The sequence below is a fragment of the Flagellimonas alvinocaridis genome (assembly GCF_965248585.1).
Classification (GTDB): Bacteria; Bacteroidota; Bacteroidia; order Flavobacteriales; family Flavobacteriaceae; genus Flagellimonas; species Flagellimonas alvinocaridis.
Genome location: NZ_OZ252111.1, coordinates 2509885 through 2567500, shown reverse-complemented (window position 1 = coordinate 2567500; position 57616 = coordinate 2509885). Strand labels below are relative to the sequence as shown.

At 41.8% G+C, this 57616-nt stretch carries 56 protein-coding genes (1 of these 56 cut by a window edge); 26 read left to right on the top strand and 30 right to left on the bottom strand.

All coding sequences use genetic code 11. The features are described 5' to 3' along the window. Positions 1–41: 41 nt before the first annotated feature. Entirely contained in the window at positions 42–2252 is a 2211-nt protein-coding gene (locus ACP14V_RS11450; protein WP_272610642.1) for an Ig-like domain-containing protein, read from the bottom strand. A 386-nt stretch (positions 2253–2638) separates the two neighbouring features. After that, positions 2639–3337, bottom strand: a complete 699-nt coding sequence (locus ACP14V_RS11445; protein ID WP_272610640.1) for a ZIP family metal transporter — start codon at positions 3335–3337, stop codon at positions 2639–2641. 56 nt (positions 3338–3393) lie between these two features. Between ACP14V_RS11445 and ACP14V_RS11440 the strand changes: the two genes are divergently transcribed. After that, positions 3394–4560: a THUMP domain-containing class I SAM-dependent RNA methyltransferase gene (locus ACP14V_RS11440; RefSeq protein ID WP_272610662.1), complete on the top strand. Its 1167-nt coding sequence runs from the start codon at positions 3394–3396 to the stop codon at positions 4558–4560. 194 nt (positions 4561–4754) lie between these two features. On the opposite strand, the gene ACP14V_RS11435 is transcribed toward ACP14V_RS11440, so the two are convergent. The 3 genes from ACP14V_RS11435 to rlmD are packed head-to-tail and all read right to left on the bottom strand — an operon-like array spanning position 4755 to position 7449. Then, complete coding sequence (locus ACP14V_RS11435; RefSeq protein ID WP_313791648.1) at positions 4755–5462, bottom strand: DUF6048 family protein; 708 nt, start codon at positions 5460–5462, stop codon at positions 4755–4757. 31 nt (positions 5463–5493) lie between these two features. Continuing rightward, on the bottom strand, positions 5494–6006 hold the full coding sequence (locus ACP14V_RS11430; RefSeq protein WP_272610637.1) for a DUF6452 family protein: 513 nt from the start codon (positions 6004–6006) through the stop codon (positions 5494–5496). 30 nt (positions 6007–6036) lie between these two features. Continuing rightward, on the bottom strand, positions 6037–7449 hold the full coding sequence (gene rlmD / locus ACP14V_RS11425; protein ID WP_272610635.1) for a 23S rRNA (uracil(1939)-C(5))-methyltransferase RlmD: 1413 nt from the start codon (positions 7447–7449) through the stop codon (positions 6037–6039). Positions 7450–7683: 234 nt separating this feature from the next. On the opposite strand from rlmD, the gene rocD reads away from it, so the two are divergent. Next, positions 7684–8928 (top strand): ornithine--oxo-acid transaminase, encoded by a 1245-nt coding sequence (gene rocD, locus ACP14V_RS11420; protein WP_272610634.1) that lies wholly within the window; start codon positions 7684–7686, stop codon positions 8926–8928. A 9-nt stretch (positions 8929–8937) separates the two neighbouring features. Here the strand turns inward: rocD and ACP14V_RS11415 are convergent, their stop codons facing one another. The 3 genes from ACP14V_RS11415 to ACP14V_RS11405 form a co-directional block, all read right to left on the bottom strand. Continuing rightward, positions 8938–9996: a S66 peptidase family protein gene (locus tag ACP14V_RS11415; RefSeq protein ID WP_272610633.1), complete on the bottom strand. Its 1059-nt coding sequence runs from the start codon at positions 9994–9996 to the stop codon at positions 8938–8940. A gap of 82 nt (positions 9997–10078) precedes the next feature. After that, on the bottom strand, positions 10079–11359 hold the full coding sequence (locus ACP14V_RS11410) for a carboxypeptidase-like regulatory domain-containing protein (RefSeq protein ID WP_272610632.1): 1281 nt from the start codon (positions 11357–11359) through the stop codon (positions 10079–10081). A gap of 154 nt (positions 11360–11513) precedes the next feature. Continuing rightward, positions 11514–13979 (bottom strand): M14 family metallopeptidase, encoded by a 2466-nt coding sequence (locus tag ACP14V_RS11405; protein ID WP_272610631.1) that lies wholly within the window; start codon positions 13977–13979, stop codon positions 11514–11516. 162 nt (positions 13980–14141) lie between these two features. Here ACP14V_RS11405 and bshC point away from each other — a divergent pair, with 162 nt between their 5' ends. Continuing rightward, positions 14142–15743, top strand: coding sequence for a bacillithiol biosynthesis cysteine-adding enzyme BshC (gene bshC, locus ACP14V_RS11400; RefSeq protein ID WP_272610630.1), 1602 nt, complete (start codon positions 14142–14144; stop codon positions 15741–15743). Between the two features lie 203 nt (positions 15744–15946). On the opposite strand, the gene pgmB is transcribed toward bshC, so the two are convergent. Then, entirely contained in the window at positions 15947–16606 is a 660-nt protein-coding gene (pgmB, locus tag ACP14V_RS11395) for a beta-phosphoglucomutase (protein ID WP_272610629.1), read from the bottom strand. A 243-nt stretch (positions 16607–16849) separates the two neighbouring features. Here pgmB and guaA point away from each other — a divergent pair, with 243 nt between their 5' ends. Genes guaA through ACP14V_RS11375 form a run of 4 tightly spaced genes read left to right on the top strand, consistent with a single transcriptional unit; the run spans position 16850 to position 21426 of the window. Then, on the top strand, positions 16850–18382 hold the full coding sequence (guaA, locus tag ACP14V_RS11390) for a glutamine-hydrolyzing GMP synthase (protein ID WP_272610628.1): 1533 nt from the start codon (positions 16850–16852) through the stop codon (positions 18380–18382). Continuing rightward, positions 18379–20523 carry a LysM peptidoglycan-binding domain-containing protein gene (locus ACP14V_RS11385; protein WP_272610627.1) on the top strand — a complete coding sequence of 715 codons (2145 nt, stop codon included), beginning with the start codon at positions 18379–18381 and terminating at the stop codon, positions 20521–20523. Before guaA ends, ACP14V_RS11385 begins: the two co-directional genes overlap by 4 nt. After that, entirely contained in the window at positions 20501–20905 is a 405-nt protein-coding gene (locus ACP14V_RS11380) for an OsmC family protein (RefSeq protein ID WP_272610626.1), read from the top strand. Before ACP14V_RS11385 ends, ACP14V_RS11380 begins: the two co-directional genes overlap by 23 nt. After that, on the top strand, positions 20893–21426 hold the full coding sequence (locus tag ACP14V_RS11375) for a DUF922 domain-containing protein (RefSeq protein WP_272610625.1): 534 nt from the start codon (positions 20893–20895) through the stop codon (positions 21424–21426). The genes ACP14V_RS11380 and ACP14V_RS11375 overlap by 13 nt, the downstream gene beginning before the upstream one ends. Before the next feature lie 124 nt (positions 21427–21550). Here ACP14V_RS11375 and ACP14V_RS11370 read toward each other — a convergent pair whose 3' ends face one another. After that, positions 21551–23149 carry a sulfatase family protein gene (locus ACP14V_RS11370; protein WP_272610624.1) on the bottom strand — a complete coding sequence of 533 codons (1599 nt, stop codon included), beginning with the start codon at positions 23147–23149 and terminating at the stop codon, positions 21551–21553. Positions 23150–23284: 135 nt separating this feature from the next. Here ACP14V_RS11370 and ACP14V_RS11365 point away from each other — a divergent pair, with 135 nt between their 5' ends. Then, positions 23285–23482 (top strand): hypothetical protein, encoded by a 198-nt coding sequence (locus ACP14V_RS11365; RefSeq protein ID WP_136566840.1) that lies wholly within the window; start codon positions 23285–23287, stop codon positions 23480–23482. Between the two features lie 10 nt (positions 23483–23492). Here ACP14V_RS11365 and ACP14V_RS11360 read toward each other — a convergent pair whose 3' ends face one another. From ACP14V_RS11360 to ACP14V_RS11345, 4 genes are all read right to left on the bottom strand, one after another. Beyond that, positions 23493–24452 carry a beta-1,6-N-acetylglucosaminyltransferase gene (locus ACP14V_RS11360; protein WP_272610623.1) on the bottom strand — a complete coding sequence of 320 codons (960 nt, stop codon included), beginning with the start codon at positions 24450–24452 and terminating at the stop codon, positions 23493–23495. 294 nt (positions 24453–24746) lie between these two features. Continuing rightward, on the bottom strand, positions 24747–25334 hold the full coding sequence (locus tag ACP14V_RS11355) for a helix-turn-helix domain-containing protein (protein ID WP_272610622.1): 588 nt from the start codon (positions 25332–25334) through the stop codon (positions 24747–24749). A gap of 127 nt (positions 25335–25461) precedes the next feature. Continuing rightward, positions 25462–25896: a hypothetical protein gene (locus tag ACP14V_RS11350; protein ID WP_272610621.1), complete on the bottom strand. Its 435-nt coding sequence runs from the start codon at positions 25894–25896 to the stop codon at positions 25462–25464. Between the two features lie 20 nt (positions 25897–25916). Further along, positions 25917–26780 (bottom strand): hydroxypyruvate isomerase family protein, encoded by an 864-nt coding sequence (locus ACP14V_RS11345; RefSeq protein ID WP_272610620.1) that lies wholly within the window; start codon positions 26778–26780, stop codon positions 25917–25919. A gap of 47 nt (positions 26781–26827) precedes the next feature. On the opposite strand from ACP14V_RS11345, the gene ACP14V_RS11340 reads away from it, so the two are divergent. From ACP14V_RS11340 to yidC, 3 genes are all read left to right on the top strand, one after another. After that, complete coding sequence (locus tag ACP14V_RS11340; protein WP_136566836.1) at positions 26828–27070, top strand: DUF3820 family protein; 243 nt, start codon at positions 26828–26830, stop codon at positions 27068–27070. Positions 27071–27119: 49 nt separating this feature from the next. Continuing rightward, positions 27120–28754, top strand: coding sequence for a CTP synthase (locus ACP14V_RS11335; protein ID WP_136566835.1), 1635 nt, complete (start codon positions 27120–27122; stop codon positions 28752–28754). Positions 28755–28821: 67 nt separating this feature from the next. Continuing rightward, on the top strand, positions 28822–30705 hold the full coding sequence (gene yidC, locus ACP14V_RS11330) for a membrane protein insertase YidC (RefSeq protein ID WP_272610619.1): 1884 nt from the start codon (positions 28822–28824) through the stop codon (positions 30703–30705). Between the two features lie 342 nt (positions 30706–31047). Here the strand turns inward: yidC and ACP14V_RS11325 are convergent, their stop codons facing one another. After that, the gene (locus ACP14V_RS11325; RefSeq protein WP_272610618.1) at positions 31048–32919 is read right to left on the bottom strand and encodes a fasciclin domain-containing protein; all 1872 of its coding nucleotides are present in this window, start codon (positions 32917–32919) and stop codon (positions 31048–31050) included. Between the two features lie 200 nt (positions 32920–33119). Here ACP14V_RS11325 and mnmA point away from each other — a divergent pair, with 200 nt between their 5' ends. The 4 genes from mnmA to ACP14V_RS11305 are packed head-to-tail and all read left to right on the top strand — an operon-like array spanning position 33120 to position 36087. Continuing rightward, positions 33120–34310, top strand: a complete 1191-nt coding sequence (gene mnmA, locus ACP14V_RS11320; RefSeq protein ID WP_272610617.1) for a tRNA 2-thiouridine(34) synthase MnmA — start codon at positions 33120–33122, stop codon at positions 34308–34310. A gap of 16 nt (positions 34311–34326) precedes the next feature. Next, the gene (locus ACP14V_RS11315) at positions 34327–34614 is read left to right on the top strand and encodes a hypothetical protein (protein ID WP_136566831.1); all 288 of its coding nucleotides are present in this window, start codon (positions 34327–34329) and stop codon (positions 34612–34614) included. After that, positions 34615–35556: an NAD(P)H-dependent flavin oxidoreductase gene (locus tag ACP14V_RS11310; protein WP_272610616.1), complete on the top strand. Its 942-nt coding sequence runs from the start codon at positions 34615–34617 to the stop codon at positions 35554–35556. A gap of 45 nt (positions 35557–35601) precedes the next feature. Further along, positions 35602–36087, top strand: coding sequence for a hypothetical protein (locus ACP14V_RS11305; protein WP_272610615.1), 486 nt, complete (start codon positions 35602–35604; stop codon positions 36085–36087). Here ACP14V_RS11305 and ACP14V_RS11300 read toward each other — a convergent pair. The 6 genes from ACP14V_RS11300 to ACP14V_RS11275 are packed head-to-tail and all read right to left on the bottom strand — an operon-like array spanning position 36084 to position 42172. Further along, positions 36084–37415, bottom strand: a complete 1332-nt coding sequence (locus tag ACP14V_RS11300) for a DUF58 domain-containing protein (RefSeq protein ID WP_272610614.1) — start codon at positions 37413–37415, stop codon at positions 36084–36086. The two genes, ACP14V_RS11305 and ACP14V_RS11300, sit on opposite strands and share 4 nt — an antisense overlap. A 2-nt stretch (positions 37416–37417) precedes the next feature. Next, positions 37418–38401, bottom strand: coding sequence for an AAA family ATPase (locus ACP14V_RS11295; protein ID WP_272610613.1), 984 nt, complete (start codon positions 38399–38401; stop codon positions 37418–37420). Beyond that, positions 38391–39599, bottom strand: coding sequence for a DUF4350 domain-containing protein (locus ACP14V_RS11290; RefSeq protein WP_272610612.1), 1209 nt, complete (start codon positions 39597–39599; stop codon positions 38391–38393). The genes ACP14V_RS11295 and ACP14V_RS11290 overlap by 11 nt, the downstream gene beginning before the upstream one ends. Next, positions 39592–40329, bottom strand: coding sequence for a DUF4129 domain-containing protein (locus ACP14V_RS11285; protein WP_272610611.1), 738 nt, complete (start codon positions 40327–40329; stop codon positions 39592–39594). Before ACP14V_RS11285 ends, ACP14V_RS11290 begins: the two co-directional genes overlap by 8 nt. After that, positions 40330–41217, bottom strand: coding sequence for a hypothetical protein (locus ACP14V_RS11280; protein ID WP_136566824.1), 888 nt, complete (start codon positions 41215–41217; stop codon positions 40330–40332). It lies immediately after the preceding gene. Continuing rightward, positions 41195–42172, bottom strand: a complete 978-nt coding sequence (locus tag ACP14V_RS11275) for a stage II sporulation protein M (protein WP_136566823.1) — start codon at positions 42170–42172, stop codon at positions 41195–41197. The genes ACP14V_RS11280 and ACP14V_RS11275 overlap by 23 nt, the downstream gene beginning before the upstream one ends. Positions 42173–42207: 35 nt before the next feature. Here ACP14V_RS11275 and ACP14V_RS11270 point away from each other — a divergent pair, with 35 nt between their 5' ends. From ACP14V_RS11270 to ACP14V_RS11255, 4 genes are all read left to right on the top strand, one after another. Then, the gene (locus ACP14V_RS11270) at positions 42208–42924 is read left to right on the top strand and encodes an RDD family protein (protein WP_272610610.1); all 717 of its coding nucleotides are present in this window, start codon (positions 42208–42210) and stop codon (positions 42922–42924) included. A gap of 2 nt (positions 42925–42926) precedes the next feature. After that, positions 42927–43541: a trimeric intracellular cation channel family protein gene (locus ACP14V_RS11265; protein ID WP_272610609.1), complete on the top strand. Its 615-nt coding sequence runs from the start codon at positions 42927–42929 to the stop codon at positions 43539–43541. Positions 43542–43761: 220 nt separating this feature from the next. Beyond that, entirely contained in the window at positions 43762–44907 is a 1146-nt protein-coding gene (locus tag ACP14V_RS11260) for a hypothetical protein (protein WP_272610608.1), read from the top strand. A gap of 8 nt (positions 44908–44915) precedes the next feature. Continuing rightward, positions 44916–45419, top strand: a complete 504-nt coding sequence (locus ACP14V_RS11255; protein ID WP_272610607.1) for a DoxX family membrane protein — start codon at positions 44916–44918, stop codon at positions 45417–45419. A gap of 5 nt (positions 45420–45424) precedes the next feature. Here ACP14V_RS11255 and ACP14V_RS11250 read toward each other — a convergent pair whose 3' ends face one another. Next, a complete protein-coding gene (locus ACP14V_RS11250) occupies positions 45425–46150 on the bottom strand; it encodes a peptidylprolyl isomerase (protein ID WP_136566817.1) in 726 nt (241 codons plus the stop codon). Here ACP14V_RS11250 and ACP14V_RS11245 point away from each other — a divergent pair. Then, entirely contained in the window at positions 46149–46790 is a 642-nt protein-coding gene (locus ACP14V_RS11245; RefSeq protein WP_272610661.1) for an NUDIX hydrolase, read from the top strand. The two genes, ACP14V_RS11250 and ACP14V_RS11245, sit on opposite strands and share 2 nt — an antisense overlap. Before the next feature lie 37 nt (positions 46791–46827). Next, entirely contained in the window at positions 46828–47640 is an 813-nt protein-coding gene (locus tag ACP14V_RS11240) for a lysophospholipid acyltransferase family protein (RefSeq protein WP_136566816.1), read from the top strand. On the opposite strand, the gene ACP14V_RS11235 is transcribed toward ACP14V_RS11240, so the two are convergent. From ACP14V_RS11235 to ACP14V_RS11225, 3 genes are all read right to left on the bottom strand, one after another. Then, positions 47637–48281: a hypothetical protein gene (locus ACP14V_RS11235; protein WP_136566815.1), complete on the bottom strand. Its 645-nt coding sequence runs from the start codon at positions 48279–48281 to the stop codon at positions 47637–47639. The two genes, ACP14V_RS11240 and ACP14V_RS11235, sit on opposite strands and share 4 nt — an antisense overlap. Positions 48282–48284: 3 nt before the next feature. Then, the gene (locus ACP14V_RS11230; RefSeq protein ID WP_136566814.1) at positions 48285–48779 is read right to left on the bottom strand and encodes an RNA polymerase sigma factor; all 495 of its coding nucleotides are present in this window, start codon (positions 48777–48779) and stop codon (positions 48285–48287) included. 67 nt (positions 48780–48846) lie between these two features. After that, positions 48847–50274 (bottom strand): amidohydrolase, encoded by a 1428-nt coding sequence (locus ACP14V_RS11225; protein ID WP_272610606.1) that lies wholly within the window; start codon positions 50272–50274, stop codon positions 48847–48849. 99 nt (positions 50275–50373) lie between these two features. Here ACP14V_RS11225 and ACP14V_RS11220 point away from each other — a divergent pair, with 99 nt between their 5' ends. Next, the gene (locus ACP14V_RS11220) at positions 50374–51684 is read left to right on the top strand and encodes an NAD(P)/FAD-dependent oxidoreductase (RefSeq protein ID WP_272610660.1); all 1311 of its coding nucleotides are present in this window, start codon (positions 50374–50376) and stop codon (positions 51682–51684) included. Positions 51685–51716: 32 nt separating this feature from the next. On the opposite strand, the gene xerD is transcribed toward ACP14V_RS11220, so the two are convergent. Beyond that, positions 51717–52613, bottom strand: a complete 897-nt coding sequence (xerD, locus tag ACP14V_RS11215) for a site-specific tyrosine recombinase XerD (protein WP_272610605.1) — start codon at positions 52611–52613, stop codon at positions 51717–51719. Between the two features lie 232 nt (positions 52614–52845). Here xerD and ACP14V_RS11210 point away from each other — a divergent pair, with 232 nt between their 5' ends. The 4 genes from ACP14V_RS11210 to aroQ all read left to right on the top strand — a co-directional run bounded on the left by ACP14V_RS11210 (position 52846) and on the right by aroQ (position 55085). Further along, positions 52846–53364 (top strand): hypothetical protein, encoded by a 519-nt coding sequence (locus ACP14V_RS11210; RefSeq protein WP_136566811.1) that lies wholly within the window; start codon positions 52846–52848, stop codon positions 53362–53364. Positions 53365–53448: 84 nt separating this feature from the next. Beyond that, on the top strand, positions 53449–53907 hold the full coding sequence (locus ACP14V_RS11205; RefSeq protein WP_136566810.1) for a hypothetical protein: 459 nt from the start codon (positions 53449–53451) through the stop codon (positions 53905–53907). Between the two features lie 169 nt (positions 53908–54076). Continuing rightward, positions 54077–54586 carry an outer membrane beta-barrel protein gene (locus tag ACP14V_RS11200; protein ID WP_272610604.1) on the top strand — a complete coding sequence of 170 codons (510 nt, stop codon included), beginning with the start codon at positions 54077–54079 and terminating at the stop codon, positions 54584–54586. Between the two features lie 82 nt (positions 54587–54668). Continuing rightward, the gene (gene aroQ / locus ACP14V_RS11195; RefSeq protein WP_136566808.1) at positions 54669–55085 is read left to right on the top strand and encodes a type II 3-dehydroquinate dehydratase; all 417 of its coding nucleotides are present in this window, start codon (positions 54669–54671) and stop codon (positions 55083–55085) included. Here aroQ and ACP14V_RS11190 read toward each other — a convergent pair. The 4 genes from ACP14V_RS11190 to msrB all read right to left on the bottom strand — a co-directional run. Beyond that, the gene (locus ACP14V_RS11190) at positions 55077–55358 is read right to left on the bottom strand and encodes a DUF3817 domain-containing protein (protein ID WP_136566807.1); all 282 of its coding nucleotides are present in this window, start codon (positions 55356–55358) and stop codon (positions 55077–55079) included. The two genes, aroQ and ACP14V_RS11190, sit on opposite strands and share 9 nt — an antisense overlap. A gap of 8 nt (positions 55359–55366) precedes the next feature. Then, positions 55367–56758 carry a dihydrolipoyl dehydrogenase gene (gene lpdA, locus ACP14V_RS11185; RefSeq protein ID WP_272610603.1) on the bottom strand — a complete coding sequence of 464 codons (1392 nt, stop codon included), beginning with the start codon at positions 56756–56758 and terminating at the stop codon, positions 55367–55369. Between the two features lie 120 nt (positions 56759–56878). Then, positions 56879–57415 carry a DUF1572 family protein gene (locus ACP14V_RS11180; protein ID WP_272610602.1) on the bottom strand — a complete coding sequence of 179 codons (537 nt, stop codon included), beginning with the start codon at positions 57413–57415 and terminating at the stop codon, positions 56879–56881. Then, a protein-coding gene (gene msrB / locus ACP14V_RS11175; protein WP_272610601.1) for a peptide-methionine (R)-S-oxide reductase MsrB crosses the window boundary here: on the bottom strand, positions 57415–57616 show its 3' portion. 206 nt of this gene lie beyond the right edge of the window; only the last 202 of its 408 coding nucleotides appear in the window; its start codon lies off the right edge, out of view; it ends in the stop codon at positions 57415–57417. Before msrB ends, ACP14V_RS11180 begins: the two co-directional genes overlap by 1 nt.

The following is a 57616-nucleotide window of genomic DNA, read 5'->3' as shown; positions in this document are numbered from 1 at the left end:
GGATTATCAAAGAAATCAGTTTATTAAAGATTGAAAAACATTTAGTTGAACATAAATTCCCGTGTTGGTGCTACCTGTAATGTAGCAGTTGATTTGATCATTTTATACCAATTAGATACGTCCAAAACATTAGCTTGATTTTTGGTTACTTTTTGAATATACTCATCATAACTAGTAATACCTTCATAGGATATTAACTCGACACCAGAGACCTCAACATTATTGTTTTCAACCCTTGTTCTAATCTCGTGCGTTATACCGGGTGGCAAATCCGGTAATACCAAAGATTGAGTTTTTTGACTATCAAAGGTGATGGACCAATTATACAAAGATGTGTTGTCATTTTGGGTTGCACATCTAATTCTTCCAACAATATGTTCCGTTCCTTGGACATCCAAACTAATCCGTCCATCAGCATAAGTGTAGCTAAAACTTAGATTGGGGACCTCATAAGATGTAGGGGGCGGACCATTGCTTTCCAAATAAAAATTATCGATGAATAAAGTATGTCTATAATATTGGAACATACTGTTTAATTTGTAATCTAAGGAGTTTAATGAAAATACCTTTCCTCCAGAATTATAAATTTCGTGATACTTGTTACTGATTTTGTCATCATAAGTGCTTGCTCCATATACTCTGAAATAATAAGAAAAAGCATCAGATTTGGCCAGTTGAATTGTTAAGGTCTTGTCTTCAAGATTTTCTGTGGTGAAATTCTCCTTGTCAAGAACATAATTTTCGTCAATTTGGTTTTCCAAAATCAAGTATCTATAATCAGATGTATGATCATAGACATAGAATGATGAAAAAGGATTATTATCATTCACGGCAACATCTGTCCAAAGATCTAACGTGTTTTCAGAATGGTTCAATGTTGCTTCGTACAATGCGGGAGCATAGTTCCAAAGGTACGATTCAACGGTTCTACCACTTCTGGAAGAAATCTGATCTTGTGAAAAAAAGTTGGCTATAGGAATTTTAATTGTATTTCCGAGTTCTGCCCATTTTCTTTTGGGCTCAGCTAGTGTCAATACCTCTGGATTATTCTTGGTTAAATTCTGATGTGTAGAAATACTGGCATGTCCAGTATATGATTGCAAATAAAAGGAAAGCATGAATTCGGTATTGTCAGGAAAGTCATCATATGTGTTCAATACAATTTGTCGATCATCCCTTGAAAATTCTTTATATGTAACAAGGGAACCATCCATAAGTGAAATAAAAATGATGGGAACCGTAATATCACTGGTCAATCGGTCTTCCGGAATATTCACCACAATCAACCTTCTCATGATTTCCATTGGGAATTCATTAATGCTTTCATTTCCAAAAGAATCCTTTGCCTTTATGTATAGGAATTTAGAACCAGTATTAAAACTGTCAGGGTCGATCTCCCATTGAAAAGGATTTCCTTTCTCAATTATAGTTTGTGAATCTTCACCCACCAAAAATTCTACGCTCATCACTTCTGAATACTCATCAATCACCATAGGAGATAATATAGAGACTTCATCAATAATGGGGTTTTCAATTAATCTTTCCAATTCAATTGTGGGACCAGAATTATCAGCATAAAACACAGTTTCGTAGGTTGTCTTGTTTTCAGCCAAATCGAATGCTTCAATTTTAAATATATTCTCTCCATAAGTAAGGTGAAGTGTATTGATATTCACTTCAAATTTATTATCGGTTATTTCCATCAGGAACCGTTCACCAGCATAGCATTTCACAGACGAAAGTCCCTCATTGTCGATTACATTGAACGTTATCGTGTTGGTTTCCCCGCCAATAATTTGGCCTTCTTGAAGTGATACCTCGGTTATTGAGGGAAGCTCATTGTCTATATGGATTACTTGCTGTTCGGAAGTGGCGTTCCCAGAGGTATCGGTCACAGTGACCTTGAGTACATAATCCTGAAATTTGGCGGTCAGTGAATTTTTTGAGGTGTAGCCTGAGAGATCGATTGTAATTTGATAAGGTGACGTGTTATCCTCTCCAACTTTCTGATCATTGATGAACGCTTCAACTTTGGCTACGCCCCCAGCATCTTGCGCATTGATATTGACTTGGATTTGATTGCTGACCACAATCGGACCTGAACCCACATTGCTAGGAGCACCTGAAATGGAGAAATCCACTTTTGGCGCAGTAACATCTGGTTCTGGCGTAGGATCTTCAGAATCTGAGGAGCAGGAAAAGGCAAAAAATAGCATAAGGTTAGCAAGGGCACAGAGTAAGTATCTGTTCATAACTGGTGAGGTTTGGTAGGGATAAACATAATACTTTTTTGTAAGAAAATATTGTGAAGTTTGATGATTTGAGAGAAATTTTGGACTGATCTCTAAAATAAGGAGGGCAATTTTATTCACCCTCTCTACAGTTAATTGATAGGTTGGTTGTTTTTCTAGGAAAAACAGGCCGGGATTAATGCTAAACTTTGATAACGACCTTGCCCATCTGAAGTGATCAATATCGGAGTGATAAATTTTTTAGTATCTAACTCTACATTCTGCCAAGTAAGCTCCACTATTTGTCTCTAATTAATGGATGTAACTTATCAATACATAGATAGGATATGAATTGATAGGCAACATCAAAAGCAGGGGGATAAAACCAGATTTAATACCTTTAATTGTTAGACGTGGAGGGTAAAATAGGCACTGGCAATGCCCAAGATGATAACCAACAATTTTTGCAGATTAAAAGAATGTCCTTTAGAACTTTCAAAAAGAATAATGGTAGAAATATGAAAAAACACCCCAATGGCTAAAGAGGTCAATATATGGCCATAACCTTGTAATTTGGGCAATTGGTCAGACAGGAAACTGCCCAAAGGAGTCATTAATGAAAATACGAGGATAAAAAGAATGGCCCATCCCATTTTCATTTTGGAATTGATCAAAAATATACTGAGAATGATGGCAACCGGAATTTTATGGATAATAATGCCATATAAAATGGAATTATTCCCGTGAATGGGAACCCCTTCGACCAAGGAATGGATAGACAAACTTAAAAAGAGCAGGAAGGGAAATTGATTTTCCTTGATATCGATATGCATATGCCCGTGTTCTGCACCTTTGGAGAAAAACTCTAAAAACACCTGAAGTAATATACCGGCCAAAATATAAAGCGCAATGGTCTTTGGGTCGTGTCCTTCGTACACATCGGGCAACAATTCCAAAAAGGTCAACGATAAAAGGAAAGCCCCACTAAAGGCCAGCAACAATTTTATGTTCTTGTTGTTTTTTGGGCGTACAATAAAAGCAAAGGCAAAACTGGTCCAAACAGCTAGAATGGGAGCAATGTACACGATGTATGCCGGAAAATCCATAAAAAAGGTTCAGGGGGCAAAAATAGCCTATTTTTGTGGAAAGATTTCAGGAAAACATGGCAGGAAATTTTAAGATGTTGGCCAAAACTTTGTACGGGTTTGAACCCCTTTTGGCAAAGGAGCTTCGAAATTTGGGAGCTGGAAATGTGGAAGAAGGGGTCAGGAATGTTTCCTTTGAAGGGGATACGGGCTTTATGTATAAGGCCAACCTGTGTTTGAGGACAGCATTAAAGATTTATAAGCCCTTACGGACATTCAGGGTACGTAACGAGAAGGATCTGTACAAAGGAGTATACGATTTGGATTGGTCCAAAATGTTTACTTCGGATAAGACTTTTGCTGTTGATACTACCATGAACACTGAAATTTTCAACAATTCAATGTTCGTTTCATTGAAGGCTAAAGATGCCATTGTAGATAAATTCAGAAGAGTTGAGAGAGAACGCCCCAATGTGAGTACCCAAGACCCGGATGTTAGGATTCACATCCACATTCATGACCATAACTGTACTGTCTCATTGGATAGTTCCGGTAGTTCATTGCACCAGAGAGGTTACCGTATGTTGACGAATATTGCCCCGATAAACGAAGTTTTGGCGGCTGGACTTTTGTTGAAAAGCGGCTGGGATGGCCGAACAGATTTTTTAGATCCTATGTGCGGAAGCGGTACTTTTTTGATTGAAGCGGCCATGATGGCCTGTAATGTTCCGGCCAACATTAACAGAGAGTCGTACGCTTTTATGCATTGGCGCGATTATGATGCGGAATTGTATCAAAAGATTGTTGATGCCAGTTTGAATAAGGTCCGGGAATTTCACCATAAGATATTAGGGTATGACAAGGCCCCATCTGCGGTACGAAAGACCCAAGAGAACGTTGATAATGCAAATCTTTCTGAATACATTACCGTGGAGCGGAAAGACTTTTTTAGAACAGAAAAACCGGTTGATTCTAGGCTTCATATGGTGTTTAACCCGCCTTACGGGGAACGATTGCCCATAGAAATGGAAGAGTTTTACAGCAAAATAGGGGATACATTAAAGCAAAACTATCCTGGAACGGATGCTTGGATGATCACGTCCAATTTAGAGGCCTTAAAGCATGTGGGACTCAAACCTTCAAGAAAGATCAAGGCATTCAATGGAAAACTGGAAGCTAGGCTTGTATATTATGAAATGTATGAGGGTAGCAAAAAGGCAAAATATCAAAAAGACAATGTCTAAGTATTCGGACTTTTTTACAATCAATTAAAATTTAGTTAACTTTACCCTAACAAAAGTTTGGGTTTTCTTGAAAGTTTTGGCAATTAACTCAAAAAAATAGAAGGAAAATTCTAGACTAACTCAATTCAATTACCAAAAAAAGAGCCTGATGATTCAGGCTCTTTTTATTTGTATTCAGTAGACGTAAGCTATTTCTATGGTTCTTGCGACTCTGCTTTTTTCTTCTTGGATTTTTTGTATAGTGGTATAAAGTATGAAATGGAATAGTTGTAACCTACGCCAAAGTTACTGCCCTCCGTTACCTTGTTAAATCCGGGAATCCAAAGGTTGGGAAAACGTTCATCTTCCTTATTGGTGACCAAAAACCCTAAACGGGCACTCATACCAAGATAGATATTGGCAAAAAGCTCTGCTTTTATACCTACCACAAACTCTAGCCATGAGGCACTGAGTCCACTGAACTCCACATTCGGGTTGGGTCCTGGTAAAAAACCCGGTTCATAAAAGCGGTCGCTATTGAAAAGACTGTAATCATTCAAGGTTTGGCTAAAACTGGCAAAGGCATATCGCCCTCCAATGGTAATGGCGTTGTTCATTCCAAACCAATTCTGATAGGTATTTAGGTCAACCCCAGCTTTAATGTAGCTTCCAGCTGTTTCAAAGCTATATAGTTCGGTTCCACCCAAATCCTCGGATTGTTTTTTTGTTTCATTGCCTATTTCTGCGGCCAGATAAAGTTTTTGGGTAAGCCTGTAGTCACCAACCAGTTCGATTCCCGTATAATCTTCGTCCGCAAATGAAAGTACCAACCTGCTAAGATCGGCACCGATACGTAAACCATATTCATCTTTGTACTCTATAGTATCCTTGGCCTGTAAGTCAATAGGTTTGCTTTGCCCCATTACCAACAATGGTAAAAGGAGAATAAAAAGGCTAGTGAAATATTTTGACATGGACGCTGTTGGAATTTTCTACGGTTTGTTGGACGATTCGGATATCCTGGATCCAGTTATTGGCGCTTTCTGGTAATGTTACGGTAAGGTCTCCATAGTTGGCAACAAAACCGCAAGCCCTTGATATGAATGCTTCAGTGTTTTGGTATGATACGGTCAACGTATCTATATTGCCGGTTTCCACACCAGTTTCAGCATCATCGGCAGAATTGGTAATAAATGCAAATTGGGTGCTACTTGCACTGGCCCGGAGGGGTATTCCTATGGAATCCAGATTGCTTGAGCGATCGGTAAAAGTGTTTACCGTTTCATCCAAAATAATTTCTTTGATACGCATCAAAGGAACATCTTTGGTTGCTGTTGTATCATCAATATCGTAAAAACCAATGACCAAGAGTGGAGTGTCACCTTCCACACAGATATCATCTTTCTCGCAAGAGGAGAAATAAACGAGCACAGTGGCAATCAATACAATGGGGAGAATTTTTTTCATTCGTGTATAAAGCAGATTTTTCATCAAAGACTATACCCGTTTTTCCAAAAGTACAACATTTTCAACGTGATGGGTCTGGGGGAACATATCAACGGGCTGTACTTTGGCCACGTGGTACAATTCCTTCATTAAGGCCAGATCCCGTGCCTGTGTGGCGCTATTGCAGCTTACATAGACTATTTTTTTGGGAGCAACTTGGAGCAACTGCTCCACTACCAGTTTGTGCATGCCATCCCGGGGAGGGTCTGTTATGATCACATCGGGTTGTCCGTGCTGTGCTATAAATTCCGAGTTGAAGACATTCTTCATATCACCCACAAAAAATTCCACATTGGAAATTTGGTTGTGCTCAGCGTTGGCTTTGGCATCTGCAATGGCCTCCGGAACAGACTCCACTCCAATTACTTTTTTGGCTTGTTTGGAAACGAACTGTGCAATAGTGCCAGTTCCCGTATACAGGTCGTATACCAGTTCATGGCCACTAAGATTGGCAAAATCACGGGTTACCTTGTACAACTCATAAGCTTGTTCTGAATTGGTCTGATAAAAGGATTTTGCGTTGATTTTAAACTGAAGCCCTTCCATTTCTTCAAAAATGTGATCTCTTCCAGAAAAGCAAATCACCTCTTGATCATAAATGGTGTCATTTTGTTTGGAATTGATAACGTAGAGTAGGGAGGTAATCTTCGGGAAATTTTGTTGAACGTGGTTCAATAATAATTCTCGTTGTTCCGTATTATCCTCAAAAAATTGAAAAAACACCATGATCTCACCGGTTGATGACGTTCTGATCATCAAGGTGCGCAATAGACCCTCTTGTTTTCGTGGGTCAAAAAAAGACATGCCGTGGTTTACGGCAAACTTTTTAACTTCAAGTCGAATAGCATTGGAAGGATCTTCCTGTAAATGGCATTTTTTTATGTCCAAAATTTTGTCCCACATGCCCGGAATGTGAAAACCAAGGGCATTTCTATTTTCAAAATCCTTTTCAGAATTAATTTCGGCTTGGGTAAGCCATCTACTATTGGAAAATGAAAACTCCATTTTGTTGCGATAGAAATATTGTTTTTTGGAACCCAGAATAGGATTGGTATCCGGAAGGTCCAAATGGCCAATACGCTTTAAATTGTTCTCCACCTCTTTTTGTTTAAAATGAAGTTGATGCTCATAAGCCATGTGTTGCCATTTGCATCCACCGCAAACTCCAAAATGTTCACACTTTGCTTCGGTTCTCCTATCCGAAAGTGTGTGAAAATGGGTGGCTATACCTTCAAAATAGGCCTTTCGTTTTTTGGTGGTCATTACATCAACCACATCGCCGGGAACGGCATTGGATAAAAAAATGACCCGTCCGTCTGGGGCTTTGCCTACGGCTTTTCCCTTAGCTCCTGCATCAACCACTTCAACCTGTTCAAAGGTTTGTCGCCTACTTTTTCTACGCATGGGGCAAAAGTAAGTTCTTTTTGCTATTTGACATTGCCATGCTTCTTAAATTGACTTTAAACTTTGAAGGATTTTGGACAAGGAATCGGGTAGGGGAAGCCTCTTTTTTACACAATAATTTGTAATTTGCGTCCACTTCAAGGGATGATTTCTCTCCCACGCTGCTTTTTCGAGACCTCGAAAGAATAAAGGTACTGTAGGAATGGTTGTTTTATAAATTTAATTTAAACTAAAATGGCTGTTTTAGAGCATTTAACATCGCAGCAAGCGATAGATTTGGAAAACAAGTATGGCGCCCACAATTACCACCCACTTCCTGTGGTCTTGAGTAGGGGTGAAGGCGTGTATGTCTGGGACGTGGAAGGTAAAAAGTACTATGATTTTTTGTCGGCCTACTCTGCAGTGAACCAAGGGCATTGCCATCCCAAGATTGTTGGAGCCATGGTAGAACAGGCCAAGACCTTGACCTTGACCTCCCGCGCTTTTTACAACGATATGTTGGGGAACTTTGAGAAATATGCCACGACCACTTTTGGATTTGATAAGCTTTTGCCCATGAACACAGGGGCCGAGGCCGTGGAGACTGCACTGAAAATTTGTAGGCGATGGGCATATCGCAAGAAAAATGTTCCAGAAAACCAGGCCAAAATTGTGGTTTGCGAAAACAATTTTCATGGAAGGACTACCACTATCATTTCATTTTCAAACGACCCAGTGGCCAATACAGATTATGGGCCGTATACCGAAGGCTTTATCAAAATAGAATATGATAATTTATCCGCTTTGGAAAATGCATTGCAGGGCAATCCGCATGTAGCTGGGTTTTTGGTGGAACCCATTCAAGGTGAAGCTGGCGTCTATGTACCTTCTGAAGGATATCTGGCTGCCGCAAAGGCCCTTTGCGAAAAGTACAATGTTCTTTTTATTGCAGACGAGGTGCAGACTGGTATTGCACGTACCGGAAAACTATTGGCTGTAGATCATGAAAATGTAAAACCGGATATTCTGATTTTAGGAAAGGCATTGTCTGGGGGAGCCTATCCAGTTTCGGCCGTTTTGGCCAATGATTCCATCATGGAAGTGATTACCCCTGGAAGCCATGGAAGCACCTTTGGTGGTAACCCGGTAGCCGCAGCCGTTGGCATAGCGGCCTTAGAGGTAGTTAAAGAGGAAGGGTTGGCCCAAAATGCAGAAGAATTAGGTGAATTGTTCCGGGAAGAGCTCAACAAGTTTGTGGCAACTTCGGATTTAGTGTTGAAGGTTAGGGGAAAAGGTCTTCTGAATGCCATTGTGATCAACGATTCCGAGGAAAGCTCCACGGCTTGGGATATTTGTATGGCCCTGAAGGAAAATGGTCTTTTGGCCAAACCAACCCATGGGAATATTATTCGATTTGCACCACCTTTGGTGATGAACCGCGAGCAATTGATGGATTGTATTTCCATTATTACCAAAACGATTCAAGACTTCGAAGTATAAAAGAAGTGGTTATATCACCGCTGCCTCTAACAGTTCCAAAGTCATATCGTCTGCATCAAAAGCAGCATGAATGCCTACCGGAACAGTAAAATTATTGGGAACATGCCCGAAGCTCATTCCATAGGCCGAGGGCAATCCCAGTGGGGCAATACGGTCCATGATAACCTCTTTAAGAGTAAAATTATCGGGCTTCTTTTCTCGATCACAACCTTTGCATACTCCAAATACAATTCCCTTGGCTTTTGAAAAAGTAGAGCCTTCAATGAGTTGGGTGAGCATACGGTCCATTCGGTAGGGAGCTTCTTCCACATCTTCCAAGAAAACCAATTTATCCGTAAAATCGATTTCATGGGGGGTTCCCACCAATGCATTAACCAAGGTAAGGCTTCCCCCGACCAACTCGCCTTTGCAATTTCCCGAGGTAATGGTATACTGTTCGTACTCGCTATGGTTCAAAAGTTCAAGGTCCTTTAACTTCACATTTTCTATGATTTGGGAATCCTTGCCCTTCATCAGCACTTTTTTAAAGTATTTTTGGCTATAGGCATCGCCAATGGTACTACCTACTGGACCATGAAAACAGATAAGTCCCGTTTCTTTGTAAATACCCTGAATCAATGCGGTAATGTCACTAAAACCAATCAGGGCCTTGGGGTTGTTCCGGATGATATCATAATCCAAATGAGTAAGAATTCGGGTGCAACCATACCCCCCTCTTGCACATAGAATGGCATCTATTTCTGGATTGGCGAACATTTCATGCAAATCTTTTACACGCTCCACATCCGTATTGCTAAAATATCCGTGGTTTCCTATGATTCGGTTGGTATGAAAGGTCTTAAACCCCATTTTGTGAAGTGTTTCCAATGCTTTCTGCAATACGTCCGGTTTTATGGCGTAACCGGGAGCGACCAAACCTATCGTGTCTCCTTTTCTTAATTTTTTAGGTTTAATCCTTGTTGGGGTAGCAGTGGTAGGCCGATTTTCATTTCCCGTACCAATTTTTGGCAACATAAAAGTAGCTCCCAAGGCGGAAGCTGATTTTAAAAAGGTTCTTCTTTTTGACATGAAGTTTGGATTATGATATAAAGAATCCTTGGCTGAGCCATGGAACTGCTATAAAAGTAAACGGAATGGATGGTTTTGACAACTATTTGCTTCGGCGTTCTATTCTACGCAGTTGTCTTTGGATTTTCTTGATGGCAGACTCAATGGACCTTTCGGGTTCTATGATGTTATATTCGCCCCAAAAGTCTGGGTCTGAAAACCCAATTGCTTCATCACTGAGTATAATGGATTTTTTTATGCGTTCCCGGTTTTTGGGCAATTGTCCGCTCTCGTTTCGTTCCCAATCCGTAACAGCCATTTCAGCGGTCATGCTATATACCGAATTGAACAGACGGTCTTCCCAATCTATTTTAAATTCCAGCATTACACTGCTATACCCATAATACCATTTCCCGCCTTTTTCGCGGTAATCCACACGATAGGCGACCTCAGTAGGCCAAACATCCACACCCATAGGTTTTCGTCTGACAAAAAGTTGCGAAGCTAAATCCTTGTCTGTAATATTCAGGGAATACACGGCACTCGTCAAAGTTTTGTTTTCTACATCAATAAAAAGTTCGCCATTGTACAAAGGAGCGGTTACGGTTTCCCGCTGATTGAATTTAATGACATAGATCAGGCGGTCATTAATTCGGGTAGACCGACCAAAAGAAAACGTATAATCTGAAAGGGATCCCTCTCCAAATAGAAACTCTGGGTATTTCATAATGTCCACATACAGTGTGTTGAATGGCCCCCCCTGTAACTTAAGGGCAACGGTGTCCAATTTGCTGTAATCTGTACTTTTTCGAGCCTTGTAAAGTTCCAGGGCATCATTGCGCGCAGAATTATAGGGCGATTTATAGATACTGACAACGGCCTCGGACAGCGATACATTTTTTCTGCGCTTCCTAATGGTTTCCCTATAGAAAGCGGTCATCAAAGTAGGGTCGCTGAAATAGTTATCACCTTTTCGTGCCAAAGTTTCCTTAACCAATGCTGCAGCATCTTTGGGCACGTTGATGTTGATTTCCGAAAGCTCGGTAATGGAGACCGACAATGAAATTCTGTTTTTTTCAGGTTGTAAGCTTGATAGTGGGATTGTCTTGTTTTTGTATCCCAAAAAGGATACGATCACATTGCCATCGGTTATGTTTTTTGGAACCTTGAGCAAAAAACCACCTTCCGTATTGGTTATGGTACTTATGTTGGTGCCTTCAACCGCAAGTGTGGCAAATACCAAAGGGTTGTTTGTAGACTCGTCTACCACTTCACCTTGATACTGATTAAAGTCGACAGTGGTGTCCACATTTTCCTGAAAGGCCAGCACTTTGGATGGATTCCACTGTAAAGCAATGAGTACCAAAAACAAGGTTCCCTTCACTAATTTTTTCTTGAAAAAACACCTAATAGCACATTTTGTACCCATAACCGTATACTTGTTGTTACCTTTAAAGATACAAAATTTTGAAGTTTATGGTGCGTTCAAAATTCTTAAAATATCAGTACTAATTGGTTTTAAATCAGATAAAAAGAGATTAGTCTACCATAAAAAGTGCATTGGCGAAAAACAGTTTTCCATTTTCCCAGAAGCCTCTAAAAAGTGGGTTGTCTATCATGTAGACCACTTGGCCTGAACCAAAGTTTTCCGCGCCGTAAATAAGAGATTCCGCCACTTGGGCCTGAGCATCGCTTCCCGCGAATCCCGAAAAAGGTTTCGTAGTTTTTTCCAAGAAAACGGCATTGCCATTTTTCAGATAGTTATAGCTGACATTTCCAAGTTTTAGCGTGAAATAATCTTTACCGTACCCATAGGCCAAGGGATGGGTGTTATCTACTTTGGTCTTAAAAATAGCGCCGGTGATGGCCCTCTTTATCTGTTCTCTTTCCAAATTTTCATGGGGACTCGGGACATTGCTGGTTGAGTCGGTATCCATTTCCTTTTTTTCAATACCAAATCCATTTTCGCCATCAATGGCGCCAATAGCATCGCCCATGGCAATGAGCTTACCACCCTTTTGTACCCATTCGCGAAGTCTTTTGAGTTGTTTTTCGTCAAAATAGTTCCCATATCTTCCATCGGGCAAGATTAAAATGTTGTAGTCGTCCAAATTGACCCTTTGTGCATATGAGTCGTCTATAACCGTTAAGGGATAGTGCAATTGTTGCTCAAAGAAATGCCAGATTTCTCCAAACCTTAAGGTCGAGGTTGGTCCCCCCGATAAAATGGCCACCTTGGGTTTGGAAATCATTTTTACATAACTAGATCCGAAATCCTTACCAGAATCCACAAAGCCAGTATTGGCCAAGGTGAAGTCTTTTTGGTGCTTGGACATCAATTCCAAGAGGGAGGTGTAAAAGTCAGATTTGTGTTGATTGTCTCCCTGGGTAACAATCAATGTTCCCCTTTCAAAAGACTTCCCATCCAAGGTAAACGGATGGTCTGCTTTTCTCACGCGAATTCCTTTTGTGAGCAATTCTGCCAAAAAACGGGCATCTTTCATGCTGTTCCAATCAAACAGATAGGCGTATGCTTGATCATTAGGTCTTCCAACACTAATACTTGCCACAGAATCTTTGTTTGTATTTGTTGGTGTTGCATTGATCAACGAGGTAGAAGCAATGGCATCCAACCCATAGGCATAGGGCAGGGACCAGGCCGTAATGTCATAGGTGAGCGAATCGGTAAGCTTGGCATTGGGTTCAAACAGAACCTTTACCAAGGTACCCTTAGGCTGATTGGTGGAGACAACAACACTGTTGGAGGAGGTTGCCATACTGCCGTTGGAGCCTGTACTGTAATCGAAGCCTTTTACCAACCCATTTGAAGGGTGCCCAAAAGTAATCCTATGCTTTTCCAATAACGTTTTAAGCGCATCTATTTTATCCTTATCCCCATTTAAGACATAACTTTTGTACTTGAAATTTTGATTTTGATAAAACTTCCTGAATTCGGTGTTCAATTTATCGGCATTTTGGGAAGATACTTCCACTGTGGAAAGTCCTGTGGTAAAGTGGTGTGCAATCCTATCCTTTAGGGTAAGGGTGTCGCCAATCCTGGTAATGATTCCTAAACCAGCGCGTCCGCTCCCTCCTTGCTCGTAGGTCATTCCAATGGCTCCATTGTACATGGGGTAGGTGTCCCCGTAGCTTGGATAGAAAAGGTCAAATACTTCCTTGGTGAAATAAAACCAACCATTGGCATCAAAATATTTGGCGTGGTTTCGTCCAAGGGTAATTTGGAAATTTCTCTGAAAATCAGTGATCACTTCGTGGTAAGGTTCCGCAGCAGGGGCAAAATAGTATGGATTGTCCACACCCTGTTCGTGAAAGTCCACATGTACGTGGGGCAACCAGTCATTATAGACTTCTATACGTTGTTGGCTTTCAATTTGGGTAAGCCAGGCCCAATCACGGTTTAAGTCAAACATATAGTGATTGCTCCTTCCATTCCACCAACCTTCATGGTGTTCCTTACTATTGGGGTCTACCTGATAGGGTGTGTTTTTATATTGATTGTACCAATTGCTGTAACGGTCCCTTCCATCAGGGTTTATGCAAGGATCCATGATGACCACGGTGTTTTCAAGATAGGAACTCTTGCTGGTCAAAAGCTCATAAATGGTCTTCATGGAAGCTTCGGTACTCACACTTTCGTTGCCATGAACGTTGTAGCTCAACCAAACAATTGCCTTGGTGTTGGTTCCGGTTCCGTCCATATCCTTTAAGTGTTCTTGTCGGATGGTTTCCAAATTGGACATGTTGGCTGCAGACGTGACATAAGCCAACAATAAAGGGCGTCGTTCATTGGTCTGGCCATAAACGGTAAGCTTCACCCTGTCAGGGGCTTGTTCGGCCAAATACTCGTAGTAATCCACCACCTCATGATGACGGGTAAATTCGGTGCCCAATTCGTACCCCAAAAACTCGGAGGGGGATTTTAACTGTTGGGCCGATATTGCTAAAGTGAATAATGCTGTGAGAAAAAATAAAAATTTTGTCATGTATGGGTCAATTAGTCGTAATCAAATCTAACAATAAATTGGATGACAGACCTACTTTTTTGTATCTGTGCGGAGAAGGGTATCCAGGAAAACGTAATTAACGTATTTTTAGGATGAGAAAAAAAGAAGAGGTTTATCTTTGATCACCTCATTACAGTTTTAATGGAAGTAGATTGTATACCCTTTAAGGAAACCGGTTATTTTTCCAAGCTTATTTGTGATTATCTAGACCAACGGAAAGACTTAGAACAATTTTATAACCGATTCCCCTCACCTGAAAATTTTGCGGAACAGATCAAGGAGAAGAGTGATGCCTACACTTTTTCGAACCGGGCGATACTTGTACAAGCTTTGCGAGAACAATATAAGGGTATGGCAATCTCAGAGGTGACCGAGGCCAATGTAACCTCTTTAGAGGAGAAAAATACGTTTACGGTGGTCACAGGGCATCAGTTAAACCTTTTTACAGGACCGCTGTACTTTTTGTACAAGATTGTATCAACCATTAATCTTGCCAAGGAACTAAAGCGCATATATCCCGAACATCAATTTGTACCGGTGTATTGGATGGCCACCGAAGACCACGATTTTGAGGAAATCAATTACTTCAATCTTCATGGAAAAAAGGTGCAATGGAGCAGGTCGTCCTCAGGAGCTGTAGGCATGTTGGATACGAAAGGTCTAGATGCGGTGTTTGAGACTTTATCGGCCGAATTGGGAAAAACCGGAAATGCAGAAACTTTAAAAGTGCTTTTCAAAAAAGCATATTTGGAGCATTCAAATTTGGCAAAGGCCACCCGGTATTTGGTGAACGAACTGTTTGGTGAACATGGATTGGTGATCGTGGATGGAGATGCCCCATCGCTTAAAAAACTACTGGTTCCCTATGCTGAAAAGGACATTTTTGAACAGATTCCTTATAACAAGGTAACGGAATCCATAGGAGAACTGGAAAAGGTGTCTTCTGACTATACAATACAAGTAAATCCGAGGGAAATCAATTATTTCTACCTTAAAGAAGGGCTCCGGGAACGGATTGTGGAACAGCATGGGAAGTTTCATGTGGTGAATACCGAAATAGAATTTTCCAAAAAAGAACTTAGCGAGGAACTGCATAAACACCCTGAACGATTTTCCCCAAATGTGATTGCCCGTCCTTTGTACCAAGAAGTGATTTTGCCCAATCTTGCCTACATTGGTGGTGGAGGGGAATTGGCCTATTGGTTGGAACTGAAATCGTATTTTGATGAAATGGACATCACTTTTCCTATGTTGATGCTCCGTAACTCTGCTTTGGTGATTACAGAAAAACAGGCCGATAAAATAAACAGGCTGGATTTAAAAGTATCCCATCTTTTTTTGAAACAGAATACGTTCATTAACAAAAAGATCAGGGAAATTTCCAATATCGATATTGATTTTTCTCCCCAGAAAAAATATTTGGAAGAGCAGTTTGAGCAGATGTATCAACTTGCTGAAGAAACCGATAAAAGCTTTTTGGGTGCGGTAAAGGCCCAAGAAATCAAGCAAAAAAAGGGTCTGGATGCTTTGGAGAAAAGACTTTTAAAGGCACAAAAACGAAAGTTGAGAGATCATGTGGTCAGAATGACTGACATCCAGAATGAACTCTTCCCGAACAAATCCCTTCAAGAGCGCCAACTCAATTTCTCAGAACTATATCTAGAGCTGGGAGAAAATCTGATTCCCAATCTTTTGGATTCCCTTGATCCATTTTCGGGGACGTTTTCAATTTTAAAATACTAACTGGGTCAAGTATTTTTCAATCAGCAAAAAAAAATCAAAAACAAAGTAGGGTATTTTTCCTTGTAGTTGTTTTACTAGTGAAAATTGCTATGAAGAATTTAAATGAATGAGTTGGTTAACTCATATGTTTAGGTTGGTTTTGATTTTATTTAAAAAGCCCTGGAGTGGTTCCCAGGGCTTTTTGTTTTTTATGGCTTAAGCTATTAGAACAAATCAGCGAAGTGGGATTTCACCTCAAACAAAGTGGCCTCTTTCATGGTGTCAAACCTTAAATCTGCATGGCCCACACGGTCTTCGGGTCCAATACCCACACTATGGAAACCTCCTGCTTTGGCAGCATCAATACCTTTTTCGGCATCTTCCACCACAATACAGTTATTGGGGGGTAGCCTTAACTTTTCTGCGGCGTAAAGGAAAATATCTGGCTCAGGTTTGCTTTTGGCTACGCTATTGCCGTCCCCAATGACATCAAAATAGGGCATGGCATTTAACTGCTGCAATACTTTAAGGGCATTTTTACTGGCGCTTCCCAAGGCTACGCTGAAACCTTCTGTTCTTAGGTGCGTTAATAATTCCTTTGCACCAGATAGATAATCTTCCGGGGTCATATGGTCCAAACTGGCCACGTAGAGGTCATTTTTTTTGGTGGCTAGATCAATTACCGTCTGTTCATCCAGGGTAACTTTGTTATGGTCCATAATAACTTTAATGGAATCCATTCGGGAGATGCCCCGAAGTTTTTCATTGAGTTCCCGGTCAAAATCCCAACTCATTTCATCAGACAGCTTTTTCCAAGCTTCGTAATGTAATTCTGCAGTATCGGTAATTACTCCATCCAAATCGAAGATGAAACCTTTGATCATGGTTCAGTGTTTTAAAGAAATGCAAAGAAATGACGAAAAGTGTTAAGAAAAAAACTACAAAACGTTATGTTCAGTTCAGGGGAATAATTTTTGTTGAGCCCTAATGGGTTTCCGTTTAGAAAAAAGAATACACTTTACTGAAAATCTGCAATTAGCATTTCACACCTGAAAACTTTTGAAAAGTTGTCATAAATATCCTTTAAAAGATCCCTTTCCAAAAAAACCAAATTGCTATTTTTGCCCATGCATAACAACGTACTCATCCTAGACTTTGGTTCCCAGTACACACAATTGATCGCGAGACGCGTTAGGGAACTGAACATTTACTCAGAAATAAAACCATACAACAAGTTGCCCGAGGATTTATCGGAGTATAAGGCAGTTATCCTATCGGGGTCACCGTCTTCCGTAAGAGGTGAAAATGCCCCGCATCCCGATCTATCCGAAATCAAGGGGAAAAAACCTTTGCTCGGAATTTGCTATGGTGCCCAATACCTGTCCCATTTCAATGGTGGGAATGTGGCTCCTTCCGCTACCCGGGAGTATGGCCGAGCCAATCTCTCCTTTGTAAAAGAAGGGGAAGCCTTTTTGGAAGGCCTGGGAGAAGGAAGCCAAGTGTGGATGAGCCATAGTGATACCATCAAGGAACTTCCTGACGGGGCAGTCCGGCTGGCGAGCACCCACGATGTGGAGAACGCAGCCTATAAAATTAAAGGTGAGAATACCTACGGAATCCAGTTTCACCCCGAAGTATACCATACTACCGATGGCTCTAAACTGTTGGAGAACTTTTTGGTAAAAATAGCCGGATTGAAACAGGATTGGACCCCGGATGCGTTTGTAGAGACCACCGTGGCAGAGCTAAAAAAGGAAATAGGCGATGAGAAGGTGATCCTTGGACTTTCAGGGGGTGTGGATTCCAGCGTAGCGGCCATGTTGTTGCACAAGGCCATTGGCAGTCATCTCCACTGCATTTTTGTGAACAACGGATTGTTGCGCAAAAATGAGTTTGAAAGTGTGTTGGACCAATACGAGCACATGGGGCTCAATGTGAAGGGAGTTGATGCTTCGGCACGTTTTTTGGAAGCATTGAAAGGAGAATCGGACCCGGAGAAGAAACGAAAGATCATTGGAAGGGTCTTTATTGAGGTCTTTGATGACGAATCCCACAAAGTGGAAAACGCAAAGTGGCTGGCCCAAGGCACCATTTATCCCGATCGGATTGAATCCGTTTCGGCCAGTGGAGGCCCTTCGGCAGTGATCAAGAGCCACCACAATGTAGGCGGATTACCGGATTATATGAAACTAAAAATTGTGGAGCCCTTAAAAATGTTGTTCAAAGATGAGGTAAGAAGAGTTGGGGCAAGTATGGGTATGGAAGATTTTATTTTGGGGAGACATCCTTTTCCCGGACCTGGTCTGGGAATCCGTATCTTGGGGGACATTACCGCAGAAAAAGTGGCCATTTTACAGGAAGTTGATGCCATTTTTATTGATGGTTTGAAAAAATGGGGACTTTATGATAAGGTCTGGCAGGCCGGAGCCATGCTTTTGCCCGTAAATAGTGTAGGGGTCATGGGAGATGAGCGTACCTATGAAAAGTGTGTGGCGCTCAGGGCTGTGGAAAGCACGGACGGAATGACGGCAGATTGGGTAAATCTACCCTATGAATTTTTACAAAAGACCTCAAATGATATAATAAATAAGGTCAAGGGCGTTAATAGAGTAGTGTATGACATTAGCTCAAAGCCACCTGCAACTATAGAATGGGAATGAAAAAATATATCTTACAACTGGGCTTGGCGGTTATTTTTATGACCTCTTTCCAAGTTTTCGCGCAAGAATATGCAACACACGCCGTAAAGGAGGGAGAGACCTTACAGAGTATTTCCCAACAGTATAGGGTTACGCCTTATAGCATTTTACAGGCCAATAAGGAAATCAAAAGTGCTTCCGATGTAAAACCAAATACCATTTTGGTCATACCGTTGAAGGGTCCCATTGTTCAAAAAGAAAAGCCGAAAGAAGAAGAGCAGGAGGAAATCAAACCCTTAAGGTTTACCCGTCATAGAGTAAGAAGGAAGGAAACCCTTTTTGGACTTACCCAGAAATACGAAATCACCGAAGAGCAATTGAAACGCTACAACCGGGATTTATATTCCGAACCTCTTAAAAAAGGAATGGTGTTACAGATTCCCAAATTTCCGGAGATGGACCCTAACGATGAGCGTGAACTGGACTTTGAAACCTATACCGTTCAACCTAAGGAAACCCGGTGGAGCATTGCCCATAAATATGGTATTTCCGTAGATAGTCTATTGGTGTTGAACCCTGATTTGAGCAAAACATCCAACTATTTGGCAGCAGGGCAAGAACTAAAATTGCCACGTCCAAAAGGGGATAGTCTCAAGGAGCAACAAGTAGACTTGTTTACGTCATATACGGTGCCCCCAAAAATGACTTTGTATAGTCTGGGCAAGGAGTATGGAGTTCCTTCAGATTCCATTGTCAAGCTTAACCCCGAAATCATGAATCAAGGGGGATTAAAGGAGGGAATGGTCATCCGTCTCCCTAAAAAGAGGGATAATACTGGAGTGGTAAATACGGATAACTTCATCTTTTATGAGGTAAAACCCAAACAAAATATATTCAGGCTGACCCAAAATTTAAAGATTTCGAGGGAAGAACTTTTCCGTTTAAACCCTGATTTGGAAAATGGCCTAAAAGCTGGGATGGTACTCAAACTTCCAAAAGAGAAAGCTGCAGGACTTCAAGTGAAGAACGCTTTGGTATTGGACAGAGTTAACTTGGTGGATAGTATCAATGTTGAAAATAAACCCAAACTCGTCTTTATGCTGCCATTCCGATTGGATAGGGTTGAAGTGAACAACAAAGAAAAAACTGAAAGTCAGATCAAGACCAGACGGGATATGGCCTTGAGTCTTGGGTTTTATTCCGGGGCTTTGGTAGCTCTTGATTCCATTAAAAAGATGGGGGTTTCTGTTGATGTGAAAACTTACGATACCGAGTTGAGTCAGGCCAAAGTGAAGGAGATTCTTTTTAGGGAAAACCTACAAGGCGTAAATGCCATTATTGGCCCTATTGCTTCCGGTGCTTTGAGTGAAGTTGCTGTTGTGGCGGCAACCAAAAATATCCCAGTGATTGCCCCAGTGGCTTCAGATAGTCAATTGAGCCATAGTAATGTGTTCTTTTCGGTGCCCAAGGAAGAAATACTCAGGGAGAAGATGCTTTCTTATGTAAAGAAAATCCATAAGAACGAGAATGTGATCATTATTGCGGATTCTACCCATCAAGTGGCGCACGATTCCATTTTGAGCAAGTTTCCGGCTGCCCAGATTGCAAAAATCATCGACAATAAATCCTTGCATTTAGATAGGTTTCTATTAAAACTATCTGAAACGAAGGAAAATTGGGTGTTTTTGGAAACCGACCAGCCCAATATGATCTCAAGTGTCACATCCATCCTTAACTCGGCCATTACGGAAGACGTTAAAGTACGTATGTTCACCACAAGCTATAACAACAATGCTTATGAAGACGATGCAGTCTCTAATACGCATTTGTCCAATTTAAGGTTTACCTACCCCTCATTTTATAGGGAAACGGGCAACGATTTCTTTACCCGAGCTTATGAGAAACGATACAATGGATTAAGCCCCGATCGGTACGCCGTACGTGGGTTTGATGTGACCTATGACGTATTGTTGAAACTGGCGCACAAGAACAATCTTTTTGAAACCTCCAAGATTATAGGCCAAACGGAATATACAGGGAATAGTTTTGATTATATCAATGATTGGTCCTCCGGGTATTTCAATAGGGCCTGTTACATCATGGAGTATGATAGTTTGCAAATCAAAGAAGTAAAGTTGGATGACCTCAAAAGTAACCTATAACGGAAATCTTCGGACCACTTGTACGCATATCAGGTCCGGAAGTGAATATATTACAGATGCTCCCATAGACAATAATGGGAAGGGGGAAGCCTTTTCGCCCACAGATACCGTGGCCACAGGATTGGCCAATTGCATGATGACCATGATGGGCATCAAGGCTAGGGATATGGAGGTGGATTTAACAGGTTCCACGGCTGAGGTGACCAAGCATATGGCCGCCAATCCAAGGCGCATTTCAAAGATTGAGGTGAAATTGGAGCTGCCCGCCAGTGTTTCTGAAAAACACCGAAAAATTTTGGTACATACCGCCAATACATGCCCTGTACATTACAGTTTGCATCCCGATATTGAACGTGTAATCGATTTTCATTGGGTAAAATAGCAGCCATAGGATGTTTGTTGTTCCTTGGTTTTTTGGGTTTTGCACAGGAAATTGAGGAAGGGGTCCCTTGGGATGCCGGTAAACGCCTTGTTTGGGCCGATTTTAAGGGGAAAGTGCCCCCGGCAGCCGTTCCTGCGGCCACAACGGCCAGTGGCATCAGTTATACCTACTCTGCCAATTTAATGCACCATGAGGTAGAATTGGATTATGAGGTCACCGCCTATTTTTATCCCAACGAGTCTTGGTACAAACCATCTCTGGCCAATGATACCATATTGAGCCACGAACAGTTGCATTTTGACATTGCGGAGCTCTTTGCCCGTAAGATGCGAAACAGATTGGACCGCACCTCTTTTTCAGATAATGTAAAGGCTGAGGTCCGGGAAATCTATCAAGAGATTTTACAGGAACTCAAAGAGTTTCAGGAAGCCTACGATTGGGAGACCAACTTTTCCCGGAATGTGGAAAAGCAATTGGAATGGAACGCTAAAATTGCTAAGGAACTTCAGGCAGTGGAATAATTTCCCAACGAGGGTTCGAGTATTTTCCGAAGGAAAATGTATCGAGAACTTGTTTCCAATTCTCGATACGATTTTTTCCGTTGCACGTCAAAAACCACTCGAACCGACGAGCGAACGCTAGATTTTATTTCTTGTATTTATCGATGAACTTCTGGTCCAATTCCTCGGAATCCTTGTACTTCACCCGCAGGGCCTTTAATTCTTCCTTCAATTCCTCCCGAATTTCGGCATAGGCCGGGTCATCGTATACATTTTGCATTTCGTGGGGGTCTTTGGCAAGGTCGTACAGCTCCCATTCGTCCACATCATGGTAAAAATGAATCAACTTATACCGTTTGTTGGCCATACCGTAATGCCTTTTTACAGCATGCTCGGCAGGATATTCGTAATAGTGGTAATACACATTTTCCCTATCCCACTGTTCCAAATTCCCCGTCAAGATGGGCATTAGGCTTTCTCCTTGCATGTCATCCGGAATAGCGGCCCCGGCAGCTTCCAAAAAGGTTTGGGCAAAATCCAGGTTTTGGACCATTTCATCACTGGTGATTCCGGGTTTAATGGTGTTGGGCCAACGAATCAATAATGGTGTTCCAAAGGATTCCTGGTACATGAACCGCTTATCGAACCAACCATGCTCACCTAGGTAAAACCCTTGGTCCGAAGTGTAGACCACCAAGGTGTTCTCGGCCAAATCAGTTTCATCCAAATAGTCCAGCATCCGACCCACATTATCATCCACGGAGGCGATGGTGGCCAGATAATCCTGCATATAGCGTTGGTATTTCCAGCGGGTCTTTTCGGTATCGTCCATATTTGGCCACTTGGCCTTGAAATCTTCGGCAATGGCATCCAGAATGGGAAGGTACTCTGCCTGTTGTTCCTCGGTGAGGCGCGCCACTTCCCCACGACTGAAAAGCGGTCCGTTCCTAGGGTCGGTGTTCATGCCCAGCTTATCGGCAAGCTCGGGATAGACCTTGCAATCGTAGCTGAGGAGCATGTGCTTAAAAATGTTCATTTCGGCGGTACGGGCCGCGGCACCCCTACCAGAATAATCATCAAAAAGGGAGGCAGGTTCAGGGATTTCCTTTTCCAGATAGGCTTTGAACTTGTCCGCTTTGGGCCACCACGGGCGGTGTGGGGCCTTGTGTAGGTACATCATCAAAAACGGTTTTTCAGGGTCCCGCTTTTGGTCCAACCACTCCAAGGTCATATCGGTGATAATGTCTGATGCATAACCCATTTTTTGGATGGTATCGCCCTTGGGCGTTATAAAATCCGGATTCATGTAGCGTCCCTGCCCGGGCACGATCATAAATTCATCAAAACCCTTGGGACTGTTGCCAAAATGCAACTTGCCGAACATGGCCGTTTGGTATCCCGCCTTTTGCAACAACTGTGGAAAAGTCACCTGTGTGGTATCAAAAGGGGAGAGGTTGTCTATTTTTCCATTGATGTGGGTGTGCTTCCCGGTTAAAATGGTGGCCCGTGAAGGTGCACAGATGGAGTTGGTGACCGAGGCGTTGGTGAACAACATCCCTTCCTTGGCCAAACGGTCTATGTTGGGGGTCTGTATCAAGGTGGTGTCATAGGCGCTGATGGCTTGGTAGGCATGGTCATCGCTCATGATAAATAGGATGTTGGGCCGTTCCTTGGTGGTTTCTGCTTGTTCTTTTGGGGTGTCCTTACATCCAATAAGGAAGGAGATAAGGAGAAGGGGTAACATATATACGGGTTTAGACCTCATGGTGTTGGATGGGTTTGAAAATTTAAAGGTAGCAAATTCAAATGGTACGATAGATAGGGCTACTGTTTTGAAAACAATTCGAGAACTTGCGGAAACGAATTAATACAAGCCAATATGCCATCCAATAATCCATTCATCGAACTATCCAATTTTATAGAGGACACCTACGGCTCTCCTGAAGCCTTTGCCCAACAGTTAGATCTCGCGGTGGAAATGCTGTTTTATGTGGAAGAGGATACCTTTTCCCGAAGGGAACTGCAGGAAGTGGCTTCGGCGCTCATGAGTGTAATGCGGGTGCTACAGGGCAAATAAATATAATTTTTCATGGAGCCACTGAACGGCTTTGTACTTTTTGGTCTATTAAGTCCAATATTTCCCCATCCACATCCATTCTAAACTTGCGCGCAAACAATTTGTGTTCAGGTTGGTCTAGAAGTAAGCCTTTGTCTTCTTTGGAAAAGGTAACGGGTAGGGGTACATTTTTTCGTTCCCAATCCACAAAGTGAAGATTGTCCATAAGCTTAATGGTCTTATCTTCTTTCATGATTTCATGGAGTATGGTATGAAAGATTTGCTCATCTGGACACAAAGTGTACTTATAATACTTGAGCAGTCTGTCCTTGTGCAGATCTAAGTATGCCATGATTTTCTCCAACGTGGCACAGGTAAGACAGAACCAATTGGTACCCTTGTAGTGTTCTTTGAAGATGGATTTACGCTTGGGGTTGAACAACATAAAAAAATCCTTGGCCCTCAGCTTGCCCTTGACCAACAATTGTAGAATGGTTTTTAGATTTTCGGGATTGAATGAAAAAATGCTGTCCAGAATAACAAAATCTTCCCGCTGGGACGATAGGTTGATTTTATACTTTTTAACCCGGGTTCTGTATATGTCACTGTCTTTGGGAATTGGGGTAGTGGTATAGTCCAAAAAATCGTATTCTCCATAGGACTCCAGATAGGCATCAATGTATTTTGGGCTTTTAATAGGGTAGTCCTGCCCACTTATAAAGATGATCATGGAATTTTTGGGAGCGTCCTTCATGGCAACCTCCAACAAGTTTAGTGTTGCAGTTACTTGGGAAATATCGCCCCAGATACAATCTACCCTGGTATTGATGAATCTCACATTAGTGTTGGAGACGATGTTCTTAAATCGGGTAATATCGCTCTTAAGGTCAACGTGGATATAAAAGGTTGAATTTTCATCACTGAGCCTATCAATCATTCTTTTGAGCTGCTTTGGGTAATCGTGAGCCGTAATGATATATCTCTTGTCCATTGGCATCAAAATGTACACTGACCAAAATTATGGTACAGAGGTTTTCTTATTCAATGTGCAGTTTGGGGAGCTTTATGTGTGTATAAATGTAGTGAATTACAACGGATTATATGTTTGCGGTGGTTTTATGTTATTGTAAAGTATGTGTTTAGAGCCAGCGCGAACACTACTTATAAAAAAGATGTGGCCAGATATCGTACCTAAAAATTCATTCCTTTAGAAGGGATTTCATCCTTTCAGGTAACCTTGATCTTTAAGGATGTGGTGGTGGGTGTTGGGGATATCTTATAAGTTCTATCGAATAAATCGCAATGCAATCGGGAAATAGTTTTTCATCCTGTCCTTTAGGGTAATCGCCACGACCAATATATAAATAATATTTAAAAGATAAAGACCAAAGATATAAGTAATCAGTACGTTCCAAGGACTAAGATAGGTGTTGCTGGTTGAAATGGAAAAGTCGAAAAACCGGTTTATGATGAACCAAACATAGGGGAGCGCAAACACTATGGTCCAAGTAATCTGAAAATTCAATAGGTTTTTGGCATAAAAATCAATGTTTTTGACATTGTTCTTACGCATCAACCATAAAATCAAGGGGAGAATAATGTTTCCCAGAGGCAGGACAACAAAGACCAAGGTGGAAAAATGCATCGCCTTTATATATCCCATATTGCTTTTGGGCCCATGTTCCATAAGCTCATCCATCGGAACTTCTAGAGCGTCCGCAATTCTTTTGAGGGTTTCCCCGTGGGGATTGGTATGCCCTTTTTCTATCCTTTGTAGCGTCCGAAGATTGATTTGGGCACTGTCTGCCAGTTTTTCTTGGGTCAGTCCTTTTGATTTTCTGAGCGTGCAGATGCTCTGGCCTAGATCATCCATTTTTAAATTTTTGAAGTTCAGGTCAAAAGTATGTCCCCATGCTTAAAAACCAGATGGTCTGTTTGCGACTTTTTTGCGGCATTTCCATAAAGAAGCTTTTATGAATAGTGTTGAACGTTTACAAGGTTCATGGCCAATCATAGGTTTCATCATCTTTAAATGGAACTCCCATTTCCACATCCAGAACTACGCCATACTCACAATTTAGGCTTAGCCAATACGCTTCGTTGAAGTACATGGTCAGAAATTCAAACTCGTCTTTTTCCCATTCCTGTACTTCGGGGAAACCCTGCTCCATGACAAGTTCAGATTTTGCCCGTATGATCGGATTGCCCTTACAACTCAGTTCAGGGTGCATTGTTCGGATATATCCAAGGCGGTCATTTTCGTTTCTATAGAAAGTTAAGCGAAGCAATTTTTCATGCCATTCAAAGATCGTTTCGCTGTCTCCATGATCATCCAAATGAAAAATCTGATCGGGGTTGCCCAAAATTTCAATGACTTCCTTTTGGGTCATTCCAAATTTTAAATTGTCTATCCCAATTTTAGGTTTGAGTTCCATGTATCGATGAATTGGTATTGCTAAATATCACACCGTAAAAATCCATCCTTTAAGGCAGCGATTTTGTCCTCCCAAGTGGTGATAAACTCTTGGGCCACATACCCTGTAAACCCGGTTTCATGGATGGCCTTGATAATGGCCGGGTAGTAAAGCTCTTGGGTCTCATCGATTTCGTTGCGACCGGGAACCCCTGCGGTATGGTAGTGCCCAAAATAGGGATGGTAGTTGCGTATACTGCGGATAATGTCACCCTCTTGTATCTGCATATGGTAAATATCGAACAACAACTTAAAGTTATCGCTGCCCAAGTGCTTGCAGAGTTCCACCCCCCAAAGCGAGTTATCGCACATATAATCCTTATGGTCCACTTGGTTGAACAGCTCCATCTGGATGACCACCCCGTGCTCTTCGGCCAAGGGGATGATCTGTGACAGTCCGTCCACACAGTTTTGCAGTCCCACATAATCGTTCATGCCCCTGCGGTTACCACTAAAGCAGATGAGGTTGGTGTAACCGGCCTCAGCCACCTTGGGGATCATCTCCGTATAATTTTTAATGAGTTGTTCGTGGTATTTGGGGTCGTTCCACCCTTCGGTAAGGCTTATCTCGGCCCCGTTGCACATGGAGCAGTGGATGTCGTATTTTTTCAACAAGGGCCAATCCTTGGGACCGATCAGGTCAACGGCTTTTACGCCCAAACTATTCAGGGTCTTCAGGAAATCCTCCAAGGGAATATCGGAAAAACACCAGTGGCAGACACTATGGTTGATGTTGTTCTTCAGTTTGAATTCTTTCTGTGGCGTTTGGTCTTGCGCAAGGCCGGAAACCGATGCCAAACCCGCTGAACCCGCGGCCGCCGTGGCAATAAAATTTCTTCGCTTCATGTTTTCGGAGTGATTGTTCCGGGAAAGATAGTACATTGCCCCTTCAAATGGAAATGCAACCGGATAGAGAACAGCTGTTGGAAATGGCCCATTACAGAATGCCCTTTGGCAAGTACAAGGGGCGGTATTTGGTGGACTTGCCGCTGCCTTATTTGGTGTGGTTTAGGCAAAAAGGCTTTCCCGAAGGGAAATTGGGCAACTACCTGAATACCATGCTTACCATTAAGGACAACAACCTGGAACCGCTCATCAGAAAACTTCAAAAAGAATTTCCGAAGGAATCCTCCTGATTTCTGAGCTGCAATTTGTACCTTTACGCCCCGTAATAGAAAGATTAATATGTCACAGACCAAGTACATTTTCGTTACGGGAGGCGTAACTTCATCCTTGGGTAAAGGAATCATCGCCGCATCTTTGGCCAAATTGCTACAGGCCAGGGGTTACCGGACCACCATACAAAAATTAGACCCCTATATCAACGTAGATCCAGGGACCCTGAATCCTTACGAGCATGGCGAGTGTTATGTGACCGATGATGGTGCAGAGACCGACTTGGATTTGGGACACTACGAGCGTTTTTTGAACGTGCGCACTTCCCAAGCCAATAACGTTACCACAGGACGTATCTACCAAAGTGTGATTGAGAAGGAGCGAAGAGGGGAATTTTTGGGGAAGACCGTGCAGGTGGTACCCCATATTACCAATGAAATTAAAGAGCGTATCCAGATTTTGGGCAAAAGTGGCGATTATGATATCGTGATCACCGAAATCGGCGGTACCGTGGGGGATATTGAGTCCCTACCTTATATTGAAGCCGTGCGTCAGTTGCTTTGGGAACTGGGGGAGCACAACGGTATTGTGGTACACCTTACCTTGGTGCCATTCTTGTCGGCTGCTGGTGAGTTGAAGACCAAACCTACACAGCACTCCGTAAAAACCTTGATGGAAAGTGGGATAAAGGCCGATATTTTGGTATGCCGTACCGAACACAATATTTCCGAAGACATCAAAGAAAAATTGGCCCTGTTCTGTAATGTAAAGAAAGAAGCTGTGGTTCAGTCGATTGATGCATCTACTATTTATGATGTTCCCATTTTAATGCAGGAGGAAGGGTTGGATACTGTTGCCTTGGAGAAATTGGCTTTACCAAAAGATACCGAACCCAATTTGGATCAGTGGAAAGAGTTCTTGAAACGACACAAAAATCCAAAAAACAAAGTGGTTATTGGGTTGATTGGAAAATACGTGGAACTTCCAGATTCCTATAAATCCATTCAAGAAGCATTTATCCACGCTGGAGCAACCAATGAAGTTGAAGTTGAGGTGCGTTCCATCCATTCGGAGCATCTTACTGCCAAGAATATCGACAAAAAATTGATGGGACTGGACGGTCTTTTGGTGGCACCTGGTTTTGGGGAACGTGGTATTGAGGGTAAAGTGATGGCAGTGCGGTATGCCCGGGAGAACGATATGCCATTTTTGGGCATTTGTCTTGGTATGCAGATGGCTGTAATAGAATTTGCACGTAACGTTTTGGATATGGCAGGTGCCAATTCCACCGAAATGGATAAGGAAACGGCTTATCCTGTCATAAGTTTGATGGAAGAGCAGAAATCCGTGACCGATATGGGCGGGACCATGCGTTTGGGTGCCTGGGATTGCCATCTTACCGAGGGTAGTTTGGTACATGAGGTGTATGGCACTTCGGATATTGCGGAACGCCACCGTCACCGTTATGAGTTTAACAACGCCTACAAACAGCAGATGGAAGAAGCTGGATTGGTACCTACTGGGTTTAACCCCAAGACCGGTTTGGTGGAGGTCGTGGAAATACCTTCGCACCCTTGGTTCATTGGTGTACAATATCATCCAGAGTATAAAAGTACTGTTGCCAGCCCACATCCCTTGTTCGTGGGTTTTGTAAAGGCCGTACTGGAACAGAAACAGAAACAAAAGAATGCCAGTTTGGCATAAAGTGCGGTTTTGGGCATATATTTGCGAGCTGAATACCGATAAAGAAGATTTCTACTAAATAATTTTCATGGAAGAAAAGAAGCTGGATATCAATTCCATTATTGGATTTGTACTGATTTTTGGGATACTTATTTTTATGTTTTACCAGAATCAGCCTACACCAGAAGAGCTGGAAGCACAGAAAGCAGAGCAAGAAAAGATTGAGGCTGCGGCAAAACAGGAAGAACAGGTTGAGGTAACCCCAACCCCGGTACAACAAGCACAGAGCGTAGATTTAAACGATTCCACTGCGGTGGCCAATTACAAGAGTGCCGTTGGGGCATTTGGTTTTACCCAAGCTGCTGAAGGAACCACCAAACTGGAGAACGAAGTGCTTTTCTTGGAGGTGGCCAATAAAGGTGGTCAGATTATAGAGGCAAGGGTTAAAAATTTTGTCACCTACGACTCCGTCCCTGTTTACTTGGTAAAGGATGGCAACGCCAATTTTGCCCTCAACTTTTCGGCCAATGATAATAGGGTGCTCAATACGGCAGACCTGTATTTTGAGCCGTCACTATCCAAAAATGGAGATAATCAGGTACTTTCCATGAAGGCCAAGGTGGCCGACAATCGTTTTTTGGAATACCGATATGAAATGAAGCCCAATGATTATTTGGTGGATTTTACCATTCGTTCCCAAGGATTAAATGGGGTTATCAATAGCACTAGGCCCATTACCCTCAATTGGGAAATGAATGGAATACGACACAACAAAAGTGTACAGTACGAGAACCGCTATACCCGTTTGACATACAACCATGAAGATGGTAAGATCAGTAAACTTTCCGAGAGTAGCGATTTGGATGAAGAAACCGAAGAGGATATCAAATGGCTTTCTTATCGACAACACTTCTTCAGCTCCATCTTGGCTTCGGACAACCACTTTAAAACTGCGGAACTCAGTTCCAAAAATTTAGTGGAAGAAGAAGGCAAAGATGTTATGTTCACTAAGGCATACAGCACCAAAGCGCCCCTAGAGCTGCAAGGTGGAGAACTGTCGCAGAACATGCATTGGTATTATGGCCCCACCGATGTTAAGGTATTGGATGATTATAAAGATTTGGGCTTAGCTGACTCTATTCCCTTTGGTTGGGGAATTTTTGGATGGATCAATCGATATATATTTACACCGTTTTATGGTTTCTTAAGTTCCTTCCTTCCGTTCGGGATCGCCATTGTGGTGATGACCATTTTGGTACGTTTGGCATTATCGCCTGTTACCTATAAATCCTATCTCTCACAAGCTAAAATGAAAGTGTTGAAGCCTGAGATTACGGAAATCAACGAGAAGTACAAGGACAACGCCATGAAAAAGCAGCAAGAGACCATGAAGCTGTACAACAAGGCGGGAGTGAGCCCAATGAGCGGTTGTATTCCAGCATTGATGCAGTTGCCTATTTTCTATGCATTGTTTATGTTTTTCCCGACCTCATTTGCGTTGCGTCAAAAACCATTTTTGTGGGCAGAGGATTTGGCTTCGTATGACTCTATTTTTGAATGGACTACCAATATTCCGGTCATATCCAGTTTCTATGGAAACCACGTGAGTTTGTTCCCGATTTTGGCCTCCATTGCCATCTTCTTCTATATGATGATGACCACGGGGCAGAGCATGCAGATGCAACAGCAGCCCGGTATGCCCAACATGAAGTTCATTATGTACCTGTCTCCACTGATTATGTTGATTTTCTTCAACAACTACGCCAGTGGCTTGAGTTTGTATTATTTCATCTCCAACCTGATCACGATCTTTATCATGTTGGCCATTAAGAACTACATTTTGGATGAGAACAAGATCCACGCACAGATTCAGGAAAACAAAAAGAAACCGAAAAAGGAAAACAAGTTCCAACGCAAGATGCGTGAGATGATGGAACAGGCCGAAGAGCAGAAAAGGACTGGAAAAAGATAATAGCCCTGAAAATTATCACTTGCCATTACCTATAAATGGTATGTTCTTTTAAGCTGAAATGCATTAAGACTTTTGGAACGTTACAGAAGTAAATAAAAAAACTCCCTCAAGAACTTTGGGGGAGTTTTCCATTTGCAGGTATAGTTTGGAAAGATTTGGGACTTCAAAGATGCGGCATTACTGTTGGGTAAAAAATTAATAGTTGTCAAAATGGGTGTTTTTGTATGGTAAAAGAACCCCTTTTGATGTGTCATCGATGAACGGTAAATGTATATCGATAAAAAGCCCCCAAGAAGAATTCCTTGGGGGCTTTTTTTGTAGTAATCAGCTTACTTGTATATGCTAATTCATGGTATCGGGAACAAGTACCCCGTCCAAAACATGGATTACACCGTTTATGGCTTGTACATCAACAGCATCAATACCAATGCCTGTGTTTCCTGAACCATCGGTTACATCGGCTATATTATCTCCAGTTCCGGGTAGATTAATGGTAATATCATCCCCTTCCAGAGTTGTGGCCATGATACCATCGGTTAAATCTCCAGAGCGTACATTGGCGCCAGCAACCACGTGATGTTGCAAAATAGGAATTAAGTCACCTTCTGCTGGAATGGATGCAAGAGCTGCGAAGGCATCATTGGTTGGAGCAAATACGGTGAATGGATCATTGCCAGCTCCACCTTGGGCAGATAGTACACTAACAAAATCAACACTTGGGGTAAGCTCGGTCAAGGCTTGTACCAAAGTGGAGAAATTAGGGTCTGCGACGGCAAAGGTTACTACTGTTGGAAGGTCAATAACTGCATCTACGGCATGTATCACCCCGTTGGTGGCCACAATATCGGCAATGGCTACGTTGCTCACACCATTTAAGGTAACACCATCATCTGTATTGATATACAAACTTAGGTTCTCGTCAGTGTCAAATTCAGCAGCCGTGTTTACATACGAGTTGGTCAATCCGGAAGAGAAGGCCGAAGCACCTACCACAACATGATTGGATAGAATGGCATTCAAATCATTGGAATTGGGATTGGTAAATGCTGCAAACGCATCATTGACTGGTGCAAAAACGGTGAATTCCTCTTCTTCATTGGACAACAAATCTGTGAAGGTGGTGTTTCCTCCATCGGTAAGGGCAGCTACCAAAGAAGTTAAGTTGGGATTGGCTACTGCATGATCTACAATATTGGGCAGATCAATTACCGCATCAACTACGTGTACTACACCATTGAGTGCTTTTACATCAGGAATCACCACAGAGGAAACTCCGTTGAAAGTTACTCCATCAGAAGCATCAAAGAAGATACTCATATTGGCATCTTGTGCACCTCTGGCCAATGTTGAGGTATACCCAGAACCAAGACCTGTGAGGTCTGTACTGTAGATAGCACCTTCAATAACATGGTTTAATAAAATTTGGGTAAGTACTTCAACAGGAACATCATCCAAAGACGCACCATCCAAGAAGGTTTCAAAAGCCTCATCGGTTGGGGCAAGTACAGTGAATGGACCATCGCCTCGCAAGGCATTTGGTAAATCGCCATCCGCAGCAATTAGAGCGGCAACAAGATTTTCAAGATTTTCATTTCCAATGGCCAAATCGGTGATGGGAACCAAAAGAATATCGGACAATGCATCTAGAATGGTTTGTGGAAGAAGAACTTTGTCTATGATGTGAACCACTCCATTGCTGGTGGTAACATTGGCAGTCGTTACTTGGGCGGGAGTATCGGTAGCGTCACCAATGAATACACCACCTTCGGTACTTACCGTAAGTGTTGCACCCTGCAAAGTGGTTAAGGTTTGACCGTTACTTAAATCGGAAGACGTGGCGGCCGTTCCGCTAATTACATGATAGGTAAGAATTACAGCGAGCAAGTCTTGAAGTTGCTCAGAATTAAAATCGTCCAAAGAATCAAAACCATCCAATTGGGTCAACAAATCTGAAAAAGCAGCATTGGTAGGTGCAAAGACCGTGAAAGGCCCTTCGCCACTTAAAGCACTAACCAAGTTATTGTTGGCACTTTCATCGGCTTTTTGTAGAGCACTTACCAAGCTGCTCAGTTCTGCTGTGGCTTGGGCGGCATCGACAATGGTTGTCGTAGTCTCAGGTGGAGGGGTCGTTCCATTATCATCGTCCGAACAGGACACGAACAATAATGTAAAAATCAATAAGGGTAATCGAATACATTTAATTAGTGCTTTCATGGGATTGTTGTTTAAAAGTGTTTAACGTTACGAATATAAAGTTAAACAAAATAAATTAATTGTGTTTAACAATTTTTATAAAAAGTTTAACAAAAAAATGTATCGATATCATTTTCAGTAAGTTCTAATAGAAATTAGCTACTGATTGTTTCATGGTTTACTAATTGGTATTTTGTAATTTTGCATCTTATTTATAGGTGATGAAAAAGGTAGTTATAGGACTTTCGGGCGGAGTAGATTCCAGTGTGTCGGCTTACTTGTTGAAGGAGCAAGGGTACGAGGTCATTGGACTTTTTATGAAGAATTGGGTAGATGATTCCGTAATCATATCCGAAGAATGTCCTTGGGTTGAGGATAGCAATGATGCGCTTATTGTAGCCGAAAAACTGGGAATACCATTTCAGACAGTGGATTTAAGTGCCGAGTATAAGGAGCGTATTGTGGACTATATGTTCAATGAATACGAAAAAGGAAGGACCCCGAATCCAGATGTTTTGTGCAATAGGGAAATTAAGTTTGATGTTTTTCTAAAAATTGCCTTGCAACTAGGTGCAGATTATGTGGCCACGGGTCACTATTGTCGCAAAGGAACCATTATAAACGAAGATGGCTCTGAAACGTATCAACTTTTGGCAGGAAAGGACACTAATAAGGACCAATCGTATTTTTTATGTCAGCTTTCACAGGAGCAACTTTCAAAAACACTGTTTCCCATTGGCGAGCTTACCAAACCAGAAGTTCGACAGATAGCCACTGAAAATGATTTGATCACTGCAGATAAGAAAGATTCACAAGGATTGTGTTTTATTGGAAAGGTGCATTTGCCGGAATTTCTTCAACAAAAGTTAAAGCCCAAAGCAGGTGTCATTGTTGAAGTACCCCAAACCGCATCCCAATTTTCGGTTTCTGTTCCCAATTTTAAGAACAAACGGGAAGAACTGGCCTTCAATGCCGAAAAACCTGTTTACTCAGAAGCGGACGGAAAAGTTGTGGGCCAGCACCAAGGCGCACATTATTTTACCATTGGTCAACGAAAAGGGCTTAATGTAGGGGGTACCAAGGAACCTTTGTTTGTTATTGAAACCGATGTGGATAAAAATATCATTTATACCGGACAGGGGAAATCCCATCCCGGATTGTACCGTCATACTTTGTTTGTAAAAGAGGACGAATTACACTGGGTACGCACCGATTTGGCCTTGGACGTGGACGGGACCATGCAGGTCATGGCACGAATACGGTACAGACAACCTTTGCAGAAAGCCACTTTGTACAAAACCGATACTGGATTGTATGTGGATTTTGAAGAGAAGCAATCTGCCATTACTGAGGGTCAATTTGTAGCGTGGTACCTAGAAGATGAATTGGTGGGCTCGGGAGTGATATCATAATCAAAAAAATGATTGAATGAATCCTAAATTGAAAAGTATACTAGAAGATGTATGGTGGAATATTGGTATAGTGTGTACTTCGATTTTTGTTTTTACAGTTTTTGCCATGTCCGCACCGGACCTTGATAGAGCGGGATTAGGTGGACTGGCTAATCTTTTTTTTCCTGGTCTGATAGGAGTTTTTACAATCATAATTTATTTGTTGACACGCATTTTTGCAAATGAGTGGAATTGGATTATTACTCTGGCAGGAGTAGTTTTTATGGCTTATGTGTCAACAATGCTTTTTTTTGATAGATTATAAATGCGCAACAGAATCACTGAACTTTTCGGAATTGAATATCCCATTATCCAAGCAGGAATGATTTGGGCGAGTGGATGGCGCTTGGCCTCTGCGGTTTCCAATGCTGGTGGTTTGGGGCTCTTGGGTGCTGGCAGCATGTATCCCGATGTTTTGGAAGAGCACATTGAAAAGTGCAAGCAGGCAACAAATAAACCGTTTGGGGTCAATGTTCCCATGCTCTATCCCGATATAGACAAGTTAATGCAGATTATTGTGGACGGCGAGGTGAAAATCGTCTTCACTTCTGCAGGAAATCCCAAGACATGGACTAGTTTTCTCAAAGAGAAAGGGATAACCGTGGTACATGTGGTAAGTAGTGTAAAGTTTGCGTTGAAAGCCCAAGAAGCTGGAGTGGACGCCATAGTGGCTGAAGGTTTTGAGGCGGGAGGGCATAATGGAAGGGACGAGACCACAACCATGGTTTTGATTCCTTCGGTGAAGGAAAAAATAGAAATCCCACTGATTGCCGCTGGGGGAATTGCCAGCGGAAGAGCAATGCTAGCAGCCATGGTTTTAGGGGCTGATGGTGTTCAAATCGGAAGTCGTTTTGTAGCCAGTCCAGAGGCATCTTCCCATCAACTTTTCAAGGAATGGGTCGTAAGGGCCCAAGAAGGAGACACCCAATTGACCTTAAAGGAGTTAGCTCCTGTGAGACTGTTGAAGAACAAGTTTTACCAAGATGTTCAAGAAGCATATGCCCAAGGAGCTTCGGTTACCGAACTTAAAGCTTTATTGGGTAGGGCAAGGGCCAAACGAGGCATGTTTGAAGGAGATATGGAAGAAGGCGAATTGGAAATTGGCCAAGTATCAGGTTTAATACATGATATTAAGCCAGCAGCCCAGATTATGGAAGAAATCGTTAGGGAATTCAACGAGGCCAAACATTTTACGCAAGAGTATTAGTAGTTTAACGGCATAAATCCGCAACTTTTCATACATTTACCCCGCATGAGAACACTAATCCCCACATTGGTCTTTTTTATGCTCGTCTCTAATGGCTATGGCCAAATTGAGCGGGATAAAGCACTTCACTTTTTAGGTGGCGGCCTATTTGGTCTAGCCGGAGCTGGTATCGCAAAAAATATTTCTGAAGGTAACCGTGTATGGACTTTTGTAGGAGCAGTTGCCAGTAGTACCTTAATCGGTGTTGCCAAGGAAGCTGTGGATTCCGGGCAGGACGGGAATGGATGGGATAACGATGATTTGGCGGCCACTATTCTTGGAGGAGTAACCGTGGGCATTACCATTGATTTGGTTTCAAAGAAAAGGGATAAGAGAAGACTTCGGGGCAGTTATGCAGCTGTAGAATTGGAAAAAACATCTTTTCAGGGTTTCAAAAAGAAGTCTAGGACTCTGGCTTTACAATCTATGCCATTGTCGCTAAATTCACTGGTACTCTCACCAGATTTTTTGGAAAGCAAAGTTTCCTACTAGATCAATCCCCTCGCTTTTATCTCCAAATATTTGTTGATGGTGTTGATGGTCAAGCTTTCCGGTTTGGTCAAAATGGTTTGGATACCATGTTGTTGAAGCTCCCGCTGCATAAGCCTTTTTTCCAAAGAAAACTTTTCTGCAATGGTTTTATGGTAAATGGCCTGAAGGTTTTCAGCATCAGTGGCAATTAAAGATTCCAATTCGGTGTTTTCAAAGAAAATGACCACCAATACGTGTTTTTTGGCAATGGCCGCCAAATAGGGCAATTGCCTTTTCAAGGCTGATATGTGTTCAAAATTAGTGTAAAGAAGGAGTAGGCTTCTTTGGTTTATTTTTCTTTTGACCTGGGCATAGAGCAATCCAAAATCTGAATCGGAGAAAGCCGTTGAAATGTTGTACAAACTCTCCAAAATGGTATTGAGGTGGGTAATCTTCTGGACAGCAGGGACAAGGGTTTCAATGTTTTTGGAAAATGTAAGCAAACCCGTTTTGTCATTACGCTTTAAGGCCACGTTGGAAAAAGCCAAAGAGGAATTGATGGCGTAATCCAAAAGGCTAAGACCATTAAAGGGCATCTTCATGACCCTTCCAGTGTCTATGATGGAATAAATGGGTTGTGAACGCTCATCTTGATATTGGTTTACCATTAACTGATTTTTCTTTGCGGTAGCTTTCCAGTTGATGGTACGGATATCATCACCTTTTATATATTCCTTTATTTGCTCAAATTCCTGTGTATGCCCTATTCGTCTGATTTTTTTTAATCCAAATTCCGTTAGATGGTTACTGGAAGCCAAAAAATCATACTGTTGCATTTGTATGATGGAGGGGTAAACCGGTACCATTTGATTCTTTAGGAATACAAATCTTCGCTTTATGATTCCCAAGGAGGTTGAAGCGTATACATTGAGGTTCCCAAAAATATATTCGCCACGCTCCACGGGCCTTACCATATATTCAAAGGTGTAGGGTTTTGCTTTTACCAATTGGGCTTTGTGCTCAAAATCCCTTTTTTGGAATTGATTGGGTAGCTCATCAATAATAGAGACTTCAATTTTGAAAGGATATTTGGAATCCAGTTGAATTGAAAGTAGATTGTTATCGCTATTTGATAGTTTTTGGGGTAGACCGCGTTCAGCCTTTACGGCTTGGGCCGTGTTGTACAAAAGATAGATGTCCAACAGGAAAAGAGTCATCAATACGAACACCAATACCCAGATAATGGGATACAGAAATGGCATCCAGTAAGAGATTACAAAACCAGCCGCCAGTAGGGCTATGTACCAGAAGAATTTATTGTGTATGTAGAACGATTTCAGAAATCGCATGGCTAACGTGGAATTTCAACAGATTCCATAATCATGTTTACCACATTCTCCGTGGTCATTCCCTCCATTTCCCGTTCAGGGGTCAAGATTACTCTATGGTTGAGTACGGGAACCAAGGCTTTTTTGACATCTTCCGGAATTACAAAATCTCGGCCCGATATGGCGGCAAAGGCTTTGGCGGCGGTAAGCGTAGCAATGGAAGCTCTTGGTGAGGCACCAAGGTACAAATGCGGGTGATTCCTTGTATTGGTAATGATTTGTGCTATGTAATCCATGATCTTTTGTTCCACGACAACTTCATGGATGTTCTTTTTAAACTCGGCCAGTTTTTTAGGGGTTAAAACCGCTTTGATTTGGTCTTGGGGCTTTTCTCCTTTTCGCTCATGATGGGTCTTTAAGATTAAAACTTCCTCTTCAGCACTGGGATAGTCTACCTTGATTTTAAATAAGAAACGGTCCAATTGTGCCTCGGGAAGTGCATAGGTGCCCTCTTGCTCTATAGGGTTTTGAGTAGCCAATACTATGAAGGGCTCTACCATAGCATAGGTGGTGCCGTCGATGGTAGCCTGCCTTTCTTCCATGGTTTCAAACAGGGCCGCTTGGGTTTTTGCAGGAGCTCTGTTAATTTCATCAATAAGAATGACATTGGAAAATATTGGTCCTTTCTTGAATTCAAACTCAGACGTTTTTACATTGAACACCGAGGTGCCCAAAATGTCACTGGGCATTAGGTCTGGTGTAAATTGAATACGGCTAAAGTTGGTCTTTAAGGTTTTTGCGAAAAGTTTGGCGGTAATGGTCTTTGCAATCCCGGGCACACCTTCAATCAAAGCATGGCCATCTGCCAAAACCGAAACAATGAGCAGTTCAATAAAATCTTTTTGCCCCACAATTACGGTGGAGAGTTCCTGTTTTATTTGCCCTACGGTGTTGCGGAGCTCTTCAAGGGGTACTCTATTGTCAAAGTTTAAATCGTTATTTTCCATCAATTTTTGCTTTAAATGCTTCTATTTTATGGTTCAGGTTTTCCAATTCTGTATTGGTAATCCCATTTTTTGTTTCCAATTTGTCAATCAATCCAAACAATTCCCTGATATCCTCTATGGAGTTGTTGCTTCGCAGCGCCAAGGTTCGTAAAAATTCGTCATTCCTTTCCGTTGTGGGCATGTGTAATCTGGTACGTATATACTCCAGAAAATAAGCTATTTTATGTTTGGTTATAAGATCTTGTTCCCCATTTTCATAGTACATATCGGCAATGGTTCTAGTAAATGCCAGGGTCTGGTTTTTCAAAGGGGTTACCACTGGAATGGCCCTTTGTTTTCGTTTTCCTTCAAAAATCACATAAATAAGAGCGCCGATAAGTACCAAATAATAAGCCCATTTTAACTCTTTGGTATTCAAGAAAAGATACATGGGGGAAGTGTAAAAAGATTTTCCCGATTTATGAAAGTTGTCCATATAAACCTGTCCATTGACATCCAAATAAGACAAAAGCCCGGCGGTATATTCCCTATTGTCATCCTTTAGGATGAAATAATTGGTAAAGGCCTTGGGAAAACTGGATAATATAATCTTGCCCTGGCCAAAGGTTTGTTGAATTACATTCACATTTTTACTGATGGCACGTGTGCTGTCCGCTTGCTCGTAAACTTGTCCCAAAACAATGGTTTGTAGGGTATCAAGCTTATCAAAATATGAGGTGTAGTAGTCTTTTTCAAAAGAAATAGCCTTTTTGCCAAGGTTGGCATTTACCAGTTCATAAAAGAAAGCAGGTTTTAACTGACCATTGTTATAAAGGTTGGTCTGCTCTAGATGAAGAGTGTCCATAAGTCGCTCCTCGAAGCTATCGGAAGCAATGAATAGGGTGTTTCCACGATCTGCCCAGTCCAAGAGAGCGTTCAGTTCTGCCTCCTCAAAGTTTACAGTTTCATTTACAAAAAAATAGGTGCCTTTTACAGAATCGTTTCGGATTAGGAACTCAAAAGGGGGTACATGGACCTGTTGTAAGGGAAATTTTTTTTCCATCAAATCGTTCAGGACATAGGTCCCATAAGGGATTTTATGGTGGGATACAAAAGATGGAAACCAATTTACCTGCTTGGGTTTATTGTACTCCAAGAGTAAAATACCTGCTATGGCCAGAACACCGATCGCTATGTAAATCCATCCCTTTTTAAGCATTCCCCAGAATTGATTTTTTTAAAGACGCAAATACAGTCTCTGCCTTGTTATAGTGCTCTTGGTCTATGTTGAATTCGCCATACCAAATATAATCATACAGCCATGTGGCTTTGTTGAAATGATCCTTTAAAGGGCTGTTGGAGAGCTCATTGCTGTAGTCGTCATTAGTTTTCTGACGCTGCCAATCTATCAGTTCACGTTCAGACAGTAATTTTAGGATGAAGAGATAATAATACCGTATGGCAAGGCGGTAATTGTTCTCTGCAAGGGCATTTTTAATCAATTGCTGAATATCCTCTGTTTTTATGATGCGTTCCTCTTCCGACAAAACCACCGTGTTGGGATTTTTCTCGTTATGGATAAGGGAACGGACATTTACTTTTAGGAAAAAGCGAATGATGAGGTACAAAAAAATGGCCAACAAAATATATGGCAATATTCTTAGGAATATGGCCAAATAACCCACGGCACTTTCCACCCCAAAAAGCCATTCGAAAAATTGTATGAGGACATTGTAAAACCAGTTGGTGATATCGTTCCACCATCCAATTTCTTCTTGCTGCACTACCTCATAATCAAAAGCACTATCCGTCAAATAAGCATCAATTTCTTCTTGCGAAACCGCAACGGGCTGTCTGCTGGAATCATCAAATTTTACAATGGAATCGTTTTGGGCAAAACCAATTGTCCAAGAAAACAGGAATAAAGAGAAAAGCCACTTTTGTTGCATTTAGTCCTCAGTAGATTTACCAAGATTTTCAATACGCTCGTAGGTGCCCGTAAAATTTTTCTTTTCGTTGAGATTGAAAAAGATAAGACAAGTGGTCACCAAAAATATGATGTTCATAAGGAACTGAACCATAGTCCCCAAAACATTTAGGATTAGGTATACGGGATCGTTGAAGATATTCAGGTTTTCTGCATCCATTTCACCTGAAAAGACCCCCATTTTAATCCACATATAGATCACGGATGGCAAAGTAAACGCATAGGAGGCAACCGCCACAATAATATAAACGACCATTAAAGTGGCAAATGTGATCCACCAATTTTCTTTTACAAGGGTAAAACTATATTGGTAGGAATCCATGGCATCTTTTTTTAAGAATACGAGAATTGCAAAAGAGAGGCATAGGGGAACCGCCAAGTAAATCCCTGGAATAAGGCAAAATATAAACCCGACACCAACAGAGAGTCCCACCAAAATACCCAATCCGATCAAGGACCAAAATGAACTGTATACTTGCTGCTTGATTTCTTCATAAACAGGTTCGCCCCTATGATCTATGTATGATTTGATGTAATGTAAAACCGTTCCCTGAGCCAATACATAAGCAGCAATGGAACTTAGCAGCAAGGCCAAAATGGCAATGACCATTATAAAAGGGGATAGTGTGTCCATGGCGCCATTACCTATGGCCGTGATATTGAAAATATCACCAATGGTGTACAGATAAAACCCCATGGAAATCAACATTACCAATAAGTAAGGCCCCACTATTTTTAGAATGGTTCCAAAAAAGGGCTTGAATTGGCTTCTGATAAAACTGAACGAATCGGAGAGGATTTCTCCCAATTCGCGTTGTTTTTTGAACTCAATGTAGTTGTTTGTCTGCATAAGCTATTTTTCTTTTGATTTGGTATGGATATACAATGTAATAGTAAATAATCAACCCCAAAGAGCTAAGAATAATCAGGATGGCCAGCCAATCGGGCATCTCGGTATGGCGGGTTACAAAGCCTTCCAAAAAGCCGGCAACAATAAAAAATGGAACCGTGCTGATCATAATTTTAAGTCCATTTTTCACCCCTCTTTTAAAGGACTCCAAGCGGGTATAGGTTCCAGGAAAAAGAATCCCATTGGCCAGAACCAATCCAGCGCATCCGGCAATGATAATGACCGCTATTTCTATGGTACCATGGATCCATATGGTCCTAGCAGACTCCCATAACAGCCCTTTTTCATAAAAGAAATATTGAAAACTTCCCAACATTATTCCATTTTGGAGTAAAATCATAAGGGTGCCTACTCCCAAAAATATTCCAAAGGCAAACGCATAAATGGCAACTTTTATGTTGTTGATGGTAATCCCTAAAAACATATTAAATTCTCCCTGCTGTTTGTATACGGCCATGGGATCCCCCTTTTCTATATTTTCCAAGGTCATGTTCACATAACCATTTCCCAAAATGGAACGAACAAAATTACCTTCATTGGCCGATGAAAAAGCACCTACTACCACAAAAAAGGCAAACACCAGAAAAGAAATCAACAGTTCCCGATGATGGCTATGGAACATGTGCGGAAATTCAGTTTTCCAAAAGCTTACAATACGATTCTTGGATTCCCGTTTGGTCTTATAGATTTTTTGATGCGCTTGCGAGGCAAGCGAATTAAGATAAAGTTGTGTGTTGCTGTTAGGGTAAAAAGTCTTTGCGTAGCTCAGATGGTCCGTAATCTCAATGTAAAGATCCGAAAGTTCATCAGGATGAAGCCGACCTTTATTGTTGAGGGCATTTTCAAAAGCGGCCCATTTATCCTTATTTTGCTTAACAAAAGCGGCCTCTCGCATTAAATCTTTTGGTTTGTAAGTAAAGAAACTAAAATATGGAACAATTTCAAATAGAAACGGCCCAAAATATAACCATCAACCAAAACACCTCTAACTTGGGGGAACGGATGTTGGCTTATATCATAGACAGTTTCGTAATTGTGGTCTATACTATACTGGTGTTCATTTTGTTGGCTTCGTTGGATTTGGATTTTGAAGATCAATGGGCATTCTATTTAATATGTTCCTTACCGGCATTTCTCTATTACCTGCTTTTTGAAACCTTTTCCAATGGTAAGACCGTTGGTAAGGGAATCATGTCTTTGAGGGTGGTAAAATTGGATGGGTCCAAGCCCAGCTTTGCCAATTATTTTATCCGATGGGTACTCCGAATAATCGATGTAAGCCTTACATCTGGAGGAGGGGCGGTGCTTACTATACTGATCAGGGGAAAGGGACAGCGCATTGGGGATATTGCGGCAGGTACAACGGTTATCAGCGAAAAGAGGAAAGTATCTTTACGGGATACATTGTTGCGCGAATTACCAGAGGATTACCAACCCAGATTTCCGCAAGTAACTGTTTTCAAGGACAATGAAATGCAGACCATTAAAGAACTGTACGATAAGGCCAAATGGAACGGAGATCATAATGTTATAGTTTCTTTGGACAAGAAAATAAAGGAAGTGACCGAAATCCAAACCAATTTGAGGCCATTGGAATTTGTGGATGTCGTGATCAAGGATTATAACTACTATACCCAAAAAATGTAAGCATGTTTTATCAGGTAATAGATATCTTGGGAACAGTGGCCTTTGCCATTTCAGGGGTTTTAGTGGCCATGGAGAAGAAATTGGACCTTTTTGGGGTACTCATTATTGCATTTGTAACGTCAATTGGCGGTGGTACCCTTCGGGATCTTCTTATTGGTAATACCCCGGTTGTATGGATGCGGGACCTTACCTATGTTTCAACCATATTTATTACCGTGGTATTGGCCATCATTTTTGTGAACCAACTCAAATATTTAAGACGATCTCTGTTTTTGTTTGATACCATTGGAATTGGACTCTACACTATGCTGGGCATAGAAAAGGGATTACAGGCAGAATTATTACCCGTAATGTGTATAGCCTTGGGCACCATGACAGCCTGTTTTGGTGGTGTTATCCGGGATATGCTCTGTAATGAGATTCCCATAATTTTCAGAAGAAAGGAAATATATGCCACTACCTGTATTTTGGGTGGAGCAAGTTACTTTCTATTTACCCGATTATCTGTTCCAGAGAGTTATGCCTACATCGCCGCAATTTTTGTGGTGATTTCTCTTAGGTTATTGGCAGTACGGTTTGATATTCGGTTGCCCAATATCTATAACAAAGAAGGTTGATTCAACATGTCATAGTTTCATTTGGGATGAAAAGCCTATCCTAATTTGTATTAGTCTTTGCTTAATGTGATTAATCTTTTGTTAACCTTTTTTACATTGGCATTAATCTTCTTGTATAGGATATAGCCCTACTTTGGCTCCAAGTTTAGCTGTCTTTATAAATAATTTCAAGGCCGTCCTCTTTTGGTCGGCCTTTTGAACCAATCAATCAAACACCATCATGAAACCTCAAAACATATTTTTTGCCATATGCAGTATGGTTGTTCTTTTTTTTAGTGTTGAAGAAATCCAAGCACAAGGATGTGTAGCCATTCGGCACTTTTCGTCATGCGTGGGCAACACCTTGGAAAATAATTTGCTCGGGCCCGGCGATATCCAAATAGGGAGTAACTACAGATATTTTAAATCCTTTAGGCATTTCAGGGGTACGGAAGAAGAACCAGATAGGGTATCCAACGAAACCGAAGTGATCAACCATTCCCATTCATGGGATTTTTTCCTTACCTATGGTATAACGGATAGATTGTACACTAGCATCACCATCCCAACAGTAATCAATACACGTTCCTCATTATATGAACACGGCAGGGATGAAAGGAACACCACATATTCTAGGGGTCTTGCCGATATTAGGGTTGGAGTGGGCTATTGGTTGTTCGATTTGGAAAAGCACCAAAACGGAAACTTGGCCCTGGGACTGGGTGTAAAATTGCCCACAGGAAATTACAATGCTTCGGATATATTCTATAATGTAGGCCCGGAAGGAAGTCCACAAGTAAGACCGGTAGATCAAAGTATTCAACCAGGAGATGGTGGTTTTGGGATTACCTTGGATTTTCAATTTTACCAAAAGATAGCCGAAAAGTTTTTTGCCTATGGTGGAGGATTTTATTTGCTCAACCCTAGAGAAACCAACGGAACCAGAACGTTTCGGGAAACCTTGAGCCCCATTCTTGAAAATGAGGCCATCATGGCCGTTCCGGACCAATTCTCGATACGAGCTGGGGTGAGCCATAGCTTTTCCAATACCATTTCCGGTTCATTGGGGGCACGATATGAAGGTGTACCTGTAAAGGATCTTATCGGGGGTAATGAAGGGTTTAGAAGACCGGGGAACGTACTTTCCATTGATCCAGGAATGGCTTTTATGAAAGATAATTTCTCATTGAACCTGAATGTGCCCTTCGCGGTGCGGAGAGATCGTCCCCAAAGTGTGACCGACAAACAAACTGAGGAGAATACTGGAAATCCAAGGAACGGGGATGCCGCTTTTGCAGACTATTTGATCAATGTTGGAGTATCCTATCGATTTGCCAACAAAAAAGTAAAGGTAGATCCTGCCTTGATGAACGAATTCAAAAACTAAGGGATCTTATGAAGCTGAGCACAAAGCACAATATCCTGGCGGTTTCAATTGGGGTAGTATATCTGTGGTTTGGAGCATTGAAGTTTTTTCCAGATCTAAGCCCGGCCGAAGGCTTGGCCAAGAGTACCATCCATATGCTTACGTTCGGACTTATTCCAGATACAGTGTCCATAGTGTTGTTGGCCCTTTGGGAAACAACTATCGGGGTATTCCTAATTTTTAACCTATGGCGCAGAACTATGGCTGTATTGGCCTTAGTGCATATGGTATTCACCTTTGCACCTTTGCTTTTTTTTCCTGAACAGGCGTTTGGGGAAGGGCCACTTTATTTGACCCTATTGGGGCAGTATATTGTAAAAAACTTGATCATTGTTGCAGCACTCATCAATCTAGCGGACTTTGGTATGGCGGATTTATGGAATAGTATAGGAAGAAAGATAGGGTGGGTAAAACTTCCTTCCATGGATTTTGGAAAATTTGCTTTTATAAAAAAGCACAGCTCTTCAAAATAGGGGCTTTATAAAACTTCAGCCTTTAGGATATATATGTTTTGCCAAGGCCAGTCTCCATCGCCCACAGGAACTTGGTTTATGGCATCCACGACATCCATCCCCTCAATCACCCGGCCAAAAGGGGTATAAGAACCATCCAAATGGTAGGATCCTGGATTGGTGACCACAATAAAGAACTCATACGGAGAAGCCAATTTATGGGGGTTGTCACGCTCACTGCTGGGCATGGATATGGTGCCTCTATGGTGTTTATGTCCCTTTTGGGTATCTGGCGGAAGAAGGTATCTGCCAATTTCACTTCGCTTTCTGGCTGTTTTTCTATCATCCGAATTCCCGCCTTGTATGATGAAATCCTTCACCACACGATGAAATTGGGTGCTATCAAAATACTTTTTCCGTGCCAAGTAAATGAAATTTGCCTTGTGGTAGGGAACATTGTCATAGAGTTCTATGGTAAAACTCCCCATTGTGGTGGTAAGTTTTACCCTATTCTTCTTGAGCTTCTTGGCATATCCAAAAAAGAAGTCGATGGCATTTTCCTCATCCAGTACAAAAGCTTCTTCTTCCTTTTCCTCCTCTTGAGCCGTCATTTTGTCAACTTCTTCAGGGATGGAATCATTCTTGGTAGTAGTTTCTTTGGCTTTGGGGGCTTCTTTTTTAGAATTTCCTCCGCAGGATACCAGAAAAAATAATAGTATACTTGTGGCCAAAGCCGATGATTTCAATACCATGAATTTTATCGATTTTAGTGAAATAGCCCTAAAAATAAAAGATCTTCCCCTACCCGGGGAAGAATCCCACTATAAAATGTCCCCAGAACTCAGGGTACAGTGGTTAAAGAACAATTCCATTGAGGGAAGAAACCCGAAAAAGGCGGGGGTAATGGCTTTGTTTTATCCAGATGTGGAGCAGCAGACCAGATTATTGCTCATTCTCCGCAAAGCGTATGAAGGGGTCCATTCCAACCAAATAGGATTTCCCGGAGGTAAGGAAGAACGTCAAGATAAAGACCTTATGGCTACCGCTCTTAGGGAAACCCATGAAGAGGTAGGGGTAAATCCTACTGCTGTTGAGGTGCTTAAGGAATTGAGCAATGTTTATATTCCGCCCAGTAATTTTATGGTAACGCCTTATGTTGGAATCTATCCTCAACCAGAACCCTTTGTGCCCCAAGAAAGTGAAGTTGAACGCTTGGTGGAGGTATATCTGAAGGATTTTTTGGACGATGCCAACCATATAGAGGAAACGCTAACCACTTCTTATGCAAAAAACATTCGTGTACCTGCTTATAAATTAAACGGTTATACTGTTTGGGGAGCCACAGCCATGATGTTGAGCGAGATTAGGGAACTTTTACGGCAAGTGCTTTGACCGCTATTTTGTAAATTTGCCGACAACAAACATTCTAATGGGTCTATTCAAGAGAAATCCTTTTGGTCATATCCTGTTTTTAAAACGTTGGCTGATTCGAGTTGCGGGTGCAATGACACATCAACGCTACAAGGGTTTCAATACGCTTGAGATTGAAGGTTCGCAGATCATACGGGATCTGCCCGAAACCAATGTGCTCTTCGTGAGCAATCACCAGACCTATTTTGCCGATGTTGTGGCCATGTTCCATGTGTTTAATGCCAGTTTAAAGGGCAGGGACGATTCCATTAAAAATTTGGGTTATCTCTGGAATCCAAAACTTAACATCTATTATGTTGCTGCTAAGGAAACCATGAAGAAAAGTCTGCTTACCAAGATTTTGGCCTATGCGGGATCCATTAGTATTGAACGAACGTGGCGTGCAGATGGGCAAGACGTGAACCGACAAGTGAAATTCAGTGATATAAGCAATATAGCCAAGGCTTTGGATGATGGGTGGGTGATTACCTTTCCCCAAGGTACCACAACCCCTTGGAAGCCTCTACGAAAAGGTACGGCCCATATTATTAAGCGGTACAAACCTGTAGTGGTACCCGTTGTTATCGACGGATTTAGACGGTCGTTCGATAAAAAAGGACTTCGTGTAAAAAAGAAAGGGATATTGCAATCCATGCAGATTAAACCCCCTCTGGAGATTGATTATGACAATGAGTCCATCGACTCTATCTTGGAAAAACTGGAGTATGCCATTGAGCAACACCCGTCTTTTTTGAAGGTTATCTCCAAACAAGAACTGGCTGCTTATGAAGCAGAACATCAAAAAAGGAGATATAGCTATCGAGGAGATTAAACCTCCAATTGTTCCAATTCCCTATAATTTTGTTTGAGTCGTTTTAAAAGAATGCCATAGAGCAGTCTATAAAATAGCCATATCAGTAGTAAAAGCAAGGCAATGAGTACTATGGATATGATTACGACCAATATCCAAAAAACAGTGGTATTCCCATTCTGGATGGCGTTATCCACTACTTGCTGACCTTTGGAGTCATAAATAAGAACGCCATAAATGCTGATGATCATGGATACGGTGAATATGGCAAGATTGAACCAGACATACTGTGTAACAGTTCTTTTGACACTCAGGATGGTCTTCATCAGTTTTTTGGAGGAATCGGTAAAGGATATTTTGCGATAGTTGATGTAAAACTTATAAATGAAATATAAAATGATTCCATAATTGATGAAATTCAAGACAATTATGGCAGTATGGATGTGCATGGCCTTGAGCTCTTCCATACTTTCGGCATCACTAAAGATGATATTCAGCCCAGCCCAGAACACAAATTCAATAAGACTGATATAAAAGATCCATTTTACAATGGAAGATGATTTTTTCCATATCATTTTATAGATTTCATCATAGGTAAGTTTGGGAAGCTGGGCTTCCTTTCTCTGCCAGTCTTTTTTCAAGAGCTCCAGTTCATCTACCATAATCTAAGGATTTAATATGGTTCTTAATTTATTTTTCACACGGTTCATTTTAACCCTTGCATTTACTTCGGTGATTCCCAAGGTCTCTGCAATCTCTGAATAATCTTTGTCTTCAAGGTATAGAAATACCAACGCTTTGTCAATATCACCCAGTTGTCTGACAGCATCGTACATTAGCTTCAACTGTCGTTCCTCTGTATCGTCATAGGCATCGGCCTTGATTCTATGCACAACGGAATCGTAATCTTGGGTCTGGACCCTTCTTTTTGATTTTCGGTACAGAGTAATGGCCGTGTTCAGTGCCACTCGGTACATCCATGTGCTGAATTTGGAGTCTCCCCTAAACTTTGGATAGGCTTTCCATAATTGAATGGTAATCTCTTGAAAGAGGTCATTATGGGAATCCCTATCGTTGGTATAGAGGCTGCATACTTTATGAACAATATTCTGATTGTCCTCAAGCTCCGTCACAAAACGATGTTCCAGTTCTTTGTTCAATGGTTGGTAAGTGATTTGCTTATTTGTAGCAATAAAGCAGTTTTTGTTACACTACTCCAAAAAGCACCTATTTTCGATAATCCAATGCAGGGGGTCTATTGCCCAACAACGGAATGTATTTAAAATCTTTTCCCCGTCGTTCTACGAGCTCTGCTTTGGCTGCTTCAATGGTCTTTGGATTTTTAAACAAGTCCATGGCGGTCAAGGTCAGGGTCTTTGCTGCAACCATCATACCTTTGGTGCCGATGGAGGTTCCCCCGGCAGCAACGGCTTGCCAACTGTGTGCGGGTGTTCCGGGAACCCAAGTGGCTGCACTCAAACCAGCTGTGGGAACCGTAAAACTCACATCGCCGACATCCGTAGAGCCGTAGGCCCGAGCTTCTTCTTTATAGGGTTGTATGTTTTTTGCGGTCTCCATATCCAGAGTTGTTGCCCCCAAGGTTTTGGAAATTTTTTCAGCAAAATCCTTTTCTTCATCCGAATATGTAATACCTCCAACTTTGGTCAAGTTATCATACATGATTTTTTGGATGGCAAGGTTGGGCAAAAGTTCATGGGTACCTCCAATCATTTCAAAGTCCATAGTAGTACCTGTTCCCAAAGCAGCTCCTTCGGCGGCCTTTACAATACGGTCAAAAATATCGATGACCACATCTCTTTTTCCGTGTCGGGCATAATAATACACTTCGGCAAAGTCTGGAACCACATTGGGTGCTTTTCCACCATCGGTGATTACATAATGAATCCGTGCATCTTGTGGAATATGTTCCCGCATCATATTTACCATATTGTTCATGGCTTCAACACCATCTAGAGCCGACCTTCCCCTTTCCGGTGCACCGGCAGCATGGGCAGAAATTCCATGGAATCTAAATTTAGCCGATTTGTTGGCCAGGGCGGCACCGGCACTGGCTGCGTTCTGTGCTCCTGGATGCCAATGCAAGGCAACGTCCACATCATTGAACACACCTTCACGAACCATGTATACCTTTCCTGATCCCCCTTCTTCGGCAGGACAGCCATAAAAACGGATGGTTCCTTGTATTTTATTGGTCTGTAGCCAATCTTTAACAGCTATGGCTGCTGCCGTTGAGGCTGTCCCAAAAAGATGGTGCCCACAAGCATGCCCGGCAGCTTTGTTGGCAGATTTTTTCTCGGCAACGGCCTGCTGGGATAACCCAGGAAGGGCATCATATTCCCCCAAAACCGCAATTACAGGGAATCCAGAACCATATTCGGCCATAAACGCCGTAGGAATACCAGCGATTCCTTTTTTTATAGTGAAACCAGCTTCGGATAATGTGGTTTGTAGCAAGGCAGAGCTTTTTTCCTCCAGATAGCCCATTTCAGCAAGTTCCCATATTTCATGGGCGATATCCCCATACTTTTGGGTTTTTGCATCCAAACCATTTAATACGGTTTTTTGGTCTTTTTGTGAAAATGCATTTGTGGCAAATGCAACAAGGGCCATACTGAGAAGTAGCGTTTTTTTCATTGTTTCAAGTTTTTGGTCAGGTTTTAAAGATACTAAAAAAAGCCTCCTATAAATGGTATTGCCCTTAACGGAATGTGTAAATTTACAGCCATGTCTACAATGAATATTCCACAATCCAGCTTCCCAAGGGTCGTAATCATTGGCGGCGGTTTTGGGGGCATCGCACTGGCCAAAAAGCTCAGTAAAAAAGAAATGCAGGTAATTTTGTTGGACAAACATAATTACCACAATTTTCAACCTCTATTGTACCAAGTTTCAACAGGAGGACTGGAGCCGGATTCCATTGCGTACCCCATTAGGAAAGTATTGCAAGGCTACCCTAATTTTTTCTTTCGGTTGGCCAAAGTAATCGGTATAGATACTAAAAAGAGGTGGGTAAAGACCAATATTGGCGAAATCAAGTTTGATTATTTGATCGTGGCTACAGGTTCAGAGACCAATTTTTTTGGTAATGAAAATATAGAGACCAAGGGCATGGCCATGAAGAGTATTCCACAGTCCTTGAATCTCCGGAGTCTTATTCTTGAAAACTTTGAACAAGCCTTACTTACCGATGATCTGCACGAACGGGATGCGCTCATGAGCTTTGTGATTGTGGGTGGAGGCCCAACAGGAGTAGAGTTGGCAGGAGCCTTGGCAGAGATAAAAAAAGGGATTTTGCCGAAGGATTATCCTGATTTGGATACCCGACGGGCACAAATAAACTTGGTACAAAGTGGCGACCGTATTTTACCGGCAATGAGTGAAGTGGCTTCCAGAAAAGCAGAACAATTCTTGGAAAAACTTGGGGTAAATGTGTGGAAGGACCTTAGGGTTTTGGATTATGATGGAAACATGGTTACCACCAACACAGATACCGTTTTTGAGTCAGCTACTTTGGTATGGGCCGCTGGAGTGAGTGCAGTAAGTATAAAAGGATTGGACGGCAAAGAATTATTGGGTAGGGGTAACCGTTTAAAAGTAAATGACTTTCATCAGGTTGATGGGTTTGAAAATATTTTCGCCATAGGCGATGTAGCCCAAATGGAAACTAAAGCCTTTCCAAATGGACATCCCATGATGGCGCAACCCGCCATACAACAGGGTAGAAATTTAGGGGACAATTTGGTGAGGTTGGTTGAAGGTAAGCCCATGAAACCCTTTGTCTACAAGGATAAGGGAAGTATGGCCACCATAGGCCGAAACAAGGCTGTGGTGGATTTGCCCAGGTTTAGGTTTCAAGGGGTTTTTGCGTGGTTTGTCTGGATGTTTGTACACTTGTATTTCTTGATAGGTTTCCGGAATAGGGTAGTGGTATTCATCAATTGGGTATATAATTACATTCGTTTTGATCGCGAAGCCCGATTGATTATTAGACCCTACAAAAAACAAAACCAAGGATTGAAGAATCAATTGAAAAAGGGAAGTTGATGCGGATTGGCCACCAATACTTCCATTGAATTTTATTTCCTGGGATGGTATTGGTTCAAGACCTTGGCCAGATGCGACCGGTTCACATGCATATATACCTCGGTGGTAGTGATACTCTCATGACCCAACATTTGCTGAATGGCCCGTAAATCTGCTCCATTTTCCAAGAGATGTGTGGCAAAAGAATGCCTAAATGTATGTGGGCTTATATTTTTTTTCAGCCCTATTTTTTCGGCCAAGCGCTTGGTAATGGTAAAAACCATGGCCCGGGTGAGCTGTTTTCCCCTTCGGTTCAAAAAAAGAAAATCTTGGTGTTCTTTCATGATGGGCAGGTGCACCCTAACCTCATATTGGTAAATGTTGATGTATTTTTTATTGACATCGCTTATGGGTACAAAGCGTTGTTTATTGCCTTTTCCTGTAACCTTTATAAAATCTTCATCAAAATAAAGATCGGAAAGCTTTAAGTTCAACAGCTCGGAAACCCGGAGTCCACAGCCATAAAGGGTTTCCAGAATGGCTCGATTGCGTTCTCCTTCGGGTTTGGACAGGTCTATGGCCAAAATAAGTGCATTGATCTCATCAACAGATAAAGTGTCCGGAAGTTTGCGGCCTATTTTTGGAGTTTCTATGAGATCCATGGGGTTATCATTTCTGTAATCCTCAAAAACCAAATAATTGAAAAAACCTTTCAATCCAGAAATAATACGTGCTTGTGAACGTGGATTTACAGTTTTGGCAACATCATGGACAAACTGCTGCACAGTTTCCATATCTACTCTTATTGGCGATACTTTGACTTCATGGTCGTCAAAATAGCGTATCATTTTTTGAAGATCCAAGCTGTAACTGGTAATGGAATTTTTGCTGAGGCCGCGCTCAATCTTCAAATAATTTTGGTAATCCTTTATTGCTTGTTGCCAGTTCATGGGTTAAAGATAGAAACAATAAGAATGAAAATTATGAATGCTATTGGGCGATTGGTCAATTGAAACGGGCCTTTGATCAAATTAGAGGTCTATGGGTAGATGGGATTGAATATTTTCCGCCAAGGTTTTGAGTTACAAGTAGAGACGTTCAGTGGATTTAATACGTTTTTTATTACAAAAAACACTATATCCGGCATTGAAACGTTTTTATCCTGAATAAAAAACCAAAACAATGAAAAGAATATTCTTATTGACACTAGGACTATTTGCACTGACATTTTCGGCAATGGCACAGCATGTGGACAGAAGTAGTTTTAAAGCAGGGTTTAATGCAGGTATTCCTGTTGGGGATGCTTCGGAAATATCCAAATTCAGCATTGGATTGGATTTGGCTTACCATTGGAGCGTATCGGAACTTGTTGATATTGGTTTGGCCTCAGGGTTCATTAATGCCTTTGGGGAAACCAAAACTGTTACGGTAGGCAATGTAACTGTGGAGAACGAGTTCGAGGATTTTCAATTTGTACCCTTAACGGGGTCGCTAAGGCTTTACCCCACCTACGATTTTAAGTTGGGAGCCGATGTGGGCTATGCTGTGGGGATCAATGACGGAAATGAGGGCGGGTTTTATGTAAGACCTTCAGTAGGATACAATATTACTGGAAATACGGAGCTAAACGTATCATACATCAATATCAGCAACGATGGGAATTTCTCTATAGTAGCCTTGGGGATTTTGTTCCTCTTCTGATACCTTGGATAGCATAAAAATAAACTGGTCACAGCCTCAAATCTGATACAGTTGAACCATTAATATTAACTTAAACACAGAAAAATGAAAAAATTTGTATTTGTTGTAGCTTTAGCTATGTTGGGCACTGTTGCCGTAAAGGCACAAACCAGTTATAAGGCAGCATTGGGGCTAGGTGTTGATGCCGTTGATAGTGCAACTTTTATTGGCGCTACAGGAAAGTATTTTTTTACCAGTAACCATGTCGGTCAGGCCGATTTGGGTTTTGAGGATGGGGCCACTATGATCACAGTCCTCTATTCCTACCATAAAGGGTTTACCAGAGCCGGAGGATTGCGTTGGTACGCTGGAGCAGGACCAAGCATTATTTTGGTGGACGACGTAGACAATGTTTTTGCATTACGTCCCCATTTAGGATTGGATTTTAAGATAAATGGAGTGCCCTTTGTGGCCAATTTTGATTGGCGACCAGCCATTGTACTTAGTGATGGGGACAATGAAGTAGGCGCCTTTGGATTTGGACTACAATTTGCCTTTAATTAAATCGTTATATTAAACAATCAAACAGAGAATGGGGGTATTTCCCCATTCTTTTTGTATGTGATAAAACGTAGGATTTCAATACACATATAGCAAAAACATTTTGAATATCCTATTATTCTTAACCTCGGGGCATTGCTATATTTGTCCCCTCAACTAAAATTTATACATCGTGAGAAAATTAATCGTTTTAGCAGTATTTTTTACTAGTGTAATTGTTTCAAACACCTACGGCCAAGAAGGATTCGCGGTCAAGGCAGGTCTTAACAATGTATCCGTTAAAGTGGATACGGGAGATGACTTTTTCGGAAGTATAAGCGATAGCGAGCTTGGATTCTATCTAGGTGGTAGCTATAACTTTGTAGCATCGGAGGAATTTGATATTGAACCTTCTGTACTTTTTAGTTTTGTAGATGATTTGACTTCATTGTACATTCCTGTGATGGCCAAGTACAAAATAAACAACTTTAACATTCAGGCAGGTCCACAGATTAATTATTTGTTGGAGGATATTCCTGATGGTGAGTTTGGTCTTGATATCGCTTTTGGTGGTGGATACCAGATTGATGATAACTGGTTTGTAGAGGCTAGATACGGTTTCCAGATTTCCAGAGGAGGGGATTTTGGTGATGTTGTGGACATCAACACCCTTACTTTTGGAGCTGGTTACAGGTTTAACTAAGCCAAGTCCATAAAAAGAACAAAAAGCGGAAGTCTATGCTTCCGCTTTTTTTATGCCTTAAAATTATTGGTACTTTTACTGTATGAAACTAATGATTATCAATGGGCCCAATCTAAACCTGTTGGGAAAACGGGAGCCCGAAGTGTATGGCACCACCACTTTTGAAGACTATTTTGCCGAATTACAACAAAAATTTCCGCAAGTGGAACTGGAATATTTTCAGTCCAATATTGAAGGGGAGCTTATTGGCAAAATACAGGAAGTGGGTTTTGAGTATGACGGGATTATCCTGAACGCCGCAGCTTATACGCATACATCGGTAGGTATGGGAGATGCGGTAAAAGCGGTGACCACCCCAGTAATTGAGGTGCATATATCCAATACCCATCAACGGGAGGAATACAGGCATGTTTCGTTCATATCTTCAGGAGCCAAGGGGGTAATCCTAGGTTTCGGACTCCAAAGCTATGATTTGGCCATACAGAGTTTCTTAGGCTAAACCTTTTAAATACTTCTCATCAGCATAGAAGGTTCCGAATGGGAGCAAAGAAGCTATAAATAGCATCACAAAACGTTTAATGCTCCATTTCCGTTGCCAACAAAATACCACGGCCAATATCACATAAAGAATAAAAAGCGCCCCATGGGCATATCCCACTATTTTGTTGGGTTCCATGATATCTGCCCAATATTTTAAAGGCATGGTCAATCCAAATAAAGCCAAATAAGAAATCCCTTCAAGAATGGCTGTTGCCCTAAAAAGTTTAAGCATGTTCTTGATTATAGGTGGATAACTTCATCATAGGCAGCGGCAACGGCTTCCATAACAGCCTCACTCATGGTAGGGTGCGGGTGAACAGCTTTAAGGATTTCATGACCAGTGGTTTCCAATTTTCTGGCCACCACAGCTTCGGCAATCATATCGGTAACCCCTGCACCGATCATATGACATCCTAACCATTCGCCATATTTGGCATCAAAAATTACTTTCACAAACCCATCGGCATTACCAGATGCTTTTGCTTTCCCACTGGCAGAAAACGGAAATTTACCCACTTTTATATCATACCCTTGTTCCTTGGCTTGTTCCTCGGTCAAACCAACAGAAGCCACTTCGGGCATACAATAGGTACAACCGGGAATATTGCCGTAATCCAGAGGCTCAACATGCATTCCTGCAATTTTTTCAACACAAAGAATACCTTCCGCAGAGGCTACGTGTGCCAAAGCTTGTCCTGGAGTTACATCACCAATGGCATAATATCCGGGGATATTGGTCTGGTAATAATCGTTTACCAAAATTTTATCTCGGTCTACTGCAATGCCCACATCCTCAAGGCCAATATTTTCAATGTTTGTTTTGATGCCAACAGCAGAAAGGACTATATCGGCTTCCAATACTTCTTCACCTTTGGAAGTTTTCACGGTAGCCTTCACACCATCGCCAGAGGTGTCTACTTTTGTCACCTCGGCAGACGTCTTTATTTTTACCCCAGCTTTTTTGAAGCTGCGTTCCAATTGCTTGGATACATCCTCATCCTCAACAGGGACAATATTGGGAAGATACTCCACAACGGTAACCTCGGTACCCATTGAGTTATAGAAATAAGCAAATTCAATACCAATGGCGCCACTACCAACCACAATCATTTTTTTGGGTTGTTTTTCCAATGACATGGCCTCACGGTATCCAATGACTTTCTTTCCATCTTGTGGAAGACTGGGTAATTCCCTGCTTCTTGCACCTGTAGCAATGATGATATGGTCTGCGGTATATTCCGCTGTGTCACCGTGATCTCCCTTTACTAGAACTTTTTTGCCCGGCTGTACTTTTCCGTAACCGTTCAGGACCTCAATCTTGTTCTTCTTCATTAAGAATTGTACCCCTTTGCTCATGCCATCAGCAACGCCACGGCTCCTTTTTACAACGGCGCCAAAATCGTAATCCACTTCTTTTGCGCTCAATCCGTAATCCTCGGCATGCTTCAAATACTCAAAAACTTGGGCAGACTTTAAAAGTGCTTTGGTTGGAATACATCCCCAGTTAAGACATACACCTCCCAAACTTTCCTTTTCCACAATGGCGGTTTTTAATCCTAGCTGTGAGGCTCTGATTGCGGTAACATATCCACCGGGACCACTGCCCAGAACAATTACATCGAACTTGCTCATTAGATCTTGATTTTAGTTGTTAGATTTGAAGCCTGCCTTTGAGCGGGCAGGTGCAAAAGTACGGAATTCAATCCCCAAATCCCAAGCTTGAAAAAGCCAAAATTGGCTTTGTTTGTGAAATCAGCTATGCCTTTTTCCGAACATCTTTTGGTTAAAAGCTTCGGAGCCCCCTTTTGGTATGGAAAGCGAAACCCATTGCTCTCCTTTTATCATTCTGCCCACAAAGGCTATTTGCCCAACGTGACTGGCGTAGTGGGCCAGTTGCCGGTTTATGGCTTCTACAACGGTATGCTCTTGGTCCCGTATTTTGACCTTGGTCTCAAAGTTTTTGGAATTTATACTTTCCAAGGCATTGAATAGGCACTGCCATCCTTTATCCCATGCTGCCACCATTTCTTCTTTTGAGGCATAGGGTTCTTCAAACTCCATTTCCCGATTTCGCCATGTTTTCTCACCGTCTTCGGTAAGAAAGTTGGTCCACCTGCTTAACATATTCCCTACCATATGTTTTACGATGATGGCAATGGAGTTATCCGTTTCACTGTACTTCCATAGGATATCGTCATTGGAAAGTTGGGCAAAGGTTTTATCGCCCATGGTTTTATAACGATGTAACTCGAAGAGAGCGCTGGCTACAAAGTTTTTGGGAAAGTCCATTATTCTTCGGATGGGTCAAAGCCAATACTCACGGAATTTATGCAATATCGTTGCCCCGTGGTCTCTTGGGGGCCATCATTGAACACATGTCCCAAATGACCACCACAATTGGCACAGACAGTTTCGGTGCGGATCATACCATGTGAGGTATCACGGATATATTCTATGGCACCTTCAACAGCTTGGTCAAAAGAGGGCCAT

Coding starts and splice junctions, on each gene's coding strand:
- ACP14V_RS11450 (WP_272610642.1), bottom strand. CDS start 2,252: ATGAACAGATACTTACTCTGTGCCCTTGCTAACCTTATGCTATTTTTT.
- ACP14V_RS11445 (WP_272610640.1), bottom strand. CDS start 3,337: ATGGATTTTCCGGCATACATCGTGTACATTGCTCCCATTCTAGCTGTT.
- ACP14V_RS11440 (WP_272610662.1), top strand. CDS start 3,394: ATGGCAGGAAATTTTAAGATGTTGGCCAAAACTTTGTACGGGTTTGAA.
- ACP14V_RS11435 (WP_313791648.1), bottom strand. CDS start 5,462: ATGGGGCAAAGCAAACCTATTGACTTACAGGCCAAGGATACTATAGAG.
- ACP14V_RS11430 (WP_272610637.1), bottom strand. CDS start 6,006: ATGAAAAAAATTCTCCCCATTGTATTGATTGCCACTGTGCTCGTTTAT.
- rlmD (WP_272610635.1), bottom strand. CDS start 7,449: ATGCGTAGAAAAAGTAGGCGACAAACCTTTGAACAGGTTGAAGTGGTT.
- rocD (WP_272610634.1), top strand. CDS start 7,684: ATGGCTGTTTTAGAGCATTTAACATCGCAGCAAGCGATAGATTTGGAA.
- ACP14V_RS11415 (WP_272610633.1), bottom strand. CDS start 9,996: ATGTCAAAAAGAAGAACCTTTTTAAAATCAGCTTCCGCCTTGGGAGCT.
- ACP14V_RS11405 (WP_272610631.1), bottom strand. CDS start 13,979: ATGACAAAATTTTTATTTTTTCTCACAGCATTATTCACTTTAGCAATA.
- bshC (WP_272610630.1), top strand. CDS start 14,142: ATGGAAGTAGATTGTATACCCTTTAAGGAAACCGGTTATTTTTCCAAG.
- pgmB (WP_272610629.1), bottom strand. CDS start 16,606: ATGATCAAAGGTTTCATCTTCGATTTGGATGGAGTAATTACCGATACT.
- guaA (WP_272610628.1), top strand. CDS start 16,850: ATGCATAACAACGTACTCATCCTAGACTTTGGTTCCCAGTACACACAA.
- ACP14V_RS11385 (WP_272610627.1), top strand. CDS start 18,379: ATGAAAAAATATATCTTACAACTGGGCTTGGCGGTTATTTTTATGACC.
- ACP14V_RS11380 (WP_272610626.1), top strand. CDS start 20,501: ATGACCTCAAAAGTAACCTATAACGGAAATCTTCGGACCACTTGTACG.
- ACP14V_RS11370 (WP_272610624.1), bottom strand. CDS start 23,149: ATGTTACCCCTTCTCCTTATCTCCTTCCTTATTGGATGTAAGGACACC.
- ACP14V_RS11365 (WP_136566840.1), top strand. CDS start 23,285: ATGCCATCCAATAATCCATTCATCGAACTATCCAATTTTATAGAGGAC.
- ACP14V_RS11360 (WP_272610623.1), bottom strand. CDS start 24,452: ATGGACAAGAGATATATCATTACGGCTCACGATTACCCAAAGCAGCTC.
- ACP14V_RS11355 (WP_272610622.1), bottom strand. CDS start 25,334: ATGGATGATCTAGGCCAGAGCATCTGCACGCTCAGAAAATCAAAAGGA.
- ACP14V_RS11350 (WP_272610621.1), bottom strand. CDS start 25,896: ATGGAACTCAAACCTAAAATTGGGATAGACAATTTAAAATTTGGAATG.
- ACP14V_RS11345 (WP_272610620.1), bottom strand. CDS start 26,780: ATGAAGCGAAGAAATTTTATTGCCACGGCGGCCGCGGGTTCAGCGGGT.
- ACP14V_RS11340 (WP_136566836.1), top strand. CDS start 26,828: ATGGAAATGCAACCGGATAGAGAACAGCTGTTGGAAATGGCCCATTAC.
- ACP14V_RS11335 (WP_136566835.1), top strand. CDS start 27,120: ATGTCACAGACCAAGTACATTTTCGTTACGGGAGGCGTAACTTCATCC.
- yidC (WP_272610619.1), top strand. CDS start 28,822: ATGGAAGAAAAGAAGCTGGATATCAATTCCATTATTGGATTTGTACTG.
- ACP14V_RS11325 (WP_272610618.1), bottom strand. CDS start 32,919: ATGAAAGCACTAATTAAATGTATTCGATTACCCTTATTGATTTTTACA.
- mnmA (WP_272610617.1), top strand. CDS start 33,120: ATGAAAAAGGTAGTTATAGGACTTTCGGGCGGAGTAGATTCCAGTGTG.
- ACP14V_RS11315 (WP_136566831.1), top strand. CDS start 34,327: ATGAATCCTAAATTGAAAAGTATACTAGAAGATGTATGGTGGAATATT.
- ACP14V_RS11310 (WP_272610616.1), top strand. CDS start 34,615: ATGCGCAACAGAATCACTGAACTTTTCGGAATTGAATATCCCATTATC.
- ACP14V_RS11305 (WP_272610615.1), top strand. CDS start 35,602: ATGAGAACACTAATCCCCACATTGGTCTTTTTTATGCTCGTCTCTAAT.
- ACP14V_RS11300 (WP_272610614.1), bottom strand. CDS start 37,415: ATGCGATTTCTGAAATCGTTCTACATACACAATAAATTCTTCTGGTAC.
- ACP14V_RS11295 (WP_272610613.1), bottom strand. CDS start 38,401: ATGGAAAATAACGATTTAAACTTTGACAATAGAGTACCCCTTGAAGAG.
- ACP14V_RS11290 (WP_272610612.1), bottom strand. CDS start 39,599: ATGCTTAAAAAGGGATGGATTTACATAGCGATCGGTGTTCTGGCCATA.
- ACP14V_RS11285 (WP_272610611.1), bottom strand. CDS start 40,329: ATGCAACAAAAGTGGCTTTTCTCTTTATTCCTGTTTTCTTGGACAATT.
- ACP14V_RS11280 (WP_136566824.1), bottom strand. CDS start 41,217: ATGCAGACAAACAACTACATTGAGTTCAAAAAACAACGCGAATTGGGA.
- ACP14V_RS11275 (WP_136566823.1), bottom strand. CDS start 42,172: ATGCGAGAGGCCGCTTTTGTTAAGCAAAATAAGGATAAATGGGCCGCT.
- ACP14V_RS11270 (WP_272610610.1), top strand. CDS start 42,208: ATGGAACAATTTCAAATAGAAACGGCCCAAAATATAACCATCAACCAA.
- ACP14V_RS11265 (WP_272610609.1), top strand. CDS start 42,927: ATGTTTTATCAGGTAATAGATATCTTGGGAACAGTGGCCTTTGCCATT.
- ACP14V_RS11260 (WP_272610608.1), top strand. CDS start 43,762: ATGAAACCTCAAAACATATTTTTTGCCATATGCAGTATGGTTGTTCTT.
- ACP14V_RS11255 (WP_272610607.1), top strand. CDS start 44,916: ATGAAGCTGAGCACAAAGCACAATATCCTGGCGGTTTCAATTGGGGTA.
- ACP14V_RS11245 (WP_272610661.1), top strand. CDS start 46,149: ATGAATTTTATCGATTTTAGTGAAATAGCCCTAAAAATAAAAGATCTT.
- ACP14V_RS11250 (WP_136566817.1), bottom strand. CDS start 46,150: ATGGTATTGAAATCATCGGCTTTGGCCACAAGTATACTATTATTTTTT.
- ACP14V_RS11240 (WP_136566816.1), top strand. CDS start 46,828: ATGGGTCTATTCAAGAGAAATCCTTTTGGTCATATCCTGTTTTTAAAA.
- ACP14V_RS11235 (WP_136566815.1), bottom strand. CDS start 48,281: ATGGTAGATGAACTGGAGCTCTTGAAAAAAGACTGGCAGAGAAAGGAA.
- ACP14V_RS11225 (WP_272610606.1), bottom strand. CDS start 50,274: ATGAAAAAAACGCTACTTCTCAGTATGGCCCTTGTTGCATTTGCCACA.
- ACP14V_RS11220 (WP_272610660.1), top strand. CDS start 50,374: ATGAATATTCCACAATCCAGCTTCCCAAGGGTCGTAATCATTGGCGGC.
- xerD (WP_272610605.1), bottom strand. CDS start 52,613: ATGAACTGGCAACAAGCAATAAAGGATTACCAAAATTATTTGAAGATT.
- ACP14V_RS11210 (WP_136566811.1), top strand. CDS start 52,846: ATGAAAAGAATATTCTTATTGACACTAGGACTATTTGCACTGACATTT.
- ACP14V_RS11205 (WP_136566810.1), top strand. CDS start 53,449: ATGAAAAAATTTGTATTTGTTGTAGCTTTAGCTATGTTGGGCACTGTT.
- aroQ (WP_136566808.1), top strand. CDS start 54,669: ATGAAACTAATGATTATCAATGGGCCCAATCTAAACCTGTTGGGAAAA.
- ACP14V_RS11190 (WP_136566807.1), bottom strand. CDS start 55,358: ATGCTTAAACTTTTTAGGGCAACAGCCATTCTTGAAGGGATTTCTTAT.
- lpdA (WP_272610603.1), bottom strand. CDS start 56,758: ATGAGCAAGTTCGATGTAATTGTTCTGGGCAGTGGTCCCGGTGGATAT.
- ACP14V_RS11180 (WP_272610602.1), bottom strand. CDS start 57,415: ATGGACTTTCCCAAAAACTTTGTAGCCAGCGCTCTCTTCGAGTTACAT.